Source organism: Halostagnicola sp. A56, from assembly GCF_000691505.1.
GTDB lineage: Archaea > Halobacteriota > Halobacteria > Halobacteriales > Natrialbaceae > Halostagnicola.
This window is the reverse complement of sequence record NZ_JMIP02000020.1, coordinates 170,310-226,359: the sequence shown is the minus strand read 5'-3', so window position 1 is coordinate 226,359 and position 56,050 is coordinate 170,310. Positions and strand designations below refer to the sequence as shown.

Genomic DNA, 56,050 nt, shown 5'->3' with positions numbered 1-56,050 from the left:
GGCGGTCCCCTTCCGGATCAGTCGGCCGAGAAACAGCGCGAGCGGATTCAACAGTCGATATCCGCGCTGGAATCCTACGAGTTCGCCGACGGAGCGCGTCACTTCTTCGCGCCGGGCGACAGCATGGACGAGACGACTCACGAAATCGTCCGCGAGCACCACGAGTCGGGTTTTCTGTTCGGTGCCAGCCCCAACTCCACGTCGCCGACCGGTCCGCACATGACATCGCTCATCTGGGGGCCCGACCTCCACGGCGGCGTGCGACGCGCGATCAACCTCTCGGACCAGTACAATCAGCTCACCGTCCTCAGAATTCCGGGAATTGTCGAGGACGAAGCCGACTCGAACGCGAACAACATGCTCCTCGAGAACTTCGAACATCTGCTCAACCACCTCGAACACCGCGGCGTGGATGTGGTTACACCCTCCGATATGGTCGATGGAACGATGGACTCCGAGTCGGAGTCCGATTCCGGGACCGACGACGGCGGACCGATTCTCGAGGCCGGAAACGAACACACCTTCGACGGGAGCGGCTCCGGCCAGACCGGCGAGTTCGAACTCGCAGGAAGCGGCGTGGAGTGTCGATTTTCTCACGAGGGAAGCGGTGATTTCACCGTCGAAGGGACGGCGATCGAGGGCGACCTCGCACACGAACTCGTCGTGGATACGACCGGCTCCGGCTCGGGCAAGTCGTTCACGTTCGCCGACGAGGGGACCTATCAACTCGATGTCCAGGCCGACGGCGAGTGGTCGATCGAACTCGACCAGCCCGAAGTCACGAGTTCGGACCTCACGTCGCTGCCGGTCGAGCAGTCCGGCACCGGATCGTCGTTCGTCGGACCGCTCGAGAGCGAAGACGACATCAGTCTCGTGGTGAGCCACGAGGGGGACGGGACCTTCCTCGTCGACGGCTTCGACTCGAGCGGGAGCAGAGAACAGGTCGTCAACAAGACCGGCCAGTTCGAGGGCTCGAGATCCTACGCCGTCGGGAACGCGACGTGGTTCAACGTCGAAGCGACCGGCGACTGGGAACTCCTGATCGAGTGAGGTTCCGGTGACCGGTCGCTCTCGGAAAGAAGAGATCGTTTTGTGGGTGGCCACGATACGTAGTACCATGAGCGATTCCACTGACAAACTTCTGGACGAACTCCTCGCCGGGAACCGCCGCCACGTCGAGTCCCTGCCCGACGGGTACTTCGCGGATGTCCAGACGGGTCAGCACCCGACCGTCGTCGCGGTCTGCTGTTCGGACTCGCGGGTCTCTCACGAGGGGATGTGGGGAATCGATCGGCCGGGCGCGGTCTTTACCCCCAGTAACATCGGCAATCAGGTCTGGGACGAGGACGACGGCGACCGGATCATCGACGGCGGCGTCCTCTATCCGATCCATCATACCGGCACCGACGCCGTGGCCGTCGTGGGCCATACCGGCTGTGGGGCCATCACCGCAGCCTACCACGTCGCGACCGGCGCGGAGCCACCCGGGCCACGCGGCGTCGACAAGTGGGTCGATATGCTCGTCCCCGTGGTCGAGGAGGCCCTCGAGAGCGATCGCATCGACCGCGATGCCGCCACCAACACCGTCATCAACCAGCTCGTCGAGTACAACGTCAGCTATCAGGCCCGCTCGCTGTGTGCCGCCGCCGACGTTCCGGACCGGGTCACTGTCTACGGCTTCGTCTACGACTTTCAGGGCGTCTACGGCGACCGCCCCGGCCGTACGTATCTCGTCACAGTCGACGGAGAGACCGAGCGCGAGGCACTCGTCGATCTGGTGCCGGACGGCTACGAAGCGACGATTCGGAGTCTGCTCGACTAGTGGTCCGTGCGGTGCTCTTGGATCCTGAACGAGCGCGGATCAAAATCCCGTTCCGCGACCGCTCCTGTGTACGTATCGACCGATGGCCGTCAGTTTTCGTCGGTAATCCACTTCTGGCCCCACTCGTAGATTTCATCGAACGCCGAACGGAGTTCTCGATCCTTCGGCGTCAGAGAATAGTAAACGGCGACCGGACTCCCCTCATCGACTCGGTGGTCGACGTATCAAACGCCGTTCACACCTATCTCGGAACGGGAAACTGACCGGGATCCGGTTTTACACTGATCCCCAGACGGGCTGAGGGATACGCGCGCTGTCTTTGCAGTGGTTCCCGTCCCGACCGCGTCGCGAATCTCTCGTGGATTCCTCGTCTGACGCGAGGAAGTTCGAGCGTGAGAGAGAAGCCACGCGACGCTGGCTGATCGAATCGTGAGACAAGAAGACCGATCGCTGCCCGAGAGCGGCGTCAGTCGTCGTCAACCGGCTGTGCGGGCGGCGTCGCGGGCTCGGACTCCGTCGTCGCCTCGATGTCGAGTTCGGTGTCGGCCACCCACTCGAGCTCGCCCGCGTAGTGGAACGCCTCGTTGTCCTGTTCGGGGTCGACGACGGTCAGATCTCCGATCCAGCCGTTCTCGAGCAGTTCGCGCACGTCCTCGTGCTCGCGGAGGATCTCGGTCACGCGCTCGAGGGGCGCGTGGATCACCGCGGTCAGGCGCAGCGGCTGGTGGAACGGGCGCTCGTCGTCGCGCTTGAGCGACTGCAGCGGGAGCCCGGTCAGCAGGTCGCCGCCATTGCCCTGGACGACGCCCACGTTGCCAACCGGGTTCTGGGTCACTTTCGAACCGCTCCCGTAGGCGGCGTTGTCGACCGTCGCGAAGTAATACTGGTTGTTGATCCACTGCGTGACGACGAGCGGACCCGTGACGATCGCCTCGAGGGCGTCGCCGTCCGGATCGACCGACCAGTCGTAAGAGTGGAGGAACGCGCGGCCGTCGAGGTCGCGGTCGGCGGTCAGTTCGCGCGGCCCGATGACGAACGAGGCGTTGCCGGCCAGCCCCCACTCGGGACGGGCCTCGGCCCAGTCGGCCGCCTTGCGCTCGACCTCGTCGACGGCCGCGTCTTCGTCTTCGCCGGTGCGCTCGGCTGCCGCACCGGCGCGGGCGCGGGCGAGGTCCTCGTGTAGGGAGGCGAGATCCTCGCGGTGGCTCTCCGGCACCCCGTCGTCGAACAGCGTGATCTCGTCGGTCGTCGTGTTGTGTTCGGCCGCGAGGAAGACGGTGTCCTCGGGGAGGTCGAACCCGCGCTCGCGGAGGGTCGCTCTGACATCGGGATCGTTACAGATCGCCGCGAGGACGCGGGCGTTCGGACCGCCGGGATTGCCGGCGCAGGCCCCGCAGTCGAGGCTCGAGTCGAAGGGGTTGTTCGTCGTCTCGCTGGCGTGGCCCGCGAAGACGACCAGTCGGGCGAACTCGGTCCAGCCCATGAGTTCGAAGGCGGTCCGCGCGTACTCGACTTTCTCCGCGTGGGTCATCCCCTGTGGGAGGTCGTGGTCGGCGTGGTCGTGATCGTCGTACGCGTCGGAGTCGATGGCGGATGCGGCGATCTCGTGGCGGCTCGGAACGCGCTCCGCGATAGCGGACTCGAGCGCGGCGATGGTCGACGGCGACAGCGTCCGCGCCGCCATCGCCGAGCCGTAGGCGCTGCCGGCGCCCTCGACGAAGGTAAAGGCCGCGACGAGGTTGGACTTGAGGGTCTTGAAGTGCTTGCGCGCGGCCGTGGCGAGTCCGGTCCAACGGTCGCGGGCGGCGGCCGACTCGGTGTCGGCGGGCCGGTCGACGATCCGGTGTTCGGGCTCGACGATCGGCGGGCAGGCGTCGGTGTCGGCCGCGGCCTCGTAGCCGCGGTGGCGCATGGGCACGCCGAAAAAGCCCGCGTAGCCGTGGGTCTCGTAGGGACCGTGCGCCTCGATGTGGCGGCGGATCACCTCTGAGCGGGTGTCGATACAGAACACGAACTGGGCGGACGGCCGGTCGCCGTTCCCGGTGTCGGCGGGATCGATCACGGAATCGTCGATCCCCGCGAGGAGCCGCTCGCGGTAGCTCTTCTCCCAGGCGGTTAACCAGATCTCGGGCAGCGGAACTTCGTCGGCGTCGTCGGCGTCGCCGTTAGTTCCGTCGTCGTTAGTTCCGTCGGCGTCGATGTCGATCGGCGCGTCCAGCAGGTCGGACAGGGTCAGTCGCACCGCGAGGTACTGCGCCAGCGTGATCGGGTACTGCTCCTGCCACGGGTCGGTGTCGTCGCCGGTCCGTTGCTTGATGAACCCACTCCAGCCCGGCAGCGCCGCGAGGTGGGCCTCGAGGATGTCGGCCCAGCGCTCTTGGGGGTACTCGCCGAGCGCCGACTCGAGCGCATCGATCGCCGTCTCGGGGAGGTCGTCGGTGTCGGCGGGCCCGGGCACGTCGCCGTCGTGGGGAGCCACCACGAGCCAGGCCCGGTAGAACCCGGCCTCGCGGTTGGGCATCTGCCACGTGGCCCGGCCCTCGTCGAGGAAGGCCGCGAGCCACTTCGAGAGGACCCGATCGACGGCTTCGGTCGCCTCGTCGGGATCGGTGGTGTCACGGTCCGCTTCGGCGTCGGCCAGCTCCTCGAGCAGCGTCTCGGGATCGCGGTCGATCCCGTGGGCCGCGAGTTCCGCTCGGAGCGTATCGGCGTCGATCCGCCCCGATTCCCAGGCGCGACGGAAGACTGACGGATGGGGGTAGCCCCGGCCGCCGAACAGGTCCTCGGCAGCCGCGACGGCCCGGTGGAACGGCTCGTCCTCGAACCCCGAGAGGGGGTTGGCCGTGACGAACGAGTGCAGCGGCCAGACAGAGCCGATGCGCTCGGCCGCGCGGTCGATGCTCTCCGCGATGCGACGGGTATGGTCGGATTCCTTACGCGTCATTGTATTCTTCCGTGTTGGTGAGGACGGTCGACGGATCGGGTTGGGAGACGTTCAGCAAGGCGACGTAGAGGCGTTCGCTCGAACGGTACCAGCCGAGTTCCGCAACGAGATACGCCCCGACGAACAGGGCCACGACGAGGTAGTGGACGGGAGTCATCTCGGTCGAGACGTGAGTCATCGGGACGCCGGACAGCATCGACGAGACGGCGTTGAACGCGACGGCGTAGCCGCCGATGGCGGTCAGGACGACCAGCGGGACGCTGACGAACCTGACCGCCGTCGGCAGGGTCGAGCGCCGGAGGATGTCTCGAGCCGCGGTCAGCGTCGTCAGGACCACGACCAGCGTCAGGATTGTCCCGCTGTTCAGCGTTAGGCTCGTCGCCTTCCCCGTGAGGGCGCCGAACAGGACCCCGCCGCCGACGGCCGTCACGAGGCTCACGGCAATCCCGGGGAAGCCCAGTTGGGTGTGGCCCGCGTCTTTGGGAGCCGCGCGCTCGACGCCCGCCCCCGAGGAGAGGAAGAGATACGCCTTGTAGAATCCGTGCAGGATGAGGTGGGCGATCGCGGCGGCGAAAAAGCCCAGTCCGCACTGCAGTAGCATAAAGCCCATCTGGGCGATCGTCGAGCTGCCGAGTTTGCGCTTGACATCCGTCTGGACGAGGATCATCGCCTGCCCGAGCAGGGCGCTGACCGCGCCGACGAGGACGATCGCCGACATGATCACGAGTCGATCACCGACCAGCGGCGCGAACCTGGTCAACAGGACCCCGCCCGCGTTGACGAACCCGGCGTGCATCAGGGCCGACGCCGGCGTCGGCGCGGTCATCGACGACAGCAGCCAGCCGTGGAACGGCACGAGCGCCGATTGGACCATCGCCGCGAGGACGACGCCCGCGGCCGCGACGAGCGCGACCGTCCGCGAGACGTCCTCGAGCCCCGCGAAGATGCCGGTAAGTGTCGTCGAGCCGGTCGCCCAGGCTAGCAACATCACGGCACCGGCCAACAGCGCGCTGCTGACGAGGAAGTATTGACGGGCGAGGCGACCGGCGTCCCGGGCCTGTCGCCAGCCGCGAACGTGACCGATGAGTCCGGCCAGTAGCAGCCCCATCGCCAGCCACGCGACCACGAACAGCACAACGTGGTTCGCCGCGGTCATCATCATGACGGCGAGGGTAAAGCCGAACACGCGGCCGAAGAACCGCTCGATGTCGCGGTCGCCGGCCATGTAGCGCCGCGAGTAGCTGTGGACGATCCCGCTGAAGAACGTGACCACGACCCACATGACCGCGGTCAGCCCGTCGATCCGCAGGAGCGTCGAGAGTTCCCAGCCGGACCCCCCTCGAATTGTCAGTGCGAGAACACCGAGACTGGCCAGAAAGAGCGTCCAGACCGCCCAGGTCGACGCTCGGGGTACGGCCGAACTCGGCGGCGTCGGTTCGGGGCGCTGTGCGACGTCGTCGATCGTTGCTGTGTCCTCGGTCATGTTCATAGCGGCGACCAGCCCGCGATCAGCTTTCACGTGACGTATCGTTCGCGACAATACTTGCTCAACTGGTCGTCTCTATTCCATATGTGAACAGAGCGGTTGTTATAGCCTTCGGTTCGAACAATCCGTTCGCAATTCGGCAGTCAGAGTAACATAGAAGATAATTACACACTCTCGAGAGTCTAGAGAACGCTATACCCGACGAACAGGAAAACGAACGGCGCCTCACGTCAGTGACGCGGTTTCGGGGGCTGTCGACCGCGATATCAGCGGGAGGAGAATTCGTCGAACGAGGTCGACTGGTGGCTGCGAACGAGTACTTCGTCGGTGATCGTGAGTCCCATGTCCGCGATCTGCTGTGCGATCGGCGTGACGTCCCTGTCGTTCTCGACGACCACGGTCACGAGGAGGTTCTGCTCGCCCGTGATCAGTTCCTGCACGGAGACGATGCCCGAAATCGCGAGCAGGTCGTCGATATATGCCCCCCGGTCGGGGATCGGTGCCGTACAGAACAGCAGCATCCGGATCGGATAGCCCGCCTTCGTGTAATCGATGTTGGCGCTATAGCCCTTGATAACGCCATCCGACTCCAGTCGCTGAATGCGCTTGCGGACCGTACTCGAGGAGGCGTCGGTCCGATCGGCAATCTCGCTCGAGGAGAGGTTCCGCGCCTCCTCCTGTAACGCGTAGAGGATCTCTCGGTCGACCGCGTCCAGCTCGTACTCCGCCATACGCGTTCGTTGCCACGGCGGCTATAAGGTACTTCGGCTCCCGAGGGCTCGAATACTTATATGGGGAGCCGGAAGGGACGGGTATGCGCGAATGTCTCGAGTCCGATACGCGGTTTTACTACGCGGTCGGCGCACTCGTCATCCTCTTTTTCGTGATCGCGGTCCTCGTCGTGACGACGGTCAATTCGATCGGGTTCGGCAGTCAGGGCTTTCTCGGCTTTCTCGTCGGGTTCGGGTTCTTCATGCTCGTCTTTTTCGTCTCGGCCGCGATCCACAAACTCGAGGATCTCGAGGACGTCTGAGTGCTACACGCACGAATTCCCCCTGGCTGGGCCCCGAACCGCCGTCTCTCGCTGCAGCGGGTGTTCCGGAAGGGTTATCAGTGTATGTCTCTTCTGTACGAAGGCAATGGCGAAAGGAACGGTTGATTTCTTCAACGACACAGGCGGTTACGGATTCATCGAAACTGAGGACGCGGACGACGACGTGTTCTTCCACATGGAAGACATCGGCGGCCCGGATCTCGAAGAAGGACAGGACCTCGAGTTCGACATCGAGCAGGCCCCCAAGGGCCCGCGCGCGACGAACGTCGAGCGCCTGTAAGGCGAATTCGCTGAGGTATCGGCATTTCAAAGTAGTATTTTACAGACTGCCCAGCGAAGCCGCTACGATGCGGTCGCTGGTGGTCCCGATCGACGCACCGATTCACGTCTAGTCCGTCGGGCAGGCTCTTCTCCGTCCTCTAGCCAGCGTTCAAACTCGGTACCGTAGCGTCGAACCGATACCTGTCGACCGCGGGTCCAAATCACGCAGGGACTCGAGTCCGAATCGCTCAAGTACGTCACCGTCATATCAGCGGTCGTGTCGAAGCAGGTCCAGGACGTCGAAACGATATTTTGCCACGAAGTGGGGTCGGACTACCTCGTCGTGGTCAGCCGGGACGACAAGCGACTGTTTCGCGCGAAGCTTGGTCTCTCGGAAACGTCCGCTGGACCGCGACCCGCCAAATTCAGGCTCAAGCGCGGCTCGAGCGAAGAGCCCCGCCAACCCGACGAGTTCGTCGAACTCGCTCGTCGAGCCGAGCGGATTCGAATCTCCGAGCAGACCTCCCCCTCGGGCCGACGAGAACTGCAGGAGATGCTCGACGGTTATCAACTCGAGGCGAAAGTCGTCCGGACCTGCCGGTACTGCGCGTCGGCCGGCCGGTACTCCCCGATCACGACGGAGACGGCGATCAAGGACGATCGCGACTGGATCTGTACGGATTGTGCCAGTCAGGAACTCGAACGCCAGCTCTCGCACGTCGGGGGTCTCACGGGCGCGGCCAAAGACCGTCTCGAGGAGCTCATGCACGAGGTCCAGGACCTAGAGCGCATCGTCAATCTGCTCAAAGGGCGCCTCGACCCCGATCTGACGAAGTTCGATACGATCTCCTCGACCACCGACGAGGTCGATCTCGCCCGCGTCGATTCGCTTTCCCTCCACCCGGATCTTCAGGGCCTTCTCGAGAGCCGATTTGAGACGCTGTTGCCGGTCCAGAGCCTGTCGGTCGACCACGGCCTCCTCTCTGGCGACGACCAGCTCGTCGTTTCGGCGACGGCGACCGGCAAGACGCTCGTCGGCGAGATGACGGGGATCGACCGCGTGCTCGAGGGGAAGGGCAAAATGCTGTTTCTGGTGCCGCTCGTCGCACTTGCAAACCAGAAGTACGAGGACTTCAAAGACGAGTACGGCGACCTCGTCGACGTGAGCATCCGCGTCGGCGCGAGTCGGGTGGCCGACTCGGGCAACCAGTTCGATCCGAACGCGGACGTCATCGTCGGCACCTACGAGGGGATCGACCACGCCTTGCGAACGGGCAAGGACATGGGCGACATCGGTACCGTCGTCATCGACGAGGTCCACACGCTCAAAGAGGAGGGACGCGGCCACCGACTCGACGGGCTCATTTCGCGATTGAAGCACACTTGTGAGCAGCGTGCGGCGGACCGCGAGTCCTACGGCGGTGCCCAGTGGGTGTACCTCTCCGCGACGGTTGGCAACCCCGAACAGCTCGCAGAGACGCTCGAGGCGAAGTGCATCGAGTTCGAAGAGCGGCCGATCCCCATCGAACGCCACGTCACTTTCGCCGACGGGCAGGAGAAAGTCGGCGTCGAGAACAAACTCGTCAGACGCGAGTTCGATACCGAGTCCTCGAAGGGCTATCGCGGCCAGACGATTATCTTCACAAACTCCCGACGGCGCTGTCACGAAATCTCGCGAAAGCTCGAGTACTCCTCGGCGCCCTACCACGCGGGGCTGGATTACGGCCGGCGAAAGCGCGTCGAACGCCAGTTCGCCGATCAGGACCTCGCCGCGGTCGTTACGACTGCGGCGCTCGCGGCCGGGGTCGACTTTCCCGCCTCGCAGGTCGTCTTCGACTCGCTGGCGATGGGAATCGAGTGGCTCTCGGTCCAGGAGTTCCACCAGATGCTCGGACGAGCGGGCCGACCGGACTACCACGATACGGGGACGGTCTACGTCCTCGTCGAACCGGACTGTGCGTACCACAACTCGATGGAGATGACCGAAGACGAAGTCGCGTTCAAACTTCTGAAAGGCGAGATGGAGTCCGTGATGACCCACTACGACGAGGCGGCGGCCATCGAGGAAACCCTGGCCAACGTCACCGTCGGCGGTCGGGCGGCAAAGCGGCTCAACGACCGAATGCTCGGCGAAGTGCCGACCAAACACGCCCTCGGGAAACTCCTCGAGTACGACTTCATCGACGGCTTCGAGCCGACGCCGCTCGGGCGCGTCATCACCGAGCACTTCCTCGATCCGAGCCAGGCGTTCTCGATCCTCGATGGAATCCGGAAAGACGCCCATCCCTACGATTTGATCGCGGAACTCGAACTCCGCGATACGGAGCTGTAAGGAGGGTTCCGTTCTCCCCTGCGGAGCCGATTGTCTCACTTTAGACGAATGCGATCTCGAGGACCGACAGGAGGATGACCAGTATCGAACCGGGAAGCCCGCCGAGGGCTACGATCAACAGCGCGACGGGCGTGATCGCCACCGAGATGTCGAACACGGCTTGGGCGAGAAAGAGGACGATTAGGCCGACGATCGCGTTGACGATAAACGGCCGCACGGCCTGAATGACACGCGACGCGCCGACGATGGCCGCGAGTACCAGCGCGAGAAGGAGAATCTCGAGTCCAGTTACCATGCGTGGTATTTCGCGACGAGGAGGGTAAATCGTTCGCTCGCGGAACGAAACCCTTTAACCCGTTTGCCCGAAACAGTGAGTACGGGATCGTGGGTTAGCTTGGTATACTTCGGGCCTTGGGTGCCCGTGACCCCGGTTCAAATCCGGGCGATCCCACTCACTTCTGTCGCGAGCAAATCCGCGAGCGACGAATGCGTACCGATCGGCCGGATTTGGAGTAGACCGAGGTTCTGCGCGAAGCGCAGGTTCTCGGGCGTGGTTCACAATCCGGCCGATCCCATACGATATACAACCGAAGCGGCTGGTTTTGCCGCTTTGCGCTCACCATTCTCACACCACCCAGCGACCGCTAACGGAGGGGGTCGTTGATGCGGCGCTGGTCGTTTCGTTGCGTATCCCAGCGCTGTCTCACGTGCGAGAGTTACGTCACCCCACAGCGTTAGAATTTGTTAGTTATATTTGACGGGAAGCTATTCGGTCGTTCGCCGCGTGCTCTCGAGTATGTCCCAGCCACCAGCGACCAGTCCGGTCCTCGTCGCGGTTGGTGATCCCTCGCACGTCGAGCAATTGGTTCGGACGGCTGGCGATCTGGCCAGAGTCGCGGGGCGTGTCGTCAGGATCGTTTCGGTCACCGTCAAACCGCCCAGTTCGCCGTTTTCGCTGTACACCGACGAGACGATCATCGAGGAGTATCCCGGGAACAGCCGGGAGATCCTCGAGCGGGCGCTCGAGGTCGCGCCCGACGACGTGGCGGTCGAAAGCGAGGTGGTCGTGGCCCGGTCGGTCGTCGACGGGATCACTACCGCAGTCGCGGAGTCGGAGGCGAGCGCGCTCGTGGTCGGGTGGCGAGACCGCCGCGGTCGCACGGACGCCGTGCTCGGGACGACGGTCGATCAGCTCTTAGAGCGCGTATCGTGTGATCTGTACGCCGAACGGATCGGCCACGAGGCAGACGGCGTCGACTCGATTCTCCTGCCGGTTGCTGGCGGCCCGCACGTCGAACCGGCCTGTCGAGTGGCGGCCGCCATCGCAGCGTCGAACGATGCCACCGTCTCCGTTCTCTCGGTCGCGCCGACGGACCACGGATCGGGGTCCGCTCGAGAGTACGTCACCGAGGCGGAACTCGCGCTCGAGAACGCCGGCGGGGCGACTGTTCGAATCGACTCACAGATCGAACGGGGGGCGCCAGGAACGGATCCCGCGGACGTGATCGTCGAACGCGCGGCAGGTCACGACGTCCTCGTGTTCGGTGCGACTCGGCAGGGCGCGCTCCATCGTCGTCTCGTGGGATCGATTCCGCGGGCGGTCGTCCGACGAACAGATCGGACGATCATCCTCTGTCGGGCCGGCGACGCGGTCGCGGGGCCGATCCTCCGACAACTCAGGGGACTTCTGACGCCGTCGTAACCGCGCTCGAGAGGACACTCGTACCCGCTGCTCGTCTCGTTTTCTCCCCATTCCATCGGTTTTCACACTCTCCGTCACTTCCCACACTGTCCGTCTTTCCCCACCAACTCCGTATCTCTCTCACGAGTCCTCGCGAGCCGCGAGCGTCACCTCGAGTTCGGTCCGCTCGCCGTCGCGAACGACCGTGACGTCGATCGTTTCGTCGGGCGACGTCTCGAGTGCGAGCCGTGCGGAGAGGGCGTCCTGGTTCGGGACCGCCTCGCCCGCCAGCTCGACGATGATGTCGCCGCCGACGGGAACGGTTTCGCCGTCGACGACCGTCGTTCCGTCCGCGGCCTCGAGGATGCCGTCGGCGGGAGAGTCCGGCACCGTTTCGACGACGAGGACGCCGCCCGGTTCGTCGATGTCGTTTGCCCGGGCGATTCGCGGCGACAGCGCAACGACGCTGACCCCGAGGTACGGGTGTTCGTAGGTGCCGTCCTCGATCAGCGCGGGGCCGACTCGCTCGAGGAGCGCCGCCGAAATCGCGAAGCCGATGTTCAGTCCGGGTCCGGCCCCGGCAGAGACGACGCCGACGACGTCCGCTCCCTCGAGGGTGACGAGCGGGCCGCCGCTGTTTCCCGGATTGACAGGCGCATCCGTCTGGATCGCCGCGGGGATGGTAACGCCCGTCGGACTCGGGAGCGAGCGATTGGTTCCGCTGACGATCCCGTGTGAAACCGAGGCGTCGAGACCGAGCGGATTACCGAGGGCGACTACTTGTCGTCCGATCTCGGGGATCGTGTCGGCCACCGGCAGGCTCTCGGCGTACTCAGGTAACCCCTCGGGTTCGAGCACCGCGAGGTCGCTGTAGGGGTCGGTTCCGACCACGCTCGCCGAGCGCCAGTCCTCCTCGACGAACTGCACGTCGAGTTCGTCGGCTGTGGCGACGACGTGTTCGTTCGTCACGACGTACTCGTCCTCGTAGACGAACCCGGACCCGATACCGCCCGCCTGCTCGTCTCCCGAAACCCGGACCAGCACCAACCCGTCTCTCGTCTGCTCGTAGAGCGCCGTGTACGGGCTTTCTTCGGTCGCGCCGTCGCGATCGGCTCCTTCCTCGTCCTCGCCGCTCGAAGATCCGTCGTCCTGTGCAGTGCCGCTCAGGCTGGCGACGCTTCCGGTGGCGACCGCGCTGCTGACCAGTCCCAACACCGTCCGCCGCGTCGCTCGTTGGTTCCGCATAGTCGCTCGTCCACTACGAACGGGTTAAAACGCCGTCCGGCGGAATTGACCGGTTCTACACTTGATGACTCCGTAATCCGGTCGCTCGCGTCTCGAGTCGAGTTTTCACCGCGACGCGCGTGTGAGCTTTACCCGCTTCGAGCCCGTTTTGCAGTTCGCCGATGGATCGACCCCACTCCGGCCAACTGCTTGCACGCCTCGAGCGACCGACGACGCCGACGCGACGACGCTCGCCGTTCTCTCCGACGTTCACCTCGCGACGGACGCCGCCGGCACGTGGAAGGTGTTCCACCGAACGGAGCGTCACCTCCAAGCCGCGGTTTCGGGGGTGAACGACCGGCAAATCGACGGCGTGGTCGTCGCGGGTGATCTCTCGCGCGATGGCACGCCCGAACAGTTCGACCGGTTCGACGAACTCGCCGAGTTCGACCCGCCGATGGTCGCGGTGCCCGGCAACCACGACCTGCCGACGGCGTTCGACGATCACCGATCGGCGTCGATCGCCTCCTTCGAGGAGCGATACACGCCCGGTGGACTGCCGTTTCGAACCCGGTTCGGCAGACTCGAGGTGATCGGACTCAACAGTCACGCCGCCGCCCCGGACGCCCCTGCGAAGACCTGGGACGGGCAGGTTAGCGCCGAGCAGCTGATGTGGCTCGACGAGACGCTGGCCGACAGCGACGTCGACGCGACGATCGTCACCGTCCACCACAACCTCCCGGCGACGGGCGACCTGTACGAGCGCTACCGCGCCGAGTTGCCGGTCGGCGGCACGGTTCCCGGCTTTTCGAACCCGGAACCGCTGGTCGAACTGCTCGCGTCCTACGACGCCCCGCTCGTGGTCACCGGCCACCTGCACTTCCCGGCCATCGAGCGGACCGACGGCGTGCGCGAACTCACGGTGCCCGCGGTCTCGTCGTTCCCCCATTCCATGCTGGTCCTCGAGATCGACCAACGGGGGACGGTCGTTCGCTCCGTTCCACTGACCGACGGCGACGGGATGGTCGAATCGATCGCTCACGGCTACGAAAAGGACCGCGTCCTGCTGTCTGCCGCCCAGCAGGCGACATTTCCGCTCGTCGACGAACTCGAGTCGACGCGCGACGCCGAGCGGGACTCGCAGCCGACGGATCGCGTGGACTACTCGTAGGCGGCGAAGCCGGTCACCTCCCCACCGAGCACGAGCGCGTGAATGCCGTGGATCCTCTCGTCGGTGTAGCCCGTCTCGAGCGGATCGACCCCGGCAGAGTTTCTAAGTGATCCGTTCTCGAGACTGTACCTATGCACGTCAGTCGCGCCGTCGTCGATCGGCTGGTCGAAAACGGGATCGACACCGTCTTCGGCATCCCGGGCAAGCAGACGCTCCCGCTGAACGAAGCGATCGACGAACGGGACGATATCCGGTTCGTGATGGCCAGACACGAGACCGCGGTCACCCAGCAGGCGTGGGGGTACGCCGAGGCGAGCGGCGACCCCGCCGCGACCGTCGTCGTCCCCGGCCCCGGGGACATGAACGCGATGAACGGCCTGAAAAACGCGCTCAACGACTGTACGCCCCTGCTTCATTTCGCGGTCGAGACGAGCCCCGAACTCAGGGGCGGCGATCCGATTCACGAGACGCCGCCGGACACCTACGACAACGTCGTCAAAGCGAACGTGCTGGTCGAACGGCCGGAGAGCACCGCAGTCGTCGTCGAGGAAGCCATCGCGACCGCGACGACCCCGCCCTCCGGTCCCGTCCGGGTCGGCATCCCGAAACCGTTTCTGCCGAAAGACGTCCCGGTCGCGACGCCCGGCGAGTACACTCGTACGCACCTCGAGAACGGTTCCCGATCGGATCTCGAGGCCGCAGCGACCGCGCTCGCAGCGAGCGAATCGACGGTCGTCTACGCCGGCGGCGGCGTTCGAACCGCCGACGCGAGCGACGAACTCGAGCGCGTCGCCCGCCTCCTCGACGCGCCGATCGTCACCAGCTACAAGGGGAAAGGCGTCGTCCCCGACGATTCGGCGCTCTCGGCGGGAACGCTCTCCGCGAGCGCGCCGCCGGAACTCCTCGAGTGTCTCGCGACGGCGGAGGCGGCGCTCGCGGTCGGGACGGACCTCGACGCGGTCGCGACGCGAGCGTGGCACGTCGAGTTCCCGGAGACGATCGTCCACGTCACGATCGATCCCGCCGACCTCGGGAACGGCTACGAGCCGACGGTGGGAATCGTCGCCGACGCGGCGGAGACGCTTTCGAAACTGGGTGACCTGCTCGAGGAAAGCGGCGGAGCGACGTCGGCGGGGAGACGGCGAGCGACGGCGTCGATGCCGGCGACGGGATGGCGACCGCGAGCGGCCGCGGACCCGAACGCGCGGCGGCGATCCGTGCGGCGGCCGACGACCGACTCGAGGACCTTCGCGGATCGTCGCCGCCGCTAACCTCTGTGGGCGTCCTCGAGGCCGTCAGAGCCGCCACTCCCCGAGACGCCATCGTGACCGCCGACGCGGGCGGGTTTCGCGTCTGGGGACTCACGGCGTTCGACGCCTACGGACCGCGGTCGTACGTTAACCCTGGCTCGTGGGCCTCGATGGGAACGGCCCTCCCCGCCGGGATCGGTGCCCAACTCTCGAACCCGACCGAAGCCGTCGTCGTTCTCGTCGGCGACGGCGGACTCATGATGTGTGTCCACGAGCTTCACACTGCTGTCGCCGAAGACATCCCAATTACCGTCGTCGTGGCCCGAAACGAAGATTACGCGCTCATCAGCGAGGAAGCCGGTCGAGCCTACGACCTCGAGGACGGCGCGTACGCCTGGCCTGACGCCCCGATCGACTTCGTCTCGCTCGCGGACAGTTTCGGCATGACCGGGTGGCGCGCGCGAACGCCCGACGAGATCCGGCGGGCGCTCACAGAAGCGATCGCCGCGGACGAACCGACGCTCCTCGAGGTGCCGACGGACCCGAGGGAACCGCAAGCGGGCGAGTGGATGGCAGCGGCCGACACCGATTCAGAATAGAGCTGATCGAAATTCGACGACGATCTCTAACGTGCGCGGTAGCCGTTTCCATGCGTCGACAGCAGCTACCACACGCGTCTGCGGGAGGCGTTCTTCACGCGTCTACCACGGCCGACTCACAACGAAACACCGAAAGTGTTTCAGTTGCACGTCGAACCTATGTACCGAAGATCGTACCTGCGCGGAGTCGCTGTCACCGGGGGAATCGTCAGCCTCGCGGGTTGTACGGAACTACTGGGTCCAGACCCATCGATCGAGAACGTCGATGGGGACCAGTCGATATCGGGGGCGTTCTCCGGGACGATGGATATCGAAGTCCTCGTCGAAAACGGCGGTCGCAGCGGGGACATCCAGATCACGATCACGTTCGAGGACGACGAGGGGACTGTCGTCGGTCGCGAAACCCGCGAGATAACGATGGACTCGAACGAATCCCGCCGCGTGACAGTCTCCGTCGACGTCCCCGAAGACGCCGACGTCTACACCGTCGAAGCTGATGCCGCCTGAATACGAACTATCGTCGGTACTTCTTTCCCTGTCACGAAGTCCCATTGAATAGCTCTGCTACCGTTCCGCGGCGTTCGTTTGCTGACGTACACGACAGCCTCGAGACATTTTCATCCACCATCGAATTCAGACCTACGCGGTTCAGAATTAGTTGCTCGAGGATCGAATTCGTTCCCGATCGTTCGCTCTGGCCTGGTGACTGCTGACGGGCTGTCCAGCAGTTGGGACTCTTCGAGGAACCTTGCTTCCCCATCGGTCGTCAGGACGGAGTCCACCTGCCACTGTGTTCTGGCTCGTCGTCTGCCGATCGCTCGCCGCTTGTTAGCACTTTCGTCTCCCGCGCCGGTTCGTATCGAAGCCCCGCCTCCTTCATCAGCCGTCGGCAACTCGGAATCGAATACGCGACATCGTACCGCTCCTCGAGATATCGCTGTACCAGATCGGGATGCCAGGTCGCCGCGTCGTAATCGGCCGCAGTTGGCGGGTCCTGCAGTGTGCGTTCGAACCGCTCGCGTTGCTCCTCGGTCAGCTTCCGCGGTCGACCGGACCGCCGGCCGTCGGTGACAGCCTGCGCGAGCGACTCCGACTCGAGGCGCTTGAGCCAGCTGTAGATCGTCCGCCGCTCGACGTCGTACCACTCGGCTAACTCCGTCTGTGTCACGCCGTTTTTGTACGCGATCGCCGCGAGCAACCGCATCGTCGGTTTCTTTCCCTCGACTTCCTCGAGCGCCCGCTGGAGGTCCTCGAGCGAGAGTTCGTCCAGATGATCCATTGGAACTTCCTACTCGACGTGGGAAGTAAATTCTACGGGTTGCTGGTGACTTCGGATGTACTCTTCCGTATACATCGCTATATCCACGATTTGCGTCGCTCGCCGTCGTCTTTCGATGGGGAGCGTCGACGGGCGCTTTTGGCCTTCGTCTCCTGCGCTCGCTCTTTGTAGGGCTGGCCATCCGCGAGACTGATCGGACGGCGCTTCGAAGTCTTCTGATCACCTCCCGAGAGTCAGCGTGGATATCCTCGAGGTCGTCGAGGTACTCGAGTTTGAAACGATTTGGATAACAGCGCTTTTCGCGTTCTCGCCGCCGTGTTTCGCGGAGATTTGCGCTTCGGAGTTCGCTGCGAGTCGCTCCCTTCGTTTCGCGTCAAAGTCTCAGACTGTGAGAAATTCTGATCCGTAGTCGTCTGGTGAGCAATGAGTCTCGTCTTCGAACAGGACGTGAATCCGTCTCGGGTGAGAAGCGAGTCCGACTCGAGTCCGACGAGCGCCCAACACGAGTGATCGATCGGGACGATCAGTTCACCCAGAATTTCGAGAATTGTCTGACGTATCATTTTTTGTGGCCCGAGTACCAACCGCTGTATCATGACCAGCCTGACGGAGGTCTACCGAGGAAACGAACGGGAGGTGTCGAGCCTCCGACGGCTGTACACGGGCGCGGTGCTCGTCGCTATCGGGGCGATTCTGGCGGTCGTCGCCGTCTTCGTCGCGACGACCGAACTCTTCTCGTCGTATTTTCCCCACCCGTTAGGACCGATTCGCGGAGCCGGGGTTATGGCCGGAATCGGCGTCCCGACCGCGTTCGTCGGCGTTTTCATCGTTTTGCCCGCATCGCGTCGGGTGAAGGCTGCGGCCGCGATCGGAACGAGTCTCTGCATGCTCGGGGTTGCGATGTTTTCGTACGCCTACCCCGAACACTGGCGGTTCCACGGCAAGGAACTCACACTCCACGTTTCAGTGGTGTACCTGCTCGGTCTGTTCATCACCGTGTGTTGTCTGTTCATCGCCGTCGTCAACTTCAAGACGCGGAACGATCCGGGCGGGATGCTCGAGATGAACGTCACCCGACGGGGCGAAACGAAGGTCGTCGAGGTGGACAACTCGAGCGGCGGCGCGCTCGGCGGCGTCGGCCTCTTCGGGGCCGATCCAGACGGCGATGTCGAGACGCAGACGAACGTCGACGGCGACTCGAAGATGCGCTCGACCGGCGGGAGTGGAACGAACGGCGCGCCAGCCGGATCGGGTGCGGTCCCCACCAGCGACGGCGGTTCGCAGCCCGAATCGCTCGAGTCGCCGCTCGAGACCGGCGACGGCCGGGACGCGGAACTCGTCGATGCTCCCGTCCAACCCGAGAGCCCCGTCGAACCGGCGGACCGGTACTGCGGAAACTGTCATCACTTCGAATACGTTCGGACCGACTCGGGAATGGTCCCCTACTGCGGCTACCACGACGGCGGCATGAAGGATATGGACCCCTGCGAGGAGTGGACGCCGAACCGCCACGACTCAGATAGCCAGTAATTCTCAGAACCGACCAGTCGCGGCACGTTTCGCATCCGCCGCTGACGCGTCGATCGTCTCCTCGATCGTTCGAGCGCTTTCTCGCTTGAGGTACGGCAGTCGAATCGTCTGCTCGTCGTTCTCGAGGTCGATGCGAAGCGTCGTCGTTCCCAGCAGTCGATCTACTCTGGAACCGTTCCGCTCGAGAGATTCGATCCGATCGAGATCGAGTCGCCAGTGCGGCCCGGCAGACCGTGCGCCGTAGCAGACGAGATCGTCGGTTTCGTCGAATTGGTACCTCGTCCACCAGTGCCTGAGGACATGATCGAAGACGCCGAGCCCGCCCAACAATGCGAGGGCGACCGCGAGCCACTCGAGAACGACGAGGTCAGCGCCCAGCAGGAGAACGAAGCAAACCCAACCGCCGAACAGCCCCACGAGCGTGCCCGCCAGCGACCGGACGCCGTTCGTTACCCCGCCGAGAAGAACGCCGAATCTGTGCGGTCGAATCGAGTCTGTGGGACGCGATCGCTCAAGCGGACGCGGGTCCCACTCGAGACCGGTTCCGGTCTCGGCGACCCCGAGCCAGCCGCCAATTTTCTCGTCGAACGACAGCATCGTCTCGTAGAACGTCCAGACGAGGTCGAATGCAAACTTCATGACCAGTAGCGGGATGAGAAAAAGGAGTGTCGTTACTTCCCCAGTGACGGTGGGTGCGACGAGCATGATGATCACGCCGAAAATCCACAGCGGCCAGAGCGCCTCCTGAAGGACTTGCTGTGCGTTTAGCTCACGATACCGCCGACCGCCGATGTAGGTCGACACCGCCTTCCAGCTGTTACCGACGAAGAGACTGATTCCGACGGCAAGCACGGAATAGAAAGTCCCGGATCCGGGTTGGACTACTTCCTGAAACCCAGGCATCTGTCCGATAGCCAGCAGACCGATCGCAATCCACGCGCCGCCAAAGCCAACCCCTGCAAAAGCGACTATCGGAAGGTTGTGAAGGTACCACACGAGATCCGTTCGCGGGATCGAAACGCCGCCGCGTCGGTATCGGAACGCACCGAACAGGAACATTTCCGGCGAATAGTCGGCGGGTCGCTCGGCGAACCCGGCTTTGAGAGTCGCCCAGAACAGCCCGATTCCGATCTCGAGCCAGTAGACGGATACCAGCGTCGTGACGTCCCAGTTCCAGAGCAAAACGCCGAGGAACGAAAGCGCGTTCGAGAGGACGGCCCACCAGAGCAACGCCTGCCTCCCGAACATCGTGCCCCGCGAAAGCTGCATCGAGTCAATCCCTTCGTTCGTGTCATCAAGCTGTTTCGATATGGGTCTTCGGTCGAGGCGAACAACCACGCCGCTCAATCAGTGATTCGACGACTGGAATGGCGAGATAGCGGCGTTCCGCGCGCTATCCGAGAACGGTACCGATCGCCTGTCCGCCCAACTCGAGACTGAGCTGTGGAATCCGGTAGATGATGATCGCGGCGACGACCAGTTCCGCGGCGGTGACGATGACGGTCACCAGATCGGCCATCCTGCTCTTGACGGCGACGCCGACCGGGAGTCCGAACTCCTCGGACCAGAGGGGATAGAACAGCGCGATACCGCGCTTGCTCCCGGCGACGTCGAGCACGTAGTGGGTGAGAATCCCGATCCAGACGTACTGGAGGTTCTCGAAGAAATACGGGAAGGCCACGAACGCGACCAGAATCGGCAGGTTGTGCAGCGTCTTTCGGTGCTTTCCGAAGGCGGTGTCGACATCGGGAAAGAGCGCCCCGAGGGTGACGGGAACGCCGATCATCAGAATCGTCGCGAACGTCTCTTCGGTCCCCGACGGCTCGAGCAGGTAGCCCAGCCCGATGCTCAACAGGGCGGCGTTGAGAACGTGTCCCTTCTTGTTCATCTACCGGAGGCTGGGAACCGACGGACGGAATAGCTTTCTGTCGAGACGCGCCACCGACCAGCCCCGTACGAGCAACTCTCAGTGGATTCGGTCGATTGCGCCGATCAGGTCCTCGAGCGCCTGTTCGACCGTTTTCGCTCGAATGACCGCCCGATCGCCGTCGAACTCGTAGCGAGAGACGGTCGCCCTCGAGGTGTTAGATCCCCACGGGCCGGCGTAGGAGACGCGACGTAGACGGTCCCGACGGGGTCGGCGTCGGTTCCGCCGGTGGGGCCGGCGACCCCCGTCACCGAGAGCCCCCACGTCACGTCGGTCACGTCTCGAACGCCACGGGCCATCTCGAGTGCGACGGGGTCGGAGACCGCGCCGTGTTCGTCGAGCGCCTCGCGGCTCACTCCGAGGTGGCGACGCTTGGCGTCGTACGCGTAGGTCGTCAGCCCGGCTTCGAAGTAATCGCTCGCGCCCGGAATCGCCGTTATCGTCGCGCCGATCAGCCCGCCGGTGCAGGATTCGGCCACGGCGAGGGTCTCCTCGGCGTCTCTGAGCGCGTCGCCGACGCGCATCGGCAGGTCACGGTCGATGTCGTCGTTCATACTCGAGTGGTCGAGAGCCGGCAGTTTGAATGAACCGGTGGGACGAGTTCGCCGTCGAGTTCGGCGGTGTACCCTTCCCTCGCGCGTGTCGAAAGATCCACGACCCGTCGGCGTTCACACGAACGCATGGACTACGAGACGCCGCTTTTCTTTCGCGTAATGCAGTACGCGGCCGAGGCCGACGGCGACGTCATCGACATGGTCAGCGGTAACCCGGACTGGGAGCCACCCGAGGCGCTCCGGGAGGGGCTCTCCGACTACGCCGACGCTGACCCTGAGCAGTTTCAATATCCGCCCAGCGACGGGCTCCGCGAGTTACGCGAGGAAATCGCCGCGCGCCGGAACGTGGACATCTCGCAGGTCGTCGTCACCAACGGAGCCGGCGAGGCGAATTACCTCGCGATGGCCCGCGCCTTAGAGCGCGATAGCGGCTCCGAAATCATCCTGACCGATCCGGTCTACCCGTACTATCCGGGAAAGACGACCATGCTTGAGGGGACCCAGACGTACGTCGAAACCGACGATACGGGACGGCTCGATCCAGCCGACGTTCGATCAGCGGCGAGCGCCGAGACCGCCGCCATCGTGGTCAACTCGCCGAACAACCCGACCGGCGCGGTCTATCCCGAGGAGACGGTTCGCGAACTGGTCTCGATCGCCGAGGACAACGACGCGGTACTCGTGAGCGACGAAGTCTACGATCACTTCGACCTCTCGGGGACCTTCGCCAGCGCGCTCTCGGTCGACTCCGACCGTCGGATTGTGACGAACTCGTTTTCGAAATCGATGGCGATCACGGGGTTTCGTGTCGGCTACGCCGTCTTCCCCAAAAATCTGGTCGAGAGCGCGAGAAGTCGCCACATGCTGGTCAACGTCGCCGGCAGTCGGCCCGCCCAGTACGCCATCTTGTACGCCCTGCGAGAAACGAGCCCCGACTACTACCAGGCCAATCGAGACCGGTTACGCGAACGCGTCGAGACGTTTACCGACGCCCTCGAGCGAGCGGGTGCGGCGTACACGAAACCCAGCGGTTCGTTCTACGTGCTGGTTCGCTTCGACGATTTCCCCGGCACGCTCGAGAACGTCGAACGGCTGATCGACGAGGCGGGCGTCGCCGGCATGCCGGGGAACGCCTTCGGCAGCGCACGCGAGGAGTGGCTTCGCTTCGCGCTCGTGACGCCGCGCGTCGAGGACGCGGCCCAGCGATTGGTCGAGTACTTCGAATAAACGAGCGTATTTTCGCCTCGTCGCCGCCGACGTGTACTACCGAAGCGACCCCGACCAGTCACACTGCGAACACGCGAACAGGCCGGCGCCGTTGACCGTCTCGGTGCCGCACTCGGGGCAGGCAGTCGATCCGGCCGGACCCGCTCGTCCGGCGCTCGAGTGCAGGGTGCGGAGAGACCGCGCGGCAAACCGAGTCGGGAGTGCGGTCTCGAGAGCGCGTTCGGACTCTGAGCCAGCGTACGGAAACGGGCCCGTGTCTCGAGCGGCGCGGTCGGGTCCGGAGGCGCGTTCGGATTCGGCGGAGCGTTTGGGGTCGGTCGTTGTGGGGATGGGTGGAGTCGTCATTGGACGATCGGTTCGCGTCATCGGACCACGATCTCGTATATAACCGTGTTCCCTAGTCGAACAAGTCTGTTTACTGGTGTTAATACACCTAATACAGCTCCGCGATGGGATGTCAACGAGGGTATGCTCGCGCGAAACGGCGGTTTGGAGACAATTCGATTCGTCCCCGCCGTCTCTCGCAGCCGCGGTGAACGGTTCGATGAAAACGGACCGACGGGTACTCGTGTCTGGACGGGATACCCGCAGGTATGAGCGGACTCGACGTCGACCCGGTCGAGGAGACGAACGAGGACGACGACCACACGATCGAGGTGACGCCGACCGATTCCGTCGCGGAGGGCGACCAGCGCCGGACGGTCGACGTCGAACCGAGCGACGAACCCATCGACGGACCGGAGTACGTCCTCTACGGGGGGAAAGGCGGCGTCGGAAAGACCACGATGGCGGCGTCGACGGCCCTAGACAGCGCGCGGCGCGGCGTTCGCACGCTCGTCGTGTCGACCGATCCCGCCCACTCGCTCTCGGACACCTACGAGACGGATATTCCCGCGGAACCGGCCCGGATCCGCGACGACGTGCCGCTGTACGCCGCCGAGATCGATCCCGAAGCGGCGCTCGAGGACGCCGATACGATCTTCTCGCAGGGAGACGGCGGTGGTGAATCCGCAGCAGACCCCACCGGTACGACCGCCGACTCGAGTGGATCCGACGACCCATTCGGCGGTCCCGACGGTCCCATGGGCGGTATGGGCGAACTGCTCGGCGGCGACTCCCCGATGGACGCCATGCTCGGCGGCGACATGCCCGGCTCCGACGAGGCGGCGGCCGTCCAACTCCTGCTTGAGTACATGGACGACGACCGATTTGATCGGGTCGTCGTGGACACGGCACCGACAGGCCACACCCTCAAGCTCCTGCGATTGCCGGAGCTGATGGACTCGATGATGGGCAAAGTGATGAAGCTCCGCCAGCGGATCGGCGGGATGCTCGAGGGCGTCAAGGGGATGTTCGGCGGCGCGGACGGTTCCGAGGAGCCCGGCATGGAGGACCTCGAGGAGCTCCGCGAACGGATCGAACGCCTCCGAGACGCGCTCAGTGATCCCCAGCGAACCGACTTCCGAATCGTGATGGTCCCCGAGGAAATGAGCGTCCTCGAGTCCAAACGGCTCCGCGCGCAACTGCGGGAGTTCGATATTCCGGTCGGCACGCTCGTCGTCAACCGCGTGATGGAACCGCTCTCGAACGTTACCGACGACGTCGATGGCGACTTCCTCGAGCCGAACCTCGACGACTGCGAGTTCTGTCAGCGCCGCTGGGATGTCCAGCAGAAGGCGCTGACGGAGGCCCAGGAACTCTTTCGCGGCACCGACGTTCGTCGGGTCCCGCTGTTTGCAGACGAAGTCCGCGGCGAGAACATGCTCGAGGTCGTCGCCGCCTGTCTACGCTGATTTCGAAGAGAACGCTGCGGGCGGACCGACGAGCGCCGATTCTCGAACGAACCGCGACCGGTATCGTCGCACTTCTCAGACGAACTTCTGGAGGAGCCCGTAGGCCGCATCGCGAATCCGATCCGGCAGGAATCGTGCGTAGGAGCCGTACTGGGCCATCGGCCCCACGGGGTATCGGGCGGGCGGCTCTCGAGCGGTTCCCGCCTCGACGATCGCCTCGGAAACGTCCGTCGGCTTCAGCGCGAGCGGTCCGCCGCCGCCGATGAGCTGTGCGTCGTCGTAGATCTCGTAGAGCGTCTCGTAGGCCGGCGTCCGGTTCTCGGGCAGTTCGTCGTCGGTCCGTTCGACGAACTCCGTCTCGACGGTGCCGGGTTCGATCAGGACGACCTCGATGCCGAACTCCTCGACTTCAGCCCGGAGGGAATCGCTCATCGCTTCGAGTGCGTGTTTCGAGCCCGAGTACGGCCCGGTACCGGCAAACGAGAGGCGGCCGAGGATGCTCGAGACGTTGATGATTCGGCCCTCGCCCTGGGCTCGCATGTGAGGCAGCGCAGCGCGGGCGAGCCGATGCGGGCCGTAGACGTTGACGTCGAACTGCCGGTGGAGGTCGAGCGTGGAGACGTCCTCGATCGGCCCCATCTGGGCGTAGCCCGCGTTGTTCACGAGACAGTCGATCGCGCCGCCGATTTCGACGGTCTCCTCGACGACTCGAGCGACCTGGTCGGGCTCGGTCACGTCGAGCTCGAGCGTCGTACAGCCCGCCTCGGCGAGATCCGCGATGTCGTCGGTGTTTCGCGCCGTGGCCACGACCTGCCAGTCCTCCTCGAGGAACGCCTTCGCGGTCGCTCGCCCGATGCCCGACGAACAGCCGGTGATGAGGACGCACTTCTTCCGCGTGTAGCGGTCGTCGGCGCTGTCGGTCGTCGTGCGCTCTCGGTCCTCGCTCGAGGCGGTCGGTTCGTCACTCGCGGTGTCAGTTCCGCGCTCGTCGCCTGCTCCGGAGGGGTCCTGCCCCCCGTCGTCCGTTCCCTCGGCTTCCTCAGCAATGGCCATACAGGTTGGGTTCGTGAGACATAACCTAAGTACCGACGGTTTTTCTCGGCCGTCGGTCGCTCCGGTGATCCTGTCGCCCGACCTCGCATAGCACCGAGATTACTCGAGCGTGTCCCGCGCGAGCCGACACCCACAGGGGTAGGCGTTGTGATGAGTCGGAACGAGTTGAACGATCGCAGTTATGGGAGCCCGACAGTGCGGACAGGTCGGCGGAGACGACGATTCCTCCTCTCGGATTCGGACCGCCGACTCGGTTACGACGAGGGGGATTCCGTGAATCTCGAGACGAACTTCGACCGCGTCGCCACCCGATTCGACCAGCCGGGCCAGTGCCTCGGGATCGAACTCCTTGCCGAGCTGGTAGGCGTCTCGCGGCAGGCCGTGGCTCTCGAGCGTTCGGACGATCTCGAGGACTAGCCTGTCCGTCCCCGTCATGGCTTGTGTTCACCTCCGAGCGCAGAGGCGATAACGAGCGGTACTCGACTTCGATTCGTCTGTCGGACGGGATGTTTAAGCCCGCGGAGAAGATATCCAATCATGGCAACTGACCCTTGACGGGTTCGGAAGCCACGTCTCGGGTGCTCTTACCACCCGGGGCATTTCAATGCGAACGCCCCCTTCCGTGGAGTTTTGGCTTCCATTTGGTCTACCGTGCCGTAGTGTCATATAACTACTGTTTCAGGCTGGGAATAATGTAGACGGGGAGAGGTGCTGATCAATTGTTCGCAGTACCGAGGCTACAAGTATACGGGACGGACAGACGAAAATTCTTCTGGGAGATTGCGAGAGAGACCACCGGAAAATTGTAACAACTCGCCGAGGACCGTGAGAGGGTTTTTCTATATGCGGCTGTAAAGCATCTGTATATCAACGAGTCGAACGGACTCGTCGAACCAGTCAAACGTGAATCGGTGAACTCGAGGAGAGCAAGGCACTACAGCGTTAGTTTTCGTATTCCGCCGAAATATCTTCGTTCCCAGGGTCTGGACCGATGAGCCGCTCGTTTTCGGCCTCACGGAGGGGCTTTCCCGCTCGTATGAGCTCGTACCCGAGCAAGGCGACACCCAAAATCGTAAACGGTGGGATCAGGAGAACGATACCGAGTATCAAACGTCTGCGAGGGACGAAACCGAGTCGCGCCTCGAGTTCTTCGATGGCGTTTCGATCGCTCATACGAATCCTCCTCGAGGACCGAACTGATAGCTGTGCGGGTGTGTCTCTCAATGAAACTGATACTCGACCCCGAGCGACGGCGTGGCGCTGTCCGAATTCGCCGAGCTGACTGTTACCCGTCCGGTCGGCTGTGTCCCTCAGTAGATGAGTTCGTCGTCGTTTTCGACCATGTAGACCGTTCGCGCGGCGATGTTGACCGCGTGATCGCCGACGCGCTCTAGGTCCCGAATCGTCAGGAGAAGCCGGGACACGTCCTGCAGGATCGTCTCGACTTCGTCGGGCGAGTCGAGTTCGCGTTCGATCAGGTCGCGAACGACGATTTCGCTCGCCCGTTCTGCGAACTCGTCGAGTTCGTCGTCTCGAGCGGCGAGGGCGTAACACGCCTCGACGTCCTCGTCGTCGTAGGCCGTGACCGCGTCGTCGACCATCTCGAGGGTCAGTTCGCCCATCGCCTGTACGTCGACGTCCGGAAAGAGGTCCTGTTCGGCCTCGAGGCTGTACTCGCCGAGGTTCACGGCGAGGTCCGCGACGCGCTCTAGGTCTGTGATGATCTTGAACGACGCCGCGATGAATCGGAGGTCGCTCGCGACTGGCTGTTGTAACGCGAGCAGGTCGATACAGTCCTGCTCTAAGTCGAGGTACATCCGGTTTATCTCCCCGTCGCCTTCGATCAGTTCCTGTGCGAGCTCGTCGTCTTTCTGCTCGAGGGCGTCGAGTCCCATTCGGAGTCGTTCCATCACGACCTCGCCCATGTAGCACACGTCCTCTCGAAGCTCCGAGAGCTTATCCTGATAGGAGTTTCTGGCCATATGCTGGCACCATTCCGGGCAGGGATATAACTTGCGCCCAGTCACCCTTCGACCGCCCGCGACCGAATCGGGTAACGGCCGCATTCGGGAACGACGATACGCCTATAAAAACGGGGCCCAAATCACCACACATATGAAAAACGTCGACGACCTCATTGAGAGCGCATCGGAGCTCGCGACGCGCGGGCTGTCGAAAGGCGAAATCGCGGACGAACTGAACGTCTCCCGGGAAACTGCAAGCTGGCTCGTCGAGCGAAGCGATACGACGCCCCAGCCGACGGGTACGGGACAGTCAAATGGACCGACAGGAAACGGACCGCAGGACATCCACGTCGACTGGTCCGCGATCGGCCGCGACAGCGGGCGCATGGAATCGATCGCGTCCGCGATGGCCGACCTCCTCGCGAAACACGGCGAAGACGTCGACCTCACGATCGGAATCGAGAAGGCCGGCGGCCCGATCGCGACGCTGGTCGCTCGAGAGCTCGAGACCGACCTCGCGACATACACGCCCGCGAAACACCAGTGGGAGGAAGGCGACCTGGACGAACTCGGCGGAATGTTCTCCCGGAACTTCGCGACGATTCGCGATCGGGAGTGTTACATCGTCGACGACACCATCACGAGCGGGACGACGATGCGCGAGACCATCGAGGCGATCCGTGCCGACGGCGGCGACCCGCTTGCGTGTGTCGTCCTCGCCGACAAGCAGGGCGTCGAGGAGATCGACGGCGTCCCGGTCTACTCACTGTTGCAGGTCATCAGCGTCGGCAAAGACGACTGATCGGGCGAGTAGCGAGCCGGCGACCGAATCGTGGCTGGTGCTGGGTGACGGTCGGCGACTCGCGGAAAAATACGGAGTGAGCGGTTTACCCGTGGATCCCCATCGCTTCGATCTGTTCCTGATAGCGGTTCCGGATAGTGACTTCCGTGACCTGCGCGACGTCTGCGACTTCGCGCTGGGTCTTTTTCTCGTTACAGAGCAGCGAGGCAGCGTAGATCGCGGCCGCGGCGTACCCGGTCGGTGATTTGCCCGAGAGGAGGCCTTCTTCGGCCGTCTTCTCGATTATTTCGTTGGCTTTCGTCTGGACCTCTTCGGAGAGTTCGAGTTCAGAACAGAACCGGGGGACGTACTTTTTCGGGTCGACGGGTCGCATCTCGAGACCGAGTAGCCAAATATTATCAAAATGTGTGAAAATACATAGATATGAGACGAAGATCATTGCTGACTTCCGGGGCAGTCATTGCGATCTCTGGTTGCTTAAGTAACGAGACCAGCGACGAATCAGACAACTCGAACAACAGCCCTGAAAACGAATCCACCAGTTCAGTTGGGTATGAGGAAAATGATGAGGTTCACTATATCAAGGTCGGTGAGACATTTGAGGGGTACATCGATCGCGGTGTTCAGGTCAGCGATATCCATTGGGAGGAGCATCCGGCTATCTCCCGTGCTGGGGTTATCGGAACAGTTGAAAACACCCGAAACGATGAAATTGCAGATATTGATTTCTCAGTCGATTTCTATGACGGGGATACCCAGATTGGGAGTAGCTGGACGATGCCGCGTTTCCTCAGCAACGGTGAGTATGCTGAAATCGCGGTTGCACCAACTCACGTCAACGACCCGGATCGGATCAACCGCTTTGGTGTGACTTCGACAGTCCGAGTTGATCCCCTAACACCATTAAATGACGATGAAGTCACTGTAACCAACGAGTCTGCTAATCTCAAGACATCCCAACCGACTGTCTCTGGGCGTGTTGAGAATACTGCTGGCAAAGAATTAACCCGTATCTACGTACACATCAACTTCTACGACAGTAACGAGCTTGTCGACTGGCGACGTGATGGACTAAGCCGCCTTCAAGCAGGCGATTCTGGTGAATGGGAGGTTACAGCCAGTAAACACGCAGATTCCGATCGAATACAAGAATATAAGCGGCGAGTGACTGTGCAACTTTCAAGATGACCATCGCGAATAATCACATAATAGGGATCGCTCTTCCGTAGGAGTTGTTGATACCGATCTCCATCGAAGAGCCGAAACAGTCTCGTGGTACGTTATTATCTGCCGTTCAATTACTCGCGCCCTCGAACGCTGCTCGAAGGTTGTTCGCGATCAGGCCGTCTGGAACGCGATACAGCGGGCTGTTCCCGATCGAGCCCGCCTCCTCGAGCAAGCCGGCGGCCTCTAAGTCATCCCGGTAGCGGTACCATGCGTCCTTTGAGACGCCGTCGTGCTCGTAGATCCGGGCCGGGTTGAACTCGTCACCCGACTCCTCGAGGACCGCGACCACGATCCGAAGCTTCCCTTCTGGTGCGAGCAAGTCCACGACCGCATCGGCGTCGATCTCTGAGTCTCCCATATCTACTCATTCACGGCCATTACAATAACTGTTGTGATTTTGCTATTGTAACGTTGCACTATTGCGAATACATTAAGTACCCATAGTGTGTACTACTGAATGTAGGAGGAAGCGTAGAAGCGTGAAATCCTACGGAGAATAAAACGATGTCAGACTACGAATGGACCTGCCCCGGTTGTCAACGAACCTTCCACAGGATGTTTGACAACATACGGGACTGGTCTGGAGCGTTCCAAATTCCCGACGACACCGGCACAAAGACGGTCAACACGCTTTGTGACGATTGTCACCGGGAATTCATCCGAGAATAGCTCTCGAAACACCTTATTTTTTGGTGTGTTCGGGAGTGTCGAGCCCCGAGATATCGTCGGGGTCGCAGATCTCGTAGTCGAGGACCTCAACGACATCGTCGTTGCGCTGGTGGACGCGGTCGTGAAGGGCCTCGTCACCGTCGAGTTGGATGCGTTCGACGTCGAACACCTGCCCGTCGTCATCGGTTTCGACCGGCCCGAACGTCCGCCACGCGGTCTGTTTCGTCGTGCCGTCCGCGAAGTGCTTTTGCGTAATCGTCCACTGGTCACCCCACCGCTCGCTGGCGAGTTCTTTCAACTGCTCGAGGTCGTCAGCCATCATCGGGATCGTTATCCTCCTCGTCATCCTTGCTTTCGCGATCGGTGTTCGAGGCGGCCGGGGTATCCGGCCAGTCCTCTCGCGCGAACTCGCCTGGATGCTCGGTATTCACATGTTCTGCAAGCTCGACCGTGCCGCCGGCAGTGAATTCGCAGTCTGGAGACGGGCACGGGTAGGTTCGGGCTGTTGTATCGCTCATATTTCCTCCATGAGTTGCTCGGTCTTTTCACGTTCGGCCGCGGCCTTCGGGACCGCCTCGATGCCGTCGGTGTTGAGATCGACCAGCATCCCATCCTCGCCGCGCTCTTTCGTGACAATCTTCCGGCGCTCGAATTCCGAGGCGGCTTTCGAGACGTCCGACGTCGTCGAGACGCCCAGCCGCTCGGCGGTCGTGCCGACGCTGATAGTCTCGGTCTGTTCCGTGCCGCAGTCGGTTGATTGTACTTTACTCATGTGGGGCCTTCTGTCTCGCGGTTCTCGAGTTCCTCTTCGAGATCTGCTTCAATCTCCTCGAGTTCTTCTTTCGCTTCTTTTCGCTTTCGCCGCAATTGTTGCTCTAAGCGGATTCTTCCCTCGAGTTCTGGCAAAATCCCTCGATTTCGTAGGTCCACATTCCGTCCGCTCCTGTAAAGCGCTCGTCCCGCCTCGATTTTGTATAGATTTTGCAGTAATCTTCAACGGAACTCTCACCGATCTTGTATCCTTCTTGAAAAATATACTTCCCTACGGCTGACTTTAGCTTGGTCGGTGGTGAGCAATGGAAGACAAGCAAGGTGCGTTCAAGCGGCGCAGATCGAATCACGTCTCTCAAACTGGTCACCTGTGCCGACAACAGGCGCGACGCCGGTTCGATGGACGATGGCTCTACGGATGACGAGACGAGAGACGATGACGGGGACCTGCCAATACCGGAAACCCAGATAATGACCGAGCGCATTCGAAACGACGAATTTCCCTCAGGTATCGACTTTCTGTTCGTCCTCCTCGCCGGAATCACGGGTGTGGCCGGATCGTACGCAGTCGCTGGATACACGAGACGGTTCGTCGTCGCACCGATTGATGATGCGGTCGTCCGATTGACGCCGGGCGAGATCGTTGCGTTCGTGATTCAGAACGTCGGCGAACAGGGACATCTCCTGCACATCGGTCTGTCCGTCCTCATAGCAACCGGACTGTTCGCAAGCGCTGCAACGGTTGGACTCTACGTTGCTCGACGAGTCGGCCGCCCTGCGATCGGGAGTGGCCTGGCCGGCATCCTGACGTGGAGCATGGTTGCCTCGATTACTGCCGACCCGGTACTCGCGGTCGGAGCCGCCGGACCCGTGACGGTACTTACCGCCGTGGGCGCCGCGCCGCTCTCCGCATCTGGCACGGACCCGTCGCGACGGCGTGTTCTTGTCTCGAGCGCGGGTGCCCTCGCCTTCATCGGCATCTCTCTCGGCCTTGGCCGGTTGGTGACGACCACCGACATCGGGACGCAGGAGATCGATGAGGAGGTGTCCACGCTAATACAGGAGGCCGAAGAGAAGTCCCTCGACGTTCGCGGCGACATCCCGGGGCTCGTGAGTTCGTTGGACGAGTTCTACAACGTCGACATAGCGACGTTCGATCCTGCCATCTCGCCCGAAGATTGGTCGCTGACGATCACGGGAGAAGTCGGCGACGATGTAACAATTACCTTCGACGAACTGGCGGATATGCCGATCGAGCGGCGGTTCATTACGCTACGGTGTGTCGGCGAGAGCCTGAACGGCAAAAAGCTTGACAACGCTGTATGGACCGGAACACCGATCAAGCCCCTCTTAGCGGAAGCTGACCCCGGAGGGAAGTGTGGGTGTGCGATGCTCCACGCGGCGGACGATTACTTCGTCCAGTTCCCGATCGAGGCTCTCGAGGACGGATTCCTCGCGTGGGAGATGAACGGTCGACCGCTCCCTCAATCCCACGGCCATCCGGTGCGCATTCTAATCCCGGGCCACTGGGGCGAAACGAACGTCAAGTGGCTTACCGAGATCGAACTCCTGAACGAGGAGATGGACGGCTACTGGGAACAACGCGGCTGGCACGGCACCGGCCCAGTAAATACCGTCGCCAAACTCTGGAGTGACTCCACGCTCGACAACGGAAATATCGAGGTTGTGGGCCACGCGTACGCCGGAACGCGTGGCATCGAGAGCGTGGAAGTCTCGACAAATGGGGGCAAAACCTGGCAGGACGCGGAACTCTCGGAACCAATCCCTGGGAACGACGTCTGGCGACAGTGGCGTTACGAGTTCGAAGCCGATGGCGCTCACGATGTCATCGTGCGAGCAATCGACGGCGAGGGAACCACTCAGCCCGAAGAACCATCGGACGCGTTCCCGAGCGGAGCGACCGGGTGGGTCTCGAAGACGATAGGGGGGTGACCCCCGAATTGATAGTCCCCCGAAACGAGAGCACGCACGGATGGAGAAGGCACTCTGGTATCTCCTCGTTGGCACTCGCGGTGGCGAGAATCGCGCGCGGATCATCACCGCCCTCGATGACCGTCCCCGGAATGCTAATCAACTTGCAGAGTGTCTCGACGTCGATTATAATACGGTGAGGCATCATCTCGATATGCTACAGAAACACGACGTTATCGAATCTGGCGGGGATGAATACGGAAGGTTGTACTTTTTGACTGACCGATTTGAACGTCACCGCAAGGAGTTCGAAACCGTTCTGGAGGCGATGTGAATGGCGGACACGATAGGACCCTGGATACTAGTAGCGACCGCCCTCTCGGGAGCGAACGCCCTCCTCCTTGCGGTGTTGATAATCATCTGGGTAGACAACTATCGAACGTTCGGATCCGAGATGACCGCGGGGCTGGCGGCGTTCGGTGGTGTGATGCTCCTCGAGAATATCGTCGCGATTTACTTCTTTTTCAGTAGCGGGATGCTCTACGCTAATTCCCCAGTCGTCCAGCAGTCCGTGGTCACCCTCCGCGCGCTTCAGACCGTCGCTCTGGTCTTTCTCACCTACGTGACCGCGAAGTGACGGAGCGAACAACGCACGCGTTGTCAGATTTGAACCACGTGAAACGATCGCTGTCACTCACGGTTCTCTCATTCAAGCCTGCTGTGTACGCTTACTATCTCGAAAAACTCGGTCGCAGTAGTGCTCCGTCAGGGATTTGAACCCTGGTCATCGGCTCGAAAGGCCGAAATGATTGGCCGGACTACACCAACGGAGCGATCGTTCGCTTCGACACCGTACCGCGGTTCGGTGCGGCCGTGTGAAGCTACACCCATCCGTTGCCGGGGGCTAGTAAAAAGGGTTCCGTTCCATCCCTCCAGTGGCAGTGAATGACGCACCGAAACGCGTGTCGTACGCATCGAGACTCCTCGAGCGTCGAGATGACTCGAGAATCGCGACCGTCTGCAGTCGATCGGGAAGTGGACGTACACCGGATCACTTCGCCGTACCCGATCTCACGACATCGATTCGAGCGCGGAAAATCACAGCGAACGCAGGAAATTGCGGACGAATTCGAAGCGGTTCTCAACGTTTTTCTATCTCTACGGCAAACGTCCTCGTATGATACTCGTCCCCGTGAACGTCCGTCGATTCGTGTTCTTCGATACGTTCGGTCTCGAATCCCGAGATCCGTATTCGTCCTCGTTTTGTTGACATAGATTGTTAATATTCGTCTCTAATTCGTGGGTCGAGTACCGCGTATACGATGTCTGCGAGCAAGTTAGCGAGTACGATGACGACCCCGGTCAAGAGGGTGATCCCCATGATCAGATTCATCTCCCTGAGCTGGATCGCCGCGACGAGTTCCTGCCCGAGTCCCGGCCAGGAGAAGACGTTTTCGACCACGACCGACCCGGAGACGAGTCCCGCAGTCAGAAACGCTGCGACGGTCGTGACCGAGATCATCGAGTTTCGAAGCACGTGCTTGAGAATGATGGTCCGTTCGGGGAGTCCCTTCGCACGCGCGGCAGTCACGTACTCTTTGTTCAGTTCCTCGGCCATCGACGTGCGCATGATCCGCATTACGTTCGCCGCTGCGGCTGTTCCGATCGTCACGCCCGGCAGGATCAACCACCAGAGCATCTGTCGGGAGAACAACCCGGTCTGTGGGTCCAGCGTGGGAAACAGGTCGAACTGGACGGCGAACACTGCCATCAACATGAGTCCCAGCCAGAAGTTCGGAACGGAGATCCCCGAGAGCGCGACGAATCGGCTGACATCGTCGCCGAGTTGGTCCTTGTTGACCGCCGCGTAGATCCCACTGGGAATCGCGATCGCGATCGCGAAGATCCAGCCGAACTGTTAGTGAAGGCGAGAGTTGAGAACCTGTGGTAAGAACACACCAACAAAAATTATGACGGAAAAAGAAATCACAAAGGTGGGATCTTCCCCAACGTTAGCAGACTCAAGTAGGACTTGAGCGAGGTAGGCGGTTGGAAGGGCAATAACGACGAAAATTGCTGTTAACAAATTTTCGCGGGATACCATACGGGGTAATCAACTCCCTCCGAAAAATGTCTGCCGATTTTAATATTCAAATTGCTAGCTAGAACGTGTGAATACGCACTTACTAGATCACTCGAGTTGAAACCAAAACGAGTCAAAAACGACACACGACGCCGCCGGTCGAGGACGGCAGCTCTCACGACTCGATTCGAATCGTCGTCTCGTCGGACAAGCCCCATCGGTCCGGATCGTCGACGTTGATGGCCGCGCTGATCGTGTACTCGCCCGGGTCGGCAGGCTCCCACTCCCGGTCGGATACTTTGAACCGCTGGGACCACCGTCTGCGAAACTGTCGCCGTTCGCCGCGGTCGAAGTGGAGTTCGCCCGGCCTGTCCGGCGGCTCCCGTCGCGTCGTTCTCGAGGCCTCCGGCGCGTCGTCGACCGACCACGTCCAGCGGATCGGAGAGCGGGTTCTGATCGTGATCGGGATCGGCAACGCGTTTTTCATCGTCACCGTGAACGGAATCTCTGTCTCGGGAGCGACCGTCGTCACCGGCGTCGAAACGCGCACCGAAACGGCACGGCGGCGGAGTCGGTGGGGGACGAGGCGCTTGCTCCAGGCCGATCCGTTGATCGTTCGCGCGGCCTGGGGCTCCGCCGCGGACGAGCGTTCGGACGGCGTGAACTGATCGTCGTCCCGAGAGATCGCGTTCGACTCGTAAATCCGACGCATTACCAGTGAGAGGGGGCTCCGGGGGCAAAATCCTTCCGAGGATTCGAACGGGCTGCGACGGGGAGATACCGGCGTGATTGGAGCGTGATCGGAGGGCGATAACAGTTGGACGGACGAGACTGGCAACCAGGCCGTCTCGATCCCGTCTCAGTCGTCGGCGAGTGTTTCGTCTTGCCTGGCTCCGGCGGTTCCCGCCTGTCGGTTCGCGTTCCCGCCCTCGTAGCGAAGACAGTCGATCGCGTGGGTCCGCGAGAGGTCGACGGACGACGGCTCGGTCGTCTCACACGGCGAGACGAACCGCTCCTCGAGCGTCGCCGCGGCGGCGGTGCTATCGACCGAATGCAACTCGTCGATCGAACTCGCGAGGAGTTCCTCGGCGGCGGGGTCCGATAGCGGGTCCGGGATGTCGAACTCCGAGCGAACGAGTTCGTCGATGTCCGCCCTCGAGAGCGCCGTCACGTCCTCGCGGGCCGACTCGTCGGTTATCGTCACGAGTTCGTCGACGGCGTCTGCGTCCTCGGCGCGGAGCTTGAAGGTAAGCACCGACCGCCACGCCGACTGCTCGAGGTCGAACTCCTCGGGCGGGATAACGCGGGGGCACCGCGTGTGGAATCGACAGCCCGACGGCGGATCGATCGGGGACGGGACCTGCCCCTCGAGGAGGATTTTCTCGCCGTCCCAGAGCGGGTCCGGTTCGGGGATCGCGGAGAGCAGCGCCTCGGTGTAGGGGTGGTACGGCTCCGAGAACACCTCCTCGGTGGTTCCGATCTCGGCGAACTCGCCGAGGTACATGACCGCGATTCTGTCTGCGATGTGTTCGACGACGCTCAGGTCGTGTGCGATGAAGATATACGAGAGGTCGAACTCCGCCTGCAAGTCCTCGAGCAGGTTCAGGATCTGGGCCTGGACGCTCACGTCGAGGGCGCTCACCGGTTCGTCGCAGACGATGATCTCGGGATCGACCGCCAACGCTCGAGCGATGCCGATCCGCTGGCGCTGTCCGCCGGAGAACTCGTGAGGGTACCGGTGGACGTGGCTCGGATTGAGGCCGACGGTCTCGAGCAGTTCCTGAATGCGCTCGTGGCGTCGCTCGCCATCGGCGATGTCGTGGATGTCGAGCGGTTCGCCGATGATGTCGCCGACCGTGAGACGCGGATTCAGACTCGAGAACGGGTCCTGGAAGATGTACTGGAGGTCCGTCCGAAGGTCCCGCAGTTCGGAACTCGAGAGATCCGTGAGTTCGATCTCACGCAGTTCGCCGGTTTCCGTCCGTCTGGTGTACGTGATCGATCCCTCCGTCGGTTCGATGAGTCGAAGGAGCGATCGGCCGAGCGTCGTCTTCCCACAGCCGCTCTCGCCGACGACCCCGAGCGTTTCGCCGGGGTACAACTCGAGGTCGACCCCGTCGACCGCCTTGACGAGTTCCGACCGGCCGAGTAGCGTGTCGACGAAGCCGTTGGTGTTCTCGTAGTGTTTCGTCAGTCCGGTCGACCGCAGGATCGGCCGCTGCTCGTTAGTCATTGCGTTCACCCGGAATCCGTTCACTTGGGACGTGTTCGCTCTCGACGGTGACGCTGTAGTCGAGACCCCCCTCGAGATCGCCCGTGTACTCGAGACACTTCGCCGACCGCCCCCGTCCGTCGGCGTCGTCGAACTCGACCAGTCGGGGCTCGGTCTGCTGGCAACTCCGCTCCGCGTACGGACACCGCGGGTGGAAGCGACAGCCCGACGGCGTCTCGATCAGGTCGGGCATCGTCCCGGGGATCGTCTGGAGCCGATCGCGGTCGTCGCCGATGCGCGGAATCGAACTCATCAGGCCGACGGTGTAGGGGTGTTTCGGGTCGTAGTACAGCTCCTCGACCGGCGACTTCTCGACCGGTTGGCCCGCGTACATCACCATCACCCGATCACAGAGCTCGGCGACGACGCCGAGGTCGTGCGTGATGAGTTGGACCGCGGTATCGAACTCGTCGGTCAACTCCTCGAGCAGGTCGAGGATCTTCGCCTCGGTCGTCACGTCGAGCGCCGTCGTCGGTTCGTCGGCGATGATCACGTCGGGATCACAGGAGAGCGCCATGGCGATGACCGCCCGCTGTTGCATGCCGCCGGAGAACTCGTGTGGATAGTCGCTGTAGCGGTTTTCGGCGTCCGGAATGCCGACCGTATCGAGCAGCTCGATCCCCCGCGTCTTCGCCGCCTCGTCGTCGTAGTCGAGGTGGTGTCTGATCGCCTCGGCGATCTGCTCGCCGACGGTGTAGACGGGGTTGAGCGCTGTCTGGGCGTCCTGAAATATCATCGCGACGTTGTTCCCGCGGAGTCGCCGAACCGCCGCTTCCGGCGCGCGGAGCAGTTCGACGTAGCAGGTTTCCCCGTCGCGTACGATGAAGTCCTCTTCGCCGATCAGCCCGAGGTCGACCGCGTACCCCCGGTCGACGACGTTTCGCATGTTGAGTTCGCCGTCGGCGTAGAGCTGGTGCAAGTCAGCTCCCTCGTGTTCGAGATTGCCCGTCACGTCCGCTCCCGAAACCCCGCGCTGCTCGAGCCGGTCGATGACGTCGTCGAACGACGACTCGCGTCGAAGCCGTTCGACGTCGACGACGCTGTCCGGGTAGGACTCCGCGAGCGATTCGACGGTGTCCGCATCGCAGAACCTGATCGAGCCGCTCTCGATCTCGCCGGGGCTCTCGATGAGACGCAACAGCGACAGTGCGGTCACGCTCTTTCCCGCGCCGCTCTCGCCGACGACGCCGAACTTCTCGCCGGCTTCGATCTCGTAGGAGAGGTCGTCGACGGCCGTCACGACGCCTTCCGAGGTGTAAAACGACACCGTCAGGCTCTCGACCTCGAGCAGCGCCATCAGCCGCCACCTCCACGGCCGACATCGTCGACTTGCGTGTCGAGCGCGTCGTTGATCGCGTCGCCGATGACGTTCATGGCCATGACGAACAGGAAGATCATGAGGCCGGGAAAGACCGTTGCCCACCAGTACCAGGTCCCGCCCGCGCCCGTCGCGAGGGTGTCGCGCTCGCCGTCGAGCATCGTCCCCCACTCGGGCGTTCCGGGGTCGAACCCGAGGCCGAGAAACCCGAGCGCGGCCACGCCGATGACGACGGTGCCGACGCTGAGCGTCGCTTGCACGACCACCGGTGCGATCGCGTTCGGAATGATGTGGCGCAACACCACCGACCGATCCCGCGCGCCGAGTGCTTTCGCAGCCATCACGTACTCGTTCTGTTTGACCTTGAGGATCTCTCCCCTGATAATACGTGCGTACGACGCCCAGCCGACCACCACGAACGCGCCGACGAGCGGCCAGAACCCGCCGCCGAACAGGGCGACGAGAACCAACGCAAGCACGAGGCCGGGAAACGCGAACACCAGATCGAGCACCCGCATCAATACGGTGTCGACGCGGCCGCCGAAGTACCCGGCGGCGCTGCCGTAGAGCACGCCGACGACCGAGGCGATCACGGTCACGACGAGTCCGATCGAGATGCTGTACCGGCCGCCGATCATCACTCGAGAGAAGATGTCTCGGCCCAGCCGGTCAGTTCCCATCAGGTGGGCCGCGGACGGCATCTCGTGGGGACCGGCGACCGCCGATTCCGTCGGGTCGAACGGCGCGAGCGAGAGCGGTTGGACGGTAACTCCGAAGACGGTCCACGGGCGAGCGACCAGCGCGGCGACCGCCATCAGCACGACGATCACGATGCTCGCGAGCGCGAGTCGATCCCGCAGGAGTCGGCTCACGATCCGGTGGAGTATCCCTTCCGGTTCGGTGTACTCGTCCCCGTGAACGTCCGTCGATTCGTGTTCTTCGATACGTTCGGTCTCGAATCCCGAGATCCGTATTCGTCCTCGTTTTGTTGACATAGATTGTTAATATTCGTCTCTAATTCGTGGGTCGAGTACCGCGTATACGATGTCTGCGAGCAAGTTAGCGAGTACGATGACGACCCCGGTCAAGAGGGTGATCCCCATGATCAGATTCATCTCCCTGAGCTGGATCGCCGCGACGAGTTCCTGCCCGAGTCCCGGCCAGGAGAAGACGTTTTCGACCACGACCGACCCGGAGACGAGTCCCGCAGTCAGAAACGCTGCGACGGTCGTGACCGAGATCATCGAGTTTCGAAGCACGTGCTTGAGAATGATGGTCCGTTCGGGGAGTCCCTTCGCACGCGCGGCAGTCACGTACTCTTTGTTCAGTTCCTCGGCCATCGACGTGCGCATGATCCGCATTACGTTCGCCGCTGCGGCTGTTCCGATCGTCACGCCCGGCAGGATCAACCACCAGAGCATCTGTCGGGAGAACAACCCGGTCTGTGGGTCCAGCGTGGGAAACAGGTCGAACTGGACGGCGAACACTGCCATCAACATGAGTCCCAGCCAGAAGTTCGGAACGGAGATCCCCGAGAGCGCGACGAATCGGCTGACATCGTCGCCGAGTTGGTCCTTGTTGACCGCCGCGTAGATCCCACTGGGAATCGCGATCGCGATCGCGAAGATCCAGCCGAACGCCCCGAGAACGAGCGTTTCGGGTAATCGTGCCCAGATGACCGCTCCGGCGTCCCGACCCGAGGAGTAGACCTCGCCGAAGTCGCCGGTCAGGACGCCCCGCATCCAATCTATGTACTGCACCCAGATCGGGTCGTTCAGGCCGAACTCCTCGCGAAGCCGGACGGCTTCCGCGGCCGATACGTTGGGATTGGAGGCGACGAGTTGGCTCACGACGTCGCCCGGTGCGGCGTGCATGAGCCCGAACGTGACCATCGAAACGCCGATCAGGACCGGGACGGAGGTTACGATTCGCCGTGCGATGTACCGTTGCATACTCATACGTCTGCCCTCAGATCGGTCGCCGCCATCTTATCGATCGAGATAGATGAGCTGTTCATCTGCGGGGTTGTACAGCGCGTAACTCAGCAGCATCTGTGTCTGGGGATGGGCGTTGAATCCGACGACATCCGTGTTCGTCGTGCCGGTGTTCAACGAGTAGTCGATGATCGTATTCGCCATCATGTCGGCGTACTCCGGCCAGAACTCGTCGTACGCCTGTCTGCGAGTGTCCTGATCCTCGGCGACTTCGACCCCGTACCGACACCCGCGCATCTGTTCGATGAAATCCTCGGGCAAGACTCCCTCTGCGAGGAAGAAGTTACAGCAGCCGTTGTAGTTGTCGGGGTCGGTGATCGCTTCGACGAACCCGTGTGGATCCGGCGTCCCCGCGAGCCCGATCACGGCGGGAGCGTTGCGCTCGGAACTGTCCGTCCGGGCGTCCTCCTGATAGAGGTCGACGGTCCAGTCACCGAGCGGTGCCGGCGTTTCGAGCTCGGCGTTGAAGAGGTCGGTCTCGTCCAGTTGATCGACGATGAGTTGCACCTTGTCGATCCGCGCTTCGTCGTCGGCGTTCGTCTCGAGAACCACGTCAACGGGCGTCTCCACGTCGGCGTCCTCGAGAAGCGACTGGGCGGCGTCGACGTTCGGTTCGACGTTGTACGACCAGTCCGAATCCACGATTTCGTCGTACGACTGGGAGGTCCCCAGATCGGCCGCGGGTTCCGGAAACGGGACCTGTGCGGGCGCGCCCCATCCCTGTGCGACGATATCGACGATCTGCTGGCGTGGGATAAGGGCGCTTACAGCCTGGCGAACCGCTCGTTCGGAAAACGCGCCACCGGGGTCGGTGTCGTCCATGGGGAACTGCATGAACTGGAAGCCGAGCGCCTCGGTCGCGGAGACGACGTACTCGTCCGACGTCTGGAAATTGTTGCGGGCTTCGGAGGGAAGTTCGTAGGCGACATCGATGCTGCCGTCCTCGAGCGCGTTGGATCGGCCGGATCCCTGTTCGACGAAGCGGATGTTGATCTCGTCGATAACGGGTCCCGCCGGGAAATCGCTCGGGCCGTCATACCACGGGATGTTCTCGAGGCCGACCGATTCGACCCAGTAGTTGTCCGTTCGCTCGAGGCGCAACTCCTGACCGCCCTCGAACTCGGCAACCTCGTAGGGGCCGGTGCCGATCGGCACCCGGTCTTCGTTGATTCGCGGGTCGAGTTCGCCGGGCGGGACATCGAAGTGCTCCGAGGGGAACACCACGGGCGGTAACTCGAGGAACGCCGCGGCGTCGGCTTCCTGGGCGTACAGTTCGAACTGATAGCCGTCGGCCCCGTCGGGCGCTTCGGCGTGCAGGAAACTATCGTAATACTGACCCTGATTGTTCGAGCCGACGTACCTGTCGTAGGACCGAACGACGTTCTCGGCGGTGAGTTCCTCGCCGTTGTGGAACTCGATCCCCTCGTGGAGTCGCCCCTCGACCCGGACGCCGAAGACGCCGTCCGCGACGGCGTCGGCGGCCTCGTTTCGGGTCAACACGCGAATCGCCTCGCCCTCTTCGGCGGGGAGGTCGTCCGGGTGTTGCATCAAGACGAGGTTGGCGTCGTCCTCGAGTTCGAACACCGGGACGCCGTCTTCGACTTCGGCGGGTTCGACCTCGATCATATAGTCCTGATAGTCGACGACGCCGACGTCGTTGGCCTCGCTGGCTTCGTACTCGGCGGCCAGCCATGGCTGGGCCTCGGCGTCGGCGTTGATCTTCAACAACCCGTCGTAGACGGCGTTTAGTACGACCGTGTCTTCCGCCTGGGTGCTCTGTGCCTGATCGTAGTCCGAAATGCCGTTTCGCGGGATCGCGAACTCGAGGGTGCCGCCCTCGACGATCTCGTCGATGTCGATTTCGTTGCGCTCTAAGGCCTCGTCGATGTCGACTTCCTCGCCGTCGCCGCCCAGACAGCCGGCGACACTGGCGATTCCTGTGGCTGCAATTCCGCTGAGAACGCGGCGTCGGTCGAGCGTCGGTTCACGTGAATTAGTTTGTGAGGTCATCTGTTATTTCTCCAATTCAGTTTTAACTTCTATACCCTATCTGAATTTAGATCGTTTCTCAGTTGTTTCTCGATCATTACTCAAGTATTCCTCAAGCTGCCTAAGAACAGTGCTCGAGTAGCATTCGAGTGGTTCTCGAGCACCGCTAATTTAATATCGCAATTGATGGGAACATTGATTAGTTCGTCGTTCGTTATCGGCGTATGTCGAACCCCGACGAGTCCATCTCGAGCGACCCCGAAGACGGGTATCTCGAGGGCGTCGACGCCGATTCGGTCCTCGAGGCGAACGGAACGTCGCTTTCGCTCACGCCGGCCCAGCACGAACGGCTAAAGAACCGCCTCCACGGGGAGCGGTTCGCCGCCCTCCGGCGCGCCGACGATCGATATCTGGTGATCGGCCGCGGCGGCGACGAGGGGCTGGGCGCGCGGCGACAGCGAGTCTGTGATTTACTCGAGGAGCGCCGGTCGGCGACCGCTTTCCGGCTCGAGGACTTCGGTTTCACCGGCGAGGAACTGGAACTGTGGGTCCCCGCCTTCGACATCCTTGCCGGAATGGCGACCCACGTCGTCGGAGTGCTCGAGGACTACGACGGCGGTCACGTCTGGGAACTCGGATTTCTCTACCGGCAGCAATCTCATGTTAGGGACGTCCTCTGGCTGCTCAAACGCGTCTACGACTCGGAGTCGGAACGCCGCGAGAGATACGACAACGGCATGGCCGCCTCCCACCTGGCCGCGCTCGAGGAGGCCGCCGGCGATCACGTTATACGCTGGTCCGATCCCGACGACCTGCCCGATGCGGTGAGCGAGATTCCCGCGACGCTCGAGTAGCTCGGATACCGCGCCAAAATTCTCGCCTGCGAAAATAGAACGGGAGTCGGCCGCGATCACCAGGGTTCGTTTTTCAATCCGAGTTTGTACGCGATCATGTTGGTCGCCACGTGCAAAAGCGGCGTGAGGACGACGATCACGAGGATGACCTCCCACGTGAACCACTCGAAGAACCATTCCGTAGCCACCAGCGCGGTCAGCGGCAGCGACACGACGACGAAATCGAGCTGGTCGACGCCGGGAAACATAGCCCCGCGCTGGCGACCCGTCCGCCGTTTCGCGAACGACGCGAGGATATCGCCGAGCATCGCACCGCCGGCGAGTCCGAGCGCGGCAAGCGGGGTAAACTCCGGAAGGTCGAATCCGACCGCGCCGCTCACCGACGGTTCGGCGACGGTGAGCGCGCCGGCGAGTGCGAGTCCCGCGAGCACGCCGGCGGCGGTTCCGCGCCAGGATTTCCCGTCCCCGAGAACCCGTTTGTCGCCCCACGTCCGACCGCCGTCTATGGGCCGTCCGCCGCCCGCCAGCACGGCCGCGTTGTTGGGAACGTAGGCCGGCAACATCACCCAGAACGCGACCGCGACCGTCTCGAGTAGTGTCATAGTCCCCGGAACGAACCGCCGCGCTTAATTGGTGATGATTTCTCGCCACGCCGTGTCGGAGCGATAGCCGTCAACACATGCCGTAGTGACAGCTATCGGCACGTGTTGGTGTAGCATCCTCGACTTCCATCGGTGGGACTGCGGAAACGACCACATCGCTCGAGACCCGCGCGTTCGTTCGGTTTTCGAGTCGCCGGTCGACGAGATCCCGGCGAGACTCGTCGCAGTCGGGTCAATAAAGGGAAGGGCTCTTAATCCCCTAGTGTGAGAATCACTACATGGCTTCGTGGAAACGAGACTTTGCGAGCGGCCTGATAGTTCTCGGGCCGATCCTCGTGACACTCTATGCGATCTACTGGGTCTACGGACTCATCGCCGGCTTCGTTCCCGGGATGATCCTCGAGCCGGAGGCGCTCGAGTGGCTGATCGGTGGCACCAGTGCCGAGGCCCAAGAAACCCGCGTGCAGCTCGCCCAATTGCTTCGCGTTCTGGTCGTGCTCACTGTCTTTACGATCCTCACGTTCTCCATCGGTTACCTGATGCGGACCACCGTCGGCGGTCTTTTCGAACGGGTCGTCGACGACATCGCGAACCGCGTCCCGGTGTTGCGGGTCGTCTACAACGCCTCGAAGATGGCCGCTGAAACGGCGTTCGGCGAACAGGAGTCGCTGCAGAAACCGGTCAAACTCGAGACCTGGGACGGACTCCGGATGACAGCGTTCAAGACGGGAAAGGAGACTGATGATGGACGCATCGTACTCTTTTTGCCGACTTCCCCGAACATCACGACGGGATTCGTCGTCGAGGTCGAGCCGGAGCGGGTCGACGAACTCGACGAGGACGTCGAGGATGCACTGACGCGGGTTCTGAGCGCCGGCTTCGGCGACGCGGAGAACGATCGTCGGATAGACGCGGGCGTCCCTATCGACGTCGTCGACGAGCGCGTCTCCGAGGTGAAAGAGTCGGTCAACGAGCAAACCGCCGAGGTGAAGCGATCGATGAGCGAACAGACCTCGGAGGTCAAAGAGACCGTGAGCAAGCAGACCGCAGACGTCAAAGAGAGCGTCAAGAAACAGACCTCGGAGGTCAAAGAGACGGTGAGCAAACAGACCGAAAGCAGTGAAGAGCAAAACTCCACCAGCGGTGACGCTCGATCTGAGACCACCGACGGCGACGGGACGCCGGATCAGAGCGACTGATTCGCGTCGAGACTCGAAACGGGCGAATCTCGAGAAACGACGGTTTTGTACGGCATATTCCAGAACCCGTATCGACACGCGTACCTACACGTAATCGAACCACTCGTCGTACTCGTCGGTTCGGCGCTCGACGACTTCGAAGAACTTCGACTGAAGCTCTTCGGTCACCGGACCGCGAGTGCCGTCGCCGATGACGACGTTGTCGACTTTCCGAATGGGGGTCACTTCCGCAGCAGAGCCAGTAAAGAACAGTTCGTCCGCCGTGTTGAGTTCACCGCGTGAGATCGAGACGGTGTCGTGGACGGTGTAACCGAGGTCTTCAGCGAGCGTGATGACTGTATCGCGCGTGATGCCGTCGAGAATCGATTCGGACAGACCCGGCGTGTAGAGCTCGCCATCCCGGACCATAAACAGGTTCTCGCCGGGCCCCTCCGCCACGTCGCCTTCCTTGTTGAGCACGATCGCTTCCGCGTAGCCGTTTCGGCGCGCCTCCTCGCCGGCGAGCATACTGTTGACGTACAACCCCGTCGTCTTCGCGTTCGTCGGAATCTGGCTCGAGGCGTGTTTTCGCCACGAGGAGATCATCACCTCGATGCCGTTCTCGAGGGCGTCTTCGCCGAGGTAGGCCCCCCACGGCCAGACGGCGATGGCGGTTCTGGTCGGGCAGTCGCCGGGGCTGACACCCAGCGAGTTGTAGCCGTAGAAGGCGATCGGGCGAATGTAACACGACGCGAGATCCTGTCGCTGGATGAGTTCGACGGTCGCCTCGGTCAGTTCCGCTCGAGAGTGGTCGATCTCCATCTCGTAGGGCTTGCACGACTGATACAGTCGCTCTAGGTGCTCGTCCCAGCGGAAGATAGCCGGCCCCTCTTCGGTGTCGTAACAGCGTGCCCCCTCGAACACGCCGCTGCCGTAGTGAAGTCCGTGTGTCAACACGTGAATCTGTGCGTCGTCCCAGTCGACAAACTCGCCGTCCATCCAGATCGTGTCGACGTCCATCTCGTCGAATCCCATACGCGGGCAGACGCAACGCTCCGTAATGAACGTTCGCGGTTTGGATCGACTCGCGTGATCGACCGACTGTGGGAGCTTATCGGAGGCGTATCGACGGCAGAACTCAGCCGAGGCGCTCGAGCACGTCGCGTCCCTCGAGGTAGGCGAAGTCACAGTGATCGGCGTAAGCGCGGGCGTCCGCGGGGGTCAGCGCCTCGCCCGTTTCGTCGTCGAGCATCTCGCAGACGACGACCGCGGGGGTGAGGTCGGCGGCGTCCGCGAGCGCCAGTCCAAGTTCGGTATGGCCCTCCCGCTGTGCGAGCAGGTCGGGGGCGGCCCTGAGGAGGTGGACGTGTCCGGGGACGCGAAATTCCGCCGCGAAGTCGGTCGCCGACGGCTCGGCGGCGGCCTCCCCGAGGGCGCGAATCGTCGTCGATCGATCGCTGTCCGTGATCCCGGTGTAGGTATCCCGATGGTTGACGGTAAAGGAAAACGAGGAGCGTTCGTCGTAGCCCAGTTCGTGATCGGCCGCCGCGGGATGGTCGACCTCGTCGGTGAAAAACGGCAGGTCGAACGCGTCGGCAACGTCGTTCGAAAGCGCGACGCAGACGAGTCCGCCCGCGTCGTTGCGCAAGCGAGCGACGGCGTCGGGAGTGACGGCGTCCGCGTGATAGATGAGATCCGTCTCGCCTTCGCGGTCCGCGGCGTCGTGGACGAGGACCGGCTCGCCCGAGCGAAACGACTCGAGGGCACGCCGGAACTCGCTCTCGGTGCGCGTCGACTCGAGCGTCTCCGTTCCGGATCCGGTCTCCGTCCGCATCACCGATCACCCACGGACACCGTCACGTGATCGTCGTCCTCGAGGTCGAGTTCCTCCCGAAGTTTGTCGGGGGCGATAACCTCGAGCTGGTCGTCGTCGTGGTGCGTTCGCTCGGGCGCGATCGTGTGTGCCGTCTCGTAGGTCTCGCCGTCAGCCGTCTCGATGGTTGCCGGATAGCAGACCGCCGGGCCGTAGGTCCGATCGTCATCCTCCCAGCCGTCGATCGGGACGGGCTCGAGCGACGACATCGCGCTGCGGCGTCGAACGCTGTCCTCGCGGAGGTCGACGTTGAGCGTTCCGGGGAACGGGTCGTAGCCCAGTCGCTCCTCGAACTGTCGCTGGTAGCCGGGCAGCGAGATGTAGTGGCGTCCCTCGCCCATCCCGCTAGTGATCGTCCCCTCGAGTTCGACCTCCGCGCCCGTCTCGAAGATGCGACGGTAGTCCTCGTACTCGGCTCGGAGCATGCGTTCGCCCTCGTCGGTGACGACGACCCACTGGCCGTCGCTTACGGTTTCGCGCTCGAGCAAGGCCGCGCTCTCGAGTCGCTGGAGTCGCCGCGAAGCGGTCTGGTTCGAGGCGTCGAGCCGATCGGCGAGCGCAGAACAGGAAATCTTCACGTCGCCGAAGAGTCCGCCCTCGAGCGCGAGAAGCTTGAGAACCGCGAGTTCGTCGTGCCCGACCGCGGATTCGGTTGCCGGTGACATGGCCGAGATTTCGATCGGTGCGCATAAAAGCATATCGGATATGGAATGCAACCCAGAACTGAGATGGAGTTTGCGAGCGTTTATTCGCAGTAGCTCATATCGGGACACCACGGACAAAAGGCCACTGGTGTTCACCTCGGACCGATGAGAGTGTCATCCAGATACGTTCGATCCGCTCGTCTCCCAGCAAATCACAGAAAAGCGATCAGTCGCCCGCCAGCGGGTCGTCCGCCCAGAACTCGCTGTCTTTCTTGAGCTTCGGCACCCAGGTGTCTTTGGTCTTCGAGAGCAGGGCGACGTTCGAGGCGGGGACGCCCTTGCACTCCGTGAACTCCGGCATGTGCTCTTTGACGTCCTCGGCGAACGCCACGACTTCCTCGTGATCGGGCATCGAATCGCGGTCGAGTCGGCCGCGGGAGTGGCCCACGTGCATGTACGCTTTGAGCTCGATGAAGTCCGGATCGGCCCGCTGGTAGTACGCCGCGTAGAGGTCCGGACTGTGCATGTTCTCGCCGTCGATCAGCGTCGTCCGCAGGACCGTCCGCGTCTCGTCTTTCTCGGCGAGGACGTCCATCGTCTCGAGCAGTTTCTCCCAGGCGTCGTCTTCCATCGCCTGAACGACCTGATCGAAGGTGTGGCGTTCGGGTGCGTCGACGCTGATGTACAGCTGGGTGGGATCGCACTCGCGGATGACTTCCGGACGAGTGCCGTTCGAGACGAGGAACGTGGTGATATCTCGGTCGTGGAACGCCTCGATGAGTTCGGGGAGATAGGGGTACAACGACGGCTCGCCGTCGAGGGAGATGGCGACGTGGCGCGGCTCCATCGCCTGCTCGAACACCTCGTCGGGGACCTTCTCGTTCCCGCCGAAGCCCGAGAGGAGTTTCTTCTGGAGGGAGATCGAGGCGTCGACGACGGCCTCGGGATCGTCCCACTCGACGCCGTCGAGTTCGTAGGCGTGGCCCGCGTGATCGCGCCAGCAAAAGACGCAACGTTCGTTACAGCGCACGACGGGCGTCATCTGGATACAGCGGTGGGACTCGATTCCGTAGTAGATGTTCTTGTAGCACTTGCCCTCCCCGCGCAGGGCGTTCGCGGTCCAGCCACACGTCTGGGCGGCCGTGTGGTTCTCGCTGTGGTAGTCGGGGTCGGAGACCTGCAGTGTCTCGTCTGAATCGCTCATGGGCGAGCATCGCAGTGCCGGGACAAAAGACGTGTGGTGACGGTCGGACCGCCACGGGACCCTCGCTCGAGGGAGTCACGCGCGGACTCGAGAAGGTCAGGCGCGGACTCGAGTACGGCCTCTATCGACGGTCGTCCGACGAGCGAACGGCTCCGAGCAACTATCGTCTGGCTTGAGAACGGCTACTGCCTTACGGAAACAGCGGTCGGCGTTTCGCCGCGTTCCAGGCGTCTTGAGCGAATAGCGTCGCCTTGGAAATCGAGCCGCGAACGGGAGCGGTGTCGTCCGGCGAGCGATACGTCGCGATTAACGACCACATTATCGTCGTCGCCATCGCCCCGAGCGCCGAAAACGTCATGCCGAGCGTCGAGAACGTGAACGCGTAGGTCCCTCCGACGAGCATCGACGGGACACTCGTCCCCAGCGGAACGCGAGCGCTGACGTCGCGCAGCGTCGGCGCGAGAAAGACGATCGAAAGCGAACTTCCAATCATGAACACGAAGTCTTGCCACATCATCGACTCAAGGTACTGGATGGCGAGTAAATATAGCCTTTGATTCAGAAGGTGCTAGTTGTGAATATATTCAATAGGGATTGAGTGTTTCCGCCGGAGAGCGCTTGCTAACGCCGGCAACGGCAGTATTCTACATTAACTACAATGACCGGTTTCGGGTCGGAGTCTATCACCGCTGCGGTCGAACGCGCCGGCGCGACGGGCGACGCGCGCCGTCACAATCGAGGATTGTCAACCGGCGCGCTCGCTCGAGTGGGTACGCGCGCGGGTGATATGAGAGCCGGGGGCATGCGAGAGAGCGCCGGGAGTACACACAGGAGGGCGTTGGACGCGTACGGTGGTACAGTGGGTCTCGGTGAGTGCCCTGGCGGTGGCCGGGCAACGAGCGTCTCGCGACGATCGGACGGCGAATGATAACCGCGGGAGAGCCGGCCCGGCGAGCGATAGCGCCGCCGACTACGGACTCGAGGTCGTGGGATCGGTCGTGCGCGAAAAGAAAAACAGGTAGTATCGGATTACTCCGATCGAACGGTTCGAAAAACGGTATTGAAGGGGCGAATTCGGCGTAATACGTTATTACTCGAGCGTTCACGCGCACCCCGATCGGTGGGAAGGCATCCCGATCGATGGGAGCGTCTCTCGAACGATCCGAAGACGTTCCGATCGATGGGGACTCCTCGGACGATCTGAAGACGCCCCGACCGATGGGGACACACCGGGCGAGAGGAACGAAAAGTCGCGGCTCAAGCGGACTGGATTCGCTCGAACAGTGCCAGCGTCCCGTCCGCGTGGGCGTCCGCGAGAACCTCATCGGCGGCCGCTCGAGCGGCTGCGTCGGCGTTGGCGACGGCGAACGATCGGTCGACGACCTCGAACGTCGAGACGTCGTTCTCGGAATCGCCGACGGCGACGGCCTCACCGAGATCGACGTTGGTGTGTTCGGCGATCGTTCGAACGCCCTCTCCCTTGTTCGGTGCCGCGTCCTTGACGTGGTAGGCGTAGCCCGTGTCCACGACCTCGAGTCCGTAGTCGGCGGCGATCGCCCGAAGCGGTTCAACGGGTTGGTCGTACTGGACGGCAATTTCCGTCTCCCGCCAGCGGTTGACCGTGTCTTCGGGCCCCCAGCCGAGGCCGTAGCCCGCGGCCTCGTACTCCCGCGCGACGGCCTCGGCGGCCTCGCGGTCTGCGGTGAAGAAGACGTTGTCGCCGGTGTAGACCACGCCGCCGTTCTCGGCGACGACCAGTTCCGGAATCCCGGCGAAGTGACAGAGCGCGACGGGATAGGGGAAGGCCTTCCCGGTCGCGATCACGATCGGCGCGTCCCACTCGAGAAGCGGGTCGAAGATTCGGGGGTCGATCCCCCACCCTTCGGGACGGGTCAGCGTGCCGTCGATGTCGAGAACCAGCGGTGGATCGGCGGTCATGGCCGTCACTCGAGGGCTGAGCGACCTAAAGGGGTCGGTTCGGGTGTGCTCGCGCTCGCGGTGTGGTATCAGAGACTCGATTCGAGAAGGGACTCGAGTGAAGCCAGGCGTTCTACTATCGTGGCAACGGGAATTTCCACATCCTCCCCAGCCGATTCGCTCGTTTCACTCGCTCATCCCTCGCGCATATTCGTGTCGCGACTCACGTTCGTTCGCCGCGACACAGCGCGCGCCACTGTACGCCGGTTTCTCGTACCGAAGTGTCACGGACAGTTCGACTCGCTACCGAAATCGTGGAGAGAAAACTGAGACTCGAATCCCGGTTCGGCTACAGACCGAGATAGCCCGCGTTAGGCAGGAGCCCGGCCAGATAGAGCACCCCGAGAACGAACATGAACGCCGCGATGGCCATCGCCGGCGGGTCGACGTGCGTCCCGGAGTGCGAGTAGAACACCCGCTGGGACAGCTCACCGATGAGGGCGCTGATCGCGCCGAACGCGCCGGCGACGAGCAACACGATGGGCTCGCTCCCGATGGCCGCCGCCGCGATCACCGCGCCCGTCGACCCCAGCAGCGTGATGTGGTGGGTGACGGGGATCTTCTCGACGCCGAGGTTGAGAAACAGCAGGCTCATCGCCGAGATGGCGTAGCCGAGGAAGATGCTGCCGGTCTCGAGCCAGATGAACCCGCCGAGGAGCCCGCCGACGATCCCGATGGCGGTCACGCCGGCCCACTCGTACTGGTGGGGGAGCCAGGGTTCGGTCGCCAGCCGGTCGCTCTCGGTCCCGCCGTCGGCGGCCACGCGCGTTTCCTCGCGCTCGAACGGCGACATGTCGAGGATACTCGAGCCGCCGACTCGACCCACGATCGGGTACCCGAACGCGAGTCGCGCCAGAAACGCCGTCGCAACGACCGAGAGCGCGATGTTGTCGGTCGGGAAGCCGACGCCGTCCATTCCCCGCGTGATGAGCATCCCGAGGGCGCCGAAGACCGCGCCGACCGCGAGGATGTCGGGTTTGGTGCCGAACGCGTAGAGGATGTCCTTCCCGAAGTGGTAGTCCCAATCGTTGGGTTCCATCTCGGGATACTTCCGCCCGGCGTAGGCGGTCGCGGCGACGCCGCCGGCGAAGGCGATGTGGGGGCCGGTGACCGGGCCGAACCCGATCGTCCCGGTGACGCCCGTCGCGAGTTCGCCCGAGGGAACGACGTCGAGGCCGCCGATCGCTCCCTCGAGGATCAAGAGCCCCTCGCCAAGGAAGACGACGAAGCCGGTGAACACGAACGAGGGGAGCGCGCCGAGTGCGGCACCGAACGCGCCGCCGGCGAGCGCCGCGATGAGCAGGACGGCGAACGCTTCGAACTCCATGCCGAGTATCGGAACCTGAAGTACCAGTCCGTTCATGGCTCACTCCTCCCCGTCCCGCGCCCAGTCGCGCGATCGATCGACCGCGTCCGACCACCGAGCGTACATCCGGTCGGCCGCGTCGGCGTTCATCTCCGGTTCAAATTCTCGATCCACCTGCCAGTTGTCGCGCAGCCCCTCGACGTCGTCCCAGTAGCCGACGGCGAGGCCGGCCGCGTAGGCCGATCCGAGCGCCGTCGTCTCGTCGACGACCGGCCGCGAGATCTCGGAGCCGATGATGTCTGCCTGTAACTGACACAGGTAGTTGTTCTTCACCGCGCCGCCGTCGACCTTGAGCGAGGTCATCTCGATGCCCGAGTCGGCTTCCATCGCCTCGGCGACGTCGCGGGTCTGGTAGGCGATCGACTCGAGGGTCGCTCGGACGATGTGTTCCTTGCGAGTGCCGCGGGTCATGCCGAGGATCGTCCCGCGCGCACGCTGGTCCCAGTGGGGCGCACCCAGTCCCGTGAACGCGGGGACGACGTAGACGCCGTCGGTCGAATCGACGCTCCGGGCCAACTCCGCGGTCTCCGCGGGGTCGTCGATGAGCGAGACATCCTCGAGCCACTCGATCGCCGCGCCGGTGATGAAGATCGAGCCCTCGAGGGCGTACTGGACCGGTTCGCCCGAGCGCTGGAACCCGATCGTCGTGAGCAGGCCGTGATCGCTCTCGACGGCCTCCTCGCCGGTGTTCATGAGGAAGAACGAGCCCGTTCCGTAGGTGTTCTTGGCCTCGCCGGCGTCGAAACACGTCTGGCCGAACAGCGCAGCCTGCTGGTCGCCGAGCGCGCCGGCGACCGGCACTTCCGCCTCGAGGAAGCCGTCGGGATCCGTCGCGCCGTAGGTCTGGTCGTCGCTCGAGGGTCGAACCTCGGGCAGCATCTCCTCGGGGACGCCGAACTCCGCGAGGAGGTCGTCGTCCCACTCGAGGTCGTGGATGTTGTACAGCATCGTCCGCGAGGCGTTTGTCACCTCGGTGATGTGGTTGCCCGTGAGGTTGTAGATGAGCCAGCTATCGATGGTGCCGAAAAGCACCTCACCGTTTGCCGCGCGGTCGCGGATGTCCTCCGGTCGACTTCGCTCGAGTTTGATCGGGTCGGCGTTCTCGAGCAACCACTCGGCTTTCGTCGCGGAGAAGTAGGCGTCGGCCTCGAGGCCCGTCTTCTCGCGGATCTCCTCGACCATCCCCTCGCTCTCGAGCTGTTCGACCCGGTCCGTCGTGCGCCGGTCCTGCCAGACGATCGCGTTGTGGACCGGTCTGCCGGAGTCGGCGTCCCAGAGCAGCGTCGTCTCGCGCTGGTTGGTCACGCCGATGGCCTCGAGTTGGTCGGGGCTGATCCCCGCTTGACCGAGCGCCGTCGTCACGACGCTCTTGGTCGCGTCCCAGATCTCCATCGGGTCGTGTTCGACCCAGCCGGGTTCCGGATAGATCTGCTCGTGTTTCTCGTACGCGTTCGCGACGACCTGTCCGCCGTGGTCGAAGACGATGAACCGCGTGCCGGTCGTTCCCTGATCGATTGCGCCAACGTATGTCGGATCTGTCACTGGTAGTCACCCTGGAAGTCACGCGATTGTTTATCGATGATCGCGTGTTAGTGGTAAACAATATCTACGATCGTGATAAATGTTTCCGTGCATACTCAAAGTCCGACGGATCGATATCGAACTGATATCCGGTACAGGCGATTGATGAGGCAGCCTCACGGTATTTCTCAGGTCCTGGCAATTCACGGCATACGGTACAATCACACACCACATAGTATTTCGGGTCGATTCGGCGCGGGCGAATTTATTATGGATGGTTGTACGGTGTCGATAAAATAAAGAGGACTGGGCCCAACATGTTGGTGAAGGGATGGCACACGATACGGAGGTCCTCGTTCTCGGCGGCGGCTCGACCGGCTGCGGGACCGCCAGGGATCTGGCGCGGCGCGGGCTCGAGGTGACCCTCGTCGAGCGAGGCAACCTGACTGACGGAACGACCGGCCGAATGCACGGACTGTTACACAGCGGCGGGCGGTACGCGGTCTCCGATCAGGCCAGCGCAACCGAGTGCATCGAGGAAAACGAAACGCTTCGCGAGATCGCGGGCCACTGCGTCGAGGAGACCGGCGGCCTGTTCGTCCAGCGCCCGGAGGATCCGGACGAGTACTTCCGCGAGAAACTCGAGGGATGTCGCCAGTGTGACATTCCGGCCGAAGTCCTCTCGGGACGCGAGGCTCGCGAGGTCGAACCGTACCTCGCGAGCGACGTCAAGCGAGCGATCGAGGTCCCCGACGGCGCAGTGGATCCGTTCAGGCTCTGCGTCGCGAACGCGATGGACGCGGAGAACCACGGCGCGCGCGTCGAAACCCACGCCGAGGTCGTCGACCTCCTGCGGGACGGCGACGATGTCTACGGCGTCGAGGTGAGACACGATTCGGGACCGGGAACACGAGACCACGGCGCGGCCGGCACCACCGAGGAGATCACCGCCGACTACGTCGTGAACGCGACCGGCGCGTGGGCCGGCCAGATCGGCGCGATGGCGGACCTCGAGGTCGCGGTTCGGCCCTCGAAGGGCGTGATGACGATCATGAACGTTCGACAGGTCGACACCGTCATCAACCGCTGTCGGCCGAAAGGGGACGCGGACATCGTCGTTCCCCACGAGACGACCGCGATCCTGGGCACGACCGACGAGGAGGTCGACGACCCCGACGACTACCCCGAAGAGGAGTGGGAGGTCGACATGATGATCGATACACTCTCGGAACTGCTCCCGATCCTCTCGGAGTCGCGAACGATCCGCTCGTTCTGGGGCGTTCGACCGCTGTACGAACCGCCGGGAACCGGCACGCAGGATCCGACCGACATCACGCGCGACTTCTTCTTGCTCGATCACGACGACAGGGACGGCGTCTCGGGCATGTCGACCATCGTCGGCGGCAAGTTCACCACCTACCGGGCCATGGCCGAGGAGATCGCCGACCACGTCTGTGACAAACTCGGCGTCCGCGCGAGCTGTGACACCGCCGACGCGGCGCTCCCCGGCAGCGAGGACCTCGCGGTTCTCGAGCGCGGGATGGACGACTTCGGCCTCCGGTCGCCGATCGCGCGTCGCAGCAAACAGCGCCTCGGAAGCCGATCCGAGGCCGTCCTCGAGACCGAGGAACCGAACCCGGTGCTCTGTGCCTGCGAAGGAGTCACGCGCGCGGAGGTGCGGGACGCGATCGGTCAATCGGGTTCGGATCTCAACGCCGTTCGGATCCGAACTCGAGCCTCGATGGGGAACTGTCAGGGCGGCTTTTGCTGTCAGCAGTTGGCCTGCGAACTCCACCCCGAGTACGACGAGGCGACGACGCGGGCGGCGCTCGACGAGCTGTTTCAGGAGCGCTGGAAGGGACAGCGCCACGCTCTCTGGGGCGAACAGCTCTCACAGGCGATGCTCAACTACGCGCTCCACGCGACGACGATGAACCGGGACCGAGATCCGGCGGGTGTCGACGAACGGATCGCCTTCGACGCGTTCGACGGCGGTCCGGGGGGCGAGCGCTGAGATGGCCATCGAAGACGACGTCCTCGTCATCGGCGGCGGGCTGGCGGGTGCGACGGCCGCCCTCTCGGCGGCCGAACGCGACGCGACGGTTCGACTGATCAGCTACAAGCAGAGCACGCTCCGCCACGCCAGTGGGCTGATCGACGTGCTCGGCTACGATCCGACGGCGGTCGCCGGTACGGGCGGCGAGCGCGAGGGGGGAGAACCGACGCCGCTGGTCGATCCGTTCGAGGCCATTCCGGACCTCCCCGAGGGCCACCCCTACGAGCGGGTCGGCCTCGAGGCGGTCCGCGAGTCGCTCCTGTTCTTCGACTCGGTCGCCGGCGACGCCTACGCGGGCGACCACACCGACGCGAACGCGCTGGTCCCGACCCACGGCGGAACCGTCAAACCGACCGCTCGCTACCCGGCGACGACCGCCGCCGGCATCGCGAGCGATCCGCGGTCGACCCTGTTGGTCGGCTTCGAGACTCTCCCCGACTTCGACGCGCCGCTGGCTGCGTCCCACCTCGAGGCCGCCGGGGTTCCGTTCGAGAGCCGCGGCGTCACGCTCTCGTTCCCGGGAATCGAACGGGACGACGCGAAGATTACCCGGTACGCCCACATCCT

The 56,050-nt window shown here is 63.1% G+C and carries 54 protein-coding genes, 2 tRNA genes and 7 pseudogenes (2 of these 63 only partly in view); 24 read left to right on the top strand and 39 right to left on the bottom strand.

The features are described 5' to 3' along the window. Positions 1–1,050, top strand: the 3' portion of a protein-coding gene (locus tag EL22_RS12225) for a polysaccharide deacetylase (protein ID WP_050051759.1). The gene continues 810 nt to the left of window position 1, outside the view; 1,050 of the gene's 1,860 nt are visible here — the last part of the coding sequence; its start codon lies beyond the left edge, outside the window; its stop codon occupies positions 1,048–1,050. Positions 1,051–1,117: 67 nt separating this feature from the next. Next, on the top strand, positions 1,118–1,822 hold the full coding sequence (locus EL22_RS12220; protein ID WP_050051758.1) for a carbonic anhydrase: 705 nt from the start codon (positions 1,118–1,120) through the stop codon (positions 1,820–1,822). Between the two features lie 89 nt (positions 1,823–1,911). On the opposite strand, the pseudogene EL22_RS18525 reads toward EL22_RS12220, so the two are convergent. From EL22_RS18525 to EL22_RS12200, 4 genes and pseudogenes are all read right to left on the bottom strand, one after another. Next, positions 1,912–2,046, bottom strand: a pseudogene (locus EL22_RS18525) (winged helix-turn-helix transcriptional regulator); the annotation flags it as partial. 242 nt (positions 2,047–2,288) lie between these two features. Beyond that, positions 2,289–4,766 carry a DUF2309 domain-containing protein gene (locus tag EL22_RS12210; protein ID WP_050051756.1) on the bottom strand — a complete coding sequence of 826 codons (2,478 nt, stop codon included), beginning with the start codon at positions 4,764–4,766 and terminating at the stop codon, positions 2,289–2,291. After that, a complete protein-coding gene (locus EL22_RS12205) occupies positions 4,756–6,249 on the bottom strand; it encodes a proton-conducting transporter membrane subunit (RefSeq protein ID WP_050051796.1) in 1,494 nt (497 codons plus the stop codon). Before EL22_RS12205 ends, EL22_RS12210 begins: the two co-directional genes overlap by 11 nt. Before the next feature lie 269 nt (positions 6,250–6,518). Further along, positions 6,519–6,983 carry an Lrp/AsnC family transcriptional regulator gene (locus EL22_RS12200; protein WP_050051755.1) on the bottom strand — a complete coding sequence of 155 codons (465 nt, stop codon included), beginning with the start codon at positions 6,981–6,983 and terminating at the stop codon, positions 6,519–6,521. A gap of 83 nt (positions 6,984–7,066) precedes the next feature. Here EL22_RS12200 and EL22_RS12195 point away from each other — a divergent pair, with 83 nt between their 5' ends. The 3 genes from EL22_RS12195 to EL22_RS12185 all read left to right on the top strand — a co-directional run bounded on the left by EL22_RS12195 (position 7,067) and on the right by EL22_RS12185 (position 9,899). Then, positions 7,067–7,285: a hypothetical protein gene (locus EL22_RS12195; RefSeq protein ID WP_050051754.1), complete on the top strand. Its 219-nt coding sequence runs from the start codon at positions 7,067–7,069 to the stop codon at positions 7,283–7,285. A 106-nt stretch (positions 7,286–7,391) separates the two neighbouring features. Continuing rightward, on the top strand, positions 7,392–7,586 hold the full coding sequence (locus EL22_RS12190; protein ID WP_049951623.1) for a cold-shock protein: 195 nt from the start codon (positions 7,392–7,394) through the stop codon (positions 7,584–7,586). A 258-nt stretch (positions 7,587–7,844) separates the two neighbouring features. Next, positions 7,845–9,899: a DEAD/DEAH box helicase gene (locus EL22_RS12185; protein ID WP_050051753.1), complete on the top strand. Its 2,055-nt coding sequence runs from the start codon at positions 7,845–7,847 to the stop codon at positions 9,897–9,899. Between the two features lie 40 nt (positions 9,900–9,939). Here EL22_RS12185 and EL22_RS12180 read toward each other — a convergent pair whose 3' ends face one another. Further along, on the bottom strand, positions 9,940–10,194 hold the full coding sequence (locus EL22_RS12180) for a pro-sigmaK processing inhibitor BofA family protein (RefSeq protein WP_050051752.1): 255 nt from the start codon (positions 10,192–10,194) through the stop codon (positions 9,940–9,942). Positions 10,195–10,277: 83 nt separating this feature from the next. On the opposite strand from EL22_RS12180, the gene EL22_RS12175 reads away from it, so the two are divergent. Both EL22_RS12175 and EL22_RS12170 read left to right on the top strand, forming a co-directional pair. After that, positions 10,278–10,350: transfer RNA gene (locus EL22_RS12175), tRNA-Pro, on the top strand. A gap of 345 nt (positions 10,351–10,695) precedes the next feature. Beyond that, positions 10,696–11,601, top strand: a complete 906-nt coding sequence (locus EL22_RS12170) for a universal stress protein (RefSeq protein WP_050051751.1) — start codon at positions 10,696–10,698, stop codon at positions 11,599–11,601. A gap of 120 nt (positions 11,602–11,721) precedes the next feature. On the opposite strand, the gene EL22_RS12165 is transcribed toward EL22_RS12170, so the two are convergent. Next, positions 11,722–12,825 (bottom strand): S1C family serine protease, encoded by a 1,104-nt coding sequence (locus EL22_RS12165; protein ID WP_050051750.1) that lies wholly within the window; start codon positions 12,823–12,825, stop codon positions 11,722–11,724. A 121-nt stretch (positions 12,826–12,946) separates the two neighbouring features. On the opposite strand from EL22_RS12165, the gene EL22_RS12160 reads away from it, so the two are divergent. Then, positions 12,947–13,975, top strand: a complete 1,029-nt coding sequence (locus EL22_RS12160; protein WP_231587948.1) for a metallophosphoesterase — start codon at positions 12,947–12,949, stop codon at positions 13,973–13,975. Here EL22_RS12160 and EL22_RS17265 read toward each other — a convergent pair. Then, positions 13,966–14,112 (bottom strand): hypothetical protein, encoded by a 147-nt coding sequence (locus EL22_RS17265; RefSeq protein ID WP_156184124.1) that lies wholly within the window; start codon positions 14,110–14,112, stop codon positions 13,966–13,968. The two genes, EL22_RS12160 and EL22_RS17265, sit on opposite strands and share 10 nt — an antisense overlap. Here EL22_RS17265 and EL22_RS12155 point away from each other — a divergent pair. Both EL22_RS12155 and EL22_RS12150 read left to right on the top strand, forming a co-directional pair. Then, positions 14,107–15,824 (top strand): annotated as a pseudogene (locus EL22_RS12155) (thiamine pyrophosphate-binding protein). The gene EL22_RS17265 and the pseudogene EL22_RS12155 sit on opposite strands and share 6 nt — an antisense overlap. 159 nt (positions 15,825–15,983) lie before the next feature. Continuing rightward, entirely contained in the window at positions 15,984–16,331 is a 348-nt protein-coding gene (locus EL22_RS12150; RefSeq protein ID WP_050051749.1) for a hypothetical protein, read from the top strand. Positions 16,332–16,623: 292 nt separating this feature from the next. Here the strand turns inward: EL22_RS12150 and EL22_RS12145 are convergent. Next, positions 16,624–17,103, bottom strand: a pseudogene (locus EL22_RS12145) (helix-turn-helix domain-containing protein); the annotation flags it as partial. A gap of 594 nt (positions 17,104–17,697) precedes the next feature. Here EL22_RS12145 and EL22_RS12140 point away from each other — a divergent pair. Then, positions 17,698–18,633 carry a hypothetical protein gene (locus tag EL22_RS12140; protein ID WP_050051747.1) on the top strand — a complete coding sequence of 312 codons (936 nt, stop codon included), beginning with the start codon at positions 17,698–17,700 and terminating at the stop codon, positions 18,631–18,633. 3 nt (positions 18,634–18,636) lie between these two features. On the opposite strand, the gene EL22_RS12135 is transcribed toward EL22_RS12140, so the two are convergent. From EL22_RS12135 to EL22_RS12125, 3 genes and pseudogenes are all read right to left on the bottom strand, one after another. Continuing rightward, a complete protein-coding gene (locus EL22_RS12135; protein ID WP_050051746.1) occupies positions 18,637–19,902 on the bottom strand; it encodes a DUF6498-containing protein in 1,266 nt (421 codons plus the stop codon). 124 nt (positions 19,903–20,026) lie between these two features. Then, positions 20,027–20,521 carry a metal-dependent hydrolase gene (locus EL22_RS12130; RefSeq protein ID WP_050051745.1) on the bottom strand — a complete coding sequence of 165 codons (495 nt, stop codon included), beginning with the start codon at positions 20,519–20,521 and terminating at the stop codon, positions 20,027–20,029. Positions 20,522–20,599: 78 nt separating this feature from the next. Beyond that, positions 20,600–21,114, bottom strand: a pseudogene (locus EL22_RS12125) (CinA family protein). 126 nt (positions 21,115–21,240) lie between these two features. Here EL22_RS12125 and EL22_RS12120 point away from each other — a divergent pair. Further along, positions 21,241–22,341, top strand: coding sequence for a pyridoxal phosphate-dependent aminotransferase (locus tag EL22_RS12120; RefSeq protein WP_050051744.1), 1,101 nt, complete (start codon positions 21,241–21,243; stop codon positions 22,339–22,341). Between the two features lie 36 nt (positions 22,342–22,377). Here the strand turns inward: EL22_RS12120 and EL22_RS12115 are convergent, their stop codons facing one another. After that, a complete protein-coding gene (locus tag EL22_RS12115) occupies positions 22,378–22,686 on the bottom strand; it encodes a hypothetical protein (protein ID WP_156184123.1) in 309 nt (102 codons plus the stop codon). Between the two features lie 248 nt (positions 22,687–22,934). Here EL22_RS12115 and EL22_RS12110 point away from each other — a divergent pair, with 248 nt between their 5' ends. After that, positions 22,935–24,134, top strand: a complete 1,200-nt coding sequence (locus tag EL22_RS12110) for a TRC40/GET3/ArsA family transport-energizing ATPase (protein WP_050051742.1) — start codon at positions 22,935–22,937, stop codon at positions 24,132–24,134. Positions 24,135–24,209: 75 nt separating this feature from the next. Here EL22_RS12110 and EL22_RS12105 read toward each other — a convergent pair whose 3' ends face one another. From EL22_RS12105 to phoU, 4 genes are all read right to left on the bottom strand, one after another. Next, positions 24,210–25,187: an SDR family oxidoreductase gene (locus EL22_RS12105; RefSeq protein WP_050051741.1), complete on the bottom strand. Its 978-nt coding sequence runs from the start codon at positions 25,185–25,187 to the stop codon at positions 24,210–24,212. A 99-nt stretch (positions 25,188–25,286) separates the two neighbouring features. Beyond that, a complete protein-coding gene (locus EL22_RS18080; protein WP_050051740.1) occupies positions 25,287–25,622 on the bottom strand; it encodes a hypothetical protein in 336 nt (111 codons plus the stop codon). Positions 25,623–26,129: 507 nt separating this feature from the next. Continuing rightward, on the bottom strand, positions 26,130–26,360 hold the full coding sequence (locus EL22_RS12095) for a hypothetical protein (RefSeq protein WP_050051739.1): 231 nt from the start codon (positions 26,358–26,360) through the stop codon (positions 26,130–26,132). Between the two features lie 137 nt (positions 26,361–26,497). Next, positions 26,498–27,169, bottom strand: a complete 672-nt coding sequence (phoU, locus tag EL22_RS12090) for a phosphate signaling complex protein PhoU (protein ID WP_050051738.1) — start codon at positions 27,167–27,169, stop codon at positions 26,498–26,500. Positions 27,170–27,302: 133 nt separating this feature from the next. Between phoU and gfcR the strand changes: the two genes are divergently transcribed. After that, positions 27,303–27,953: a transcriptional regulator GfcR gene (gene gfcR, locus EL22_RS12085; RefSeq protein ID WP_050051737.1), complete on the top strand. Its 651-nt coding sequence runs from the start codon at positions 27,303–27,305 to the stop codon at positions 27,951–27,953. A gap of 85 nt (positions 27,954–28,038) precedes the next feature. On the opposite strand, the pseudogene EL22_RS12080 reads toward gfcR, so the two are convergent. Beyond that, positions 28,039–28,338: pseudogene (locus EL22_RS12080) on the bottom strand (transcription initiation factor IIB 3); the annotation flags it as partial. Positions 28,339–28,376: 38 nt separating this feature from the next. On the opposite strand from EL22_RS12080, the gene EL22_RS17260 reads away from it, so the two are divergent. Beyond that, the gene (locus tag EL22_RS17260) at positions 28,377–29,141 is read left to right on the top strand and encodes an FxLYD domain-containing protein (protein WP_156184122.1); all 765 of its coding nucleotides are present in this window, start codon (positions 28,377–28,379) and stop codon (positions 29,139–29,141) included. Positions 29,142–29,247: 106 nt separating this feature from the next. On the opposite strand, the gene EL22_RS12075 is transcribed toward EL22_RS17260, so the two are convergent. The 5 genes from EL22_RS12075 to EL22_RS17250 all read right to left on the bottom strand — a co-directional run bounded on the left by EL22_RS12075 (position 29,248) and on the right by EL22_RS17250 (position 30,779). After that, on the bottom strand, positions 29,248–29,538 hold the full coding sequence (locus EL22_RS12075) for a hypothetical protein (protein WP_050051735.1): 291 nt from the start codon (positions 29,536–29,538) through the stop codon (positions 29,248–29,250). Between the two features lie 324 nt (positions 29,539–29,862). Continuing rightward, entirely contained in the window at positions 29,863–30,171 is a 309-nt protein-coding gene (locus EL22_RS12070) for a hypothetical protein (protein WP_156184120.1), read from the bottom strand. Further along, a complete protein-coding gene (locus EL22_RS12065; protein WP_050051733.1) occupies positions 30,161–30,367 on the bottom strand; it encodes a hypothetical protein in 207 nt (68 codons plus the stop codon). The genes EL22_RS12070 and EL22_RS12065 overlap by 11 nt, the downstream gene beginning before the upstream one ends. After that, complete coding sequence (locus tag EL22_RS12060; protein WP_050051732.1) at positions 30,364–30,621, bottom strand: hypothetical protein; 258 nt, start codon at positions 30,619–30,621, stop codon at positions 30,364–30,366. The genes EL22_RS12065 and EL22_RS12060 overlap by 4 nt, the downstream gene beginning before the upstream one ends. Next, on the bottom strand, positions 30,618–30,779 hold the full coding sequence (locus EL22_RS17250; protein ID WP_156184119.1) for a hypothetical protein: 162 nt from the start codon (positions 30,777–30,779) through the stop codon (positions 30,618–30,620). The genes EL22_RS12060 and EL22_RS17250 overlap by 4 nt, the downstream gene beginning before the upstream one ends. 240 nt (positions 30,780–31,019) lie before the next feature. Here EL22_RS17250 and EL22_RS12055 point away from each other — a divergent pair, with 240 nt between their 5' ends. Genes EL22_RS12055 through EL22_RS12045 form a run of 3 tightly spaced genes read left to right on the top strand, consistent with a single transcriptional unit; the run spans position 31,020 to position 33,189 of the window. Continuing rightward, complete coding sequence (locus EL22_RS12055; protein WP_231587945.1) at positions 31,020–32,573, top strand: molybdopterin-dependent oxidoreductase; 1,554 nt, start codon at positions 31,020–31,022, stop codon at positions 32,571–32,573. A gap of 40 nt (positions 32,574–32,613) precedes the next feature. Further along, positions 32,614–32,886, top strand: a complete 273-nt coding sequence (locus EL22_RS12050; RefSeq protein WP_050051731.1) for a winged helix-turn-helix domain-containing protein — start codon at positions 32,614–32,616, stop codon at positions 32,884–32,886. After that, the gene (locus EL22_RS12045) at positions 32,887–33,189 is read left to right on the top strand and encodes a hypothetical protein (RefSeq protein WP_050051730.1); all 303 of its coding nucleotides are present in this window, start codon (positions 32,887–32,889) and stop codon (positions 33,187–33,189) included. A 121-nt stretch (positions 33,190–33,310) separates the two neighbouring features. On the opposite strand, the gene EL22_RS12040 is transcribed toward EL22_RS12045, so the two are convergent. The 8 genes and pseudogenes from EL22_RS12040 to EL22_RS12005 all read right to left on the bottom strand — a co-directional run bounded on the left by EL22_RS12040 (position 33,311) and on the right by EL22_RS12005 (position 42,229). Beyond that, positions 33,311–33,385 (bottom strand) — tRNA-Glu (locus EL22_RS12040). A 446-nt stretch (positions 33,386–33,831) separates the two neighbouring features. Beyond that, positions 33,832–34,467 (bottom strand): annotated as a pseudogene (locus tag EL22_RS12035) (ABC transporter permease); the annotation flags it as partial. 343 nt (positions 34,468–34,810) lie between these two features. Then, on the bottom strand, positions 34,811–35,347 hold the full coding sequence (locus EL22_RS12030) for a hypothetical protein (protein WP_050051729.1): 537 nt from the start codon (positions 35,345–35,347) through the stop codon (positions 34,811–34,813). A 147-nt stretch (positions 35,348–35,494) separates the two neighbouring features. Further along, a complete protein-coding gene (locus tag EL22_RS12025) occupies positions 35,495–36,868 on the bottom strand; it encodes an ABC transporter ATP-binding protein (protein WP_050051728.1) in 1,374 nt (457 codons plus the stop codon). Then, positions 36,861–38,204, bottom strand: coding sequence for an oligopeptide/dipeptide ABC transporter ATP-binding protein (locus EL22_RS12020; protein ID WP_050051727.1), 1,344 nt, complete (start codon positions 38,202–38,204; stop codon positions 36,861–36,863). The genes EL22_RS12025 and EL22_RS12020 overlap by 8 nt, the downstream gene beginning before the upstream one ends. Beyond that, entirely contained in the window at positions 38,204–39,220 is a 1,017-nt protein-coding gene (locus EL22_RS12015; RefSeq protein ID WP_050051726.1) for an ABC transporter permease, read from the bottom strand. Before EL22_RS12015 ends, EL22_RS12020 begins: the two co-directional genes overlap by 1 nt. Before the next feature lie 6 nt (positions 39,221–39,226). Then, entirely contained in the window at positions 39,227–40,183 is a 957-nt protein-coding gene (locus EL22_RS12010; RefSeq protein WP_050051725.1) for an ABC transporter permease, read from the bottom strand. Between the two features lie 30 nt (positions 40,184–40,213). Further along, on the bottom strand, positions 40,214–42,229 hold the full coding sequence (locus tag EL22_RS12005) for an ABC transporter substrate-binding protein (RefSeq protein ID WP_082146763.1): 2,016 nt from the start codon (positions 42,227–42,229) through the stop codon (positions 40,214–40,216). Positions 42,230–42,432: 203 nt separating this feature from the next. On the opposite strand from EL22_RS12005, the gene EL22_RS12000 reads away from it, so the two are divergent. Then, a complete protein-coding gene (locus EL22_RS12000) occupies positions 42,433–43,062 on the top strand; it encodes a hypothetical protein (protein WP_050051724.1) in 630 nt (209 codons plus the stop codon). Between the two features lie 56 nt (positions 43,063–43,118). On the opposite strand, the gene EL22_RS11995 is transcribed toward EL22_RS12000, so the two are convergent. After that, entirely contained in the window at positions 43,119–43,664 is a 546-nt protein-coding gene (locus EL22_RS11995) for a CDP-2,3-bis-(O-geranylgeranyl)-sn-glycerol synthase (RefSeq protein WP_050051723.1), read from the bottom strand. Between the two features lie 278 nt (positions 43,665–43,942). On the opposite strand from EL22_RS11995, the pseudogene EL22_RS11990 reads away from it, so the two are divergent. After that, a pseudogene (locus EL22_RS11990) lies at positions 43,943–44,617 on the top strand (DUF502 domain-containing protein); the annotation flags it as partial. Positions 44,618–44,947: 330 nt separating this feature from the next. Here the strand turns inward: EL22_RS11990 and EL22_RS11985 are convergent. The 4 genes from EL22_RS11985 to twy1 form a co-directional block, all read right to left on the bottom strand. Then, entirely contained in the window at positions 44,948–45,877 is a 930-nt protein-coding gene (locus EL22_RS11985; RefSeq protein WP_050051722.1) for a branched-chain amino acid transaminase, read from the bottom strand. Positions 45,878–45,980: 103 nt separating this feature from the next. After that, positions 45,981–46,676 carry a 3,4-dihydroxy-2-butanone-4-phosphate synthase gene (ribB, locus tag EL22_RS11980; RefSeq protein ID WP_050051721.1) on the bottom strand — a complete coding sequence of 232 codons (696 nt, stop codon included), beginning with the start codon at positions 46,674–46,676 and terminating at the stop codon, positions 45,981–45,983. Then, on the bottom strand, positions 46,676–47,380 hold the full coding sequence (locus EL22_RS11975; RefSeq protein WP_050051720.1) for a DUF120 domain-containing protein: 705 nt from the start codon (positions 47,378–47,380) through the stop codon (positions 46,676–46,678). The genes ribB and EL22_RS11975 overlap by 1 nt, the downstream gene beginning before the upstream one ends. Positions 47,381–47,585: 205 nt before the next feature. Next, complete coding sequence (gene twy1 / locus EL22_RS11970) at positions 47,586–48,563, bottom strand: 4-demethylwyosine synthase TYW1 (protein ID WP_050051719.1); 978 nt, start codon at positions 48,561–48,563, stop codon at positions 47,586–47,588. A gap of 14 nt (positions 48,564–48,577) precedes the next feature. Between twy1 and EL22_RS17245 the strand changes: the two genes are divergently transcribed. Further along, positions 48,578–48,739: a hypothetical protein gene (locus tag EL22_RS17245; RefSeq protein WP_156184118.1), complete on the top strand. Its 162-nt coding sequence runs from the start codon at positions 48,578–48,580 to the stop codon at positions 48,737–48,739. A 14-nt stretch (positions 48,740–48,753) separates the two neighbouring features. Here EL22_RS17245 and EL22_RS17240 read toward each other — a convergent pair whose 3' ends face one another. Then, positions 48,754–49,080: a hypothetical protein gene (locus tag EL22_RS17240; protein ID WP_231587944.1), complete on the bottom strand. Its 327-nt coding sequence runs from the start codon at positions 49,078–49,080 to the stop codon at positions 48,754–48,756. A 334-nt stretch (positions 49,081–49,414) separates the two neighbouring features. Between EL22_RS17240 and EL22_RS18515 the strand changes: the two genes are divergently transcribed. Further along, positions 49,415–49,585, top strand: a complete 171-nt coding sequence (locus EL22_RS18515) for a hypothetical protein (RefSeq protein ID WP_156184117.1) — start codon at positions 49,415–49,417, stop codon at positions 49,583–49,585. 235 nt (positions 49,586–49,820) lie between these two features. On the opposite strand, the gene EL22_RS11960 is transcribed toward EL22_RS18515, so the two are convergent. The 3 genes from EL22_RS11960 to glpK form a co-directional block, all read right to left on the bottom strand. Then, positions 49,821–50,501, bottom strand: a complete 681-nt coding sequence (locus EL22_RS11960; RefSeq protein WP_050051718.1) for an HAD-IIB family hydrolase — start codon at positions 50,499–50,501, stop codon at positions 49,821–49,823. Positions 50,502–50,829: 328 nt separating this feature from the next. Continuing rightward, complete coding sequence (locus EL22_RS11955; RefSeq protein WP_050051717.1) at positions 50,830–51,903, bottom strand: hypothetical protein; 1,074 nt, start codon at positions 51,901–51,903, stop codon at positions 50,830–50,832. A gap of 3 nt (positions 51,904–51,906) precedes the next feature. Next, positions 51,907–53,448 carry a glycerol kinase GlpK gene (gene glpK / locus EL22_RS11950; protein ID WP_050051716.1) on the bottom strand — a complete coding sequence of 514 codons (1,542 nt, stop codon included), beginning with the start codon at positions 53,446–53,448 and terminating at the stop codon, positions 51,907–51,909. A gap of 310 nt (positions 53,449–53,758) precedes the next feature. Between glpK and glpA the strand changes: the two genes are divergently transcribed. Together glpA and glpB are read left to right on the top strand one after the other, a co-directional pair. Continuing rightward, entirely contained in the window at positions 53,759–55,441 is a 1,683-nt protein-coding gene (gene glpA, locus EL22_RS11945; protein ID WP_050051715.1) for an anaerobic glycerol-3-phosphate dehydrogenase subunit GlpA, read from the top strand. A gap of 1 nt (position 55,442) precedes the next feature. Further along, positions 55,443–56,050 carry the beginning of a glycerol-3-phosphate dehydrogenase subunit GlpB gene (gene glpB / locus EL22_RS11940; protein WP_050051714.1) on the top strand. Its footprint extends 736 nt past the window's final position, so 608 of the gene's 1,344 nt are visible here — the first part of the coding sequence; the start codon lies at positions 55,443–55,445; the stop codon falls past the right edge of the window.

Coding starts and splice junctions, on each gene's coding strand:
- EL22_RS12075 (WP_050051735.1), bottom strand. CDS start 29,538: ATGGGAGACTCAGAGATCGACGCCGATGCGGTCGTGGACTTGCTCGCA.
- EL22_RS12070 (WP_156184120.1), bottom strand. CDS start 30,171: ATGATGGCTGACGACCTCGAGCAGTTGAAAGAACTCGCCAGCGAGCGG.
- EL22_RS11995 (WP_050051723.1), bottom strand. CDS start 43,664: ATGACACTACTCGAGACGGTCGCGGTCGCGTTCTGGGTGATGTTGCCG.
- EL22_RS12020 (WP_050051727.1), bottom strand. CDS start 38,204: ATGGCGCTGCTCGAGGTCGAGAGCCTGACGGTGTCGTTTTACACCTCG.
- EL22_RS12115 (WP_156184123.1), bottom strand. CDS start 22,686: ATGACGACTCCACCCATCCCCACAACGACCGACCCCAAACGCTCCGCC.
- EL22_RS12140 (WP_050051747.1), top strand. CDS start 17,698: ATGACCAGCCTGACGGAGGTCTACCGAGGAAACGAACGGGAGGTGTCG.
- EL22_RS12120 (WP_050051744.1), top strand. CDS start 21,241: ATGGACTACGAGACGCCGCTTTTCTTTCGCGTAATGCAGTACGCGGCC.
- EL22_RS17260 (WP_156184122.1), top strand. CDS start 28,377: ATGAGACGAAGATCATTGCTGACTTCCGGGGCAGTCATTGCGATCTCT.
- EL22_RS12005 (WP_082146763.1), bottom strand. CDS start 42,229: ATGACCTCACAAACTAATTCACGTGAACCGACGCTCGACCGACGCCGC.
- EL22_RS12170 (WP_050051751.1), top strand. CDS start 10,696: ATGTCCCAGCCACCAGCGACCAGTCCGGTCCTCGTCGCGGTTGGTGAT.
- EL22_RS12220 (WP_050051758.1), top strand. CDS start 1,118: ATGAGCGATTCCACTGACAAACTTCTGGACGAACTCCTCGCCGGGAAC.
- EL22_RS12130 (WP_050051745.1), bottom strand. CDS start 20,521: ATGAACAAGAAGGGACACGTTCTCAACGCCGCCCTGTTGAGCATCGGG.
- EL22_RS12195 (WP_050051754.1), top strand. CDS start 7,067: ATGCGCGAATGTCTCGAGTCCGATACGCGGTTTTACTACGCGGTCGGC.
- phoU (WP_050051738.1), bottom strand. CDS start 27,169: ATGGCCAGAAACTCCTATCAGGATAAGCTCTCGGAGCTTCGAGAGGAC.
- EL22_RS11960 (WP_050051718.1), bottom strand. CDS start 50,501: ATGACCGCCGATCCACCGCTGGTTCTCGACATCGACGGCACGCTGACC.
- EL22_RS12045 (WP_050051730.1), top strand. CDS start 32,887: ATGGCGGACACGATAGGACCCTGGATACTAGTAGCGACCGCCCTCTCG.
- EL22_RS12030 (WP_050051729.1), bottom strand. CDS start 35,347: ATGCGTCGGATTTACGAGTCGAACGCGATCTCTCGGGACGACGATCAG.
- EL22_RS12105 (WP_050051741.1), bottom strand. CDS start 25,187: ATGGCCATTGCTGAGGAAGCCGAGGGAACGGACGACGGGGGGCAGGAC.
- EL22_RS12055 (WP_231587945.1), top strand. CDS start 31,020: ATGGACGATGGCTCTACGGATGACGAGACGAGAGACGATGACGGGGAC.
- EL22_RS12135 (WP_050051746.1), bottom strand. CDS start 19,902: ATGCAGCTTTCGCGGGGCACGATGTTCGGGAGGCAGGCGTTGCTCTGG.
- EL22_RS12200 (WP_050051755.1), bottom strand. CDS start 6,983: ATGGCGGAGTACGAGCTGGACGCGGTCGACCGAGAGATCCTCTACGCG.
- EL22_RS12025 (WP_050051728.1), bottom strand. CDS start 36,868: ATGACTAACGAGCAGCGGCCGATCCTGCGGTCGACCGGACTGACGAAA.
- gfcR (WP_050051737.1), top strand. CDS start 27,303: ATGAAAAACGTCGACGACCTCATTGAGAGCGCATCGGAGCTCGCGACG.
- EL22_RS12210 (WP_050051756.1), bottom strand. CDS start 4,766: ATGACGCGTAAGGAATCCGACCATACCCGTCGCATCGCGGAGAGCATC.
- EL22_RS17240 (WP_231587944.1), bottom strand. CDS start 49,080: ATGATGTGGCAAGACTTCGTGTTCATGATTGGAAGTTCGCTTTCGATC.
- ribB (WP_050051721.1), bottom strand. CDS start 46,676: ATGCGGACGGAGACCGGATCCGGAACGGAGACGCTCGAGTCGACGCGC.
- EL22_RS11975 (WP_050051720.1), bottom strand. CDS start 47,380: ATGTCACCGGCAACCGAATCCGCGGTCGGGCACGACGAACTCGCGGTT.
- EL22_RS12180 (WP_050051752.1), bottom strand. CDS start 10,194: ATGGTAACTGGACTCGAGATTCTCCTTCTCGCGCTGGTACTCGCGGCC.
- EL22_RS12110 (WP_050051742.1), top strand. CDS start 22,935: ATGAGCGGACTCGACGTCGACCCGGTCGAGGAGACGAACGAGGACGAC.
- glpA (WP_050051715.1), top strand. CDS start 53,759: ATGGCACACGATACGGAGGTCCTCGTTCTCGGCGGCGGCTCGACCGGC.
- EL22_RS11955 (WP_050051717.1), bottom strand. CDS start 51,903: ATGAACGGACTGGTACTTCAGGTTCCGATACTCGGCATGGAGTTCGAA.
- EL22_RS18080 (WP_050051740.1), bottom strand. CDS start 25,622: ATGACGGGGACGGACAGGCTAGTCCTCGAGATCGTCCGAACGCTCGAG.
- EL22_RS12015 (WP_050051726.1), bottom strand. CDS start 39,220: ATGTCAACAAAACGAGGACGAATACGGATCTCGGGATTCGAGACCGAA.
- EL22_RS12150 (WP_050051749.1), top strand. CDS start 15,984: ATGTACCGAAGATCGTACCTGCGCGGAGTCGCTGTCACCGGGGGAATC.
- EL22_RS12190 (WP_049951623.1), top strand. CDS start 7,392: ATGGCGAAAGGAACGGTTGATTTCTTCAACGACACAGGCGGTTACGGA.
- EL22_RS12065 (WP_050051733.1), bottom strand. CDS start 30,367: ATGAGCGATACAACAGCCCGAACCTACCCGTGCCCGTCTCCAGACTGC.
- twy1 (WP_050051719.1), bottom strand. CDS start 48,563: ATGAGCGATTCAGACGAGACACTGCAGGTCTCCGACCCCGACTACCAC.
- EL22_RS12165 (WP_050051750.1), bottom strand. CDS start 12,825: ATGCGGAACCAACGAGCGACGCGGCGGACGGTGTTGGGACTGGTCAGC.
- EL22_RS11985 (WP_050051722.1), bottom strand. CDS start 45,877: ATGGGATTCGACGAGATGGACGTCGACACGATCTGGATGGACGGCGAG.
- EL22_RS12095 (WP_050051739.1), bottom strand. CDS start 26,360: ATGAGCGATCGAAACGCCATCGAAGAACTCGAGGCGCGACTCGGTTTC.
- EL22_RS12050 (WP_050051731.1), top strand. CDS start 32,614: ATGGAGAAGGCACTCTGGTATCTCCTCGTTGGCACTCGCGGTGGCGAG.
- EL22_RS12060 (WP_050051732.1), bottom strand. CDS start 30,621: ATGAGTAAAGTACAATCAACCGACTGCGGCACGGAACAGACCGAGACT.
- EL22_RS12205 (WP_050051796.1), bottom strand. CDS start 6,249: ATGACCGAGGACACAGCAACGATCGACGACGTCGCACAGCGCCCCGAA.
- EL22_RS12000 (WP_050051724.1), top strand. CDS start 42,433: ATGTCGAACCCCGACGAGTCCATCTCGAGCGACCCCGAAGACGGGTAT.
- EL22_RS12010 (WP_050051725.1), bottom strand. CDS start 40,183: ATGAGTATGCAACGGTACATCGCACGGCGAATCGTAACCTCCGTCCCG.